The organism is [Clostridium] clostridioforme AGR2157, from assembly GCF_000424325.1.
In the GTDB taxonomy this organism is placed as follows: domain Bacteria; phylum Bacillota; class Clostridia; order Lachnospirales; family Lachnospiraceae; genus Enterocloster; species Enterocloster clostridioformis_A.
Genome location: NZ_AUJR01000009.1, coordinates 1 through 57,671, shown reverse-complemented (window position 1 = coordinate 57,671; position 57,671 = coordinate 1). Strand labels below are relative to the sequence as shown.

The following is a 57,671-nucleotide window of genomic DNA, read 5'->3' as shown; positions in this document are numbered from 1 at the left end:
ATAGTCTCCATATCCTCCAGGAATCCCATGTTCAGCATCTCATCCGCTTCATCCAGCACTACAGTGAGAACATGGTCAGCCTTTATTGTCTTCCTTCTCATATGGTCCATGACACGGCCCGGGGTTCCCACGATGATCTGTGTTCCGTCCTTTAAGGAACGGATCTGCTTTACGATATCCTGGCCGCCGTATATAGGCAGCACCTTCACACCGTGTATGAACTTTGCAAAACGGCGCATCTCCTCCGCCACCTGGATGGCCAGCTCCCTGGTAGGAAGCAGCACGATGGCCTGAAGCTTCTTCACCTTCGGGTCCACCTTCTGAAGAAGAGGCAGACCGAAGGCGGCTGTCTTGCCTGTTCCGGTCTGTGCCTGGCCAATCATGTCCCGGCCTTCCATGGCTACCGGAATGGCCTGAGCCTGAATGGGTGATGCCTCCTCAAATCCCATCTCTGTGATGGCTCGGATAATCCGTTCGTCTAATTGTAACTCGTCAAACTTAACTGTCTCCATATAAAGTTCATATCCTTTCTTCCTCTGCCGTCCCATATAATAGAGCCTCCGGCAGGCCGCCTTGTGCATATCCCCTGACTCCGCTGCCACGCATCCGTCTGCCTTTTCCAGGACATTCCCCCCGGACCCTTAAGCAGGCCTTCCAAAGCCCCCGGCCAGATACCGCCGGCTACGCATAAGTCATACCATGCACCGCAATTTATTAGTTTCTTCGTGAAACGAAGTCCTCCACGCGAACAAAAAAACGAGGGATAAACAGGCACGTCTCGGGCCTTTCATCCTCTCGCTTCGTACGATTATTAACTATAACAGATATAAAAGTTAGTGTCAATGGAGGCTCTATAGATTTTTATCCTAATTTTAGGGCCGGTTCCCGTGAAAATGCCGGAATGAAGTGATTTTCACGGTACGGTCCTGCTTTTTTCATGAATTTGCCAGACATGCAGCAGATTAAAACAGCTATTTTCACACAATTTTACATCCAATTAAGGGCTTTGCGTATCTGCGGAAGCATTTTCCTGGTGTACTCATAGCCCCGTTCCATACATCCTCCCATCTGTTCAAAGGTCAGAAGACCTGCCTTGGGACTTAAGGGCGGCTTCAGCAGCAGCACCTCCCCTGTGGAAGCGCACTCCTTCAGGCGGCTGCTCATGATGGAAAAGGAGTGGGAAGCCACCTCCATGACGGAACGGTCCGAAGGGGCTTCGTAGTCCCCTCCGATGTCCACCGCCAGCACATCCCTGATACCGGCCGCCTGCAAAAGATTTACCGGCAGTATATCCGTGACGCCTCCGTCCACCAGAAGATACCGCCCCATCTTCCTGGGAGCGAATATGGCGGGCACACCGGCTCCGGCCATCATGGCTTCACACAGATATCCGTTCCACTCCCATGTCACATGCTCCATCTCCCGTACCTGGTCGCTGTTTGTAAAGCAGATGGTATTTCCGCTGACCAGGTCCACTGCCGGTATGACCAGCGTAAGCACAGTCTCATCCATATGCTTCCGGCCGGTCAGCTGAAAAAAATAGTCCAGCAGCTTATCTCCCTTAATAAGGCCGGACAGGCTTACGCCCTTTCCCGCCAGCAGCTGGGGCATGAATGCCAGCAGGCCGCTGTAATCCGGATCCAGATAATCACCTCCATGTTTCTCAAGGTGAAGCACTGCCTGCTCCATTTGGGACACGGGCATTCCGGAGGCAATAAGTCCTGCCACAATTCCCCCAGCACTGGCTCCGGCCACTGCATCAGGGCGCAGTCCCGCCTCCACAAGGGCTTTAAACACCCCCACATGGGCCGCTCCCCTGGTTCCGCCGCCTGCCAGTGCCAATCCATATCCCATAAAAAATCCCTCCGCCCTATCCCGTGTCAACGCCGTACCGGTAATAGGTACATATGCACTGGCACAGCCGGATATGACAGAGGGAAGCAATGAGGCTCAAGATGACGAAAATCACATGGCCTCCGCCCACCGGCACCCAGGGCGTGGAAACCTTAAGGCCCATCCGGCGGCAATATCCCAGACATTTGTCCCCCTTAAAAGCAGCTCTGCCTCATTCCGCCCGCACTCTGCTGCCCTGGAGCCGTATGCCAGCTTGCAACAGCTTTCTTCCGTCCTCTCTCTTCACCCAGATACCTCCTCTGTGCCTGTCCTCTTCTATTCTACAACTGATTCTTCGCTCCGACAATCACAATATCTTCCGACGGGTCCACCATCTGCATTTCCACATCCATCAGCATGAGAATCTGCTCCAGCTCGCCTGTGCCGTTAAAGTCCATGACTCTGGCTCCCACGCACAGATAGTAGTCGGGCCGCAGGATGGCATCCGCCTTGAAGATGGCCATTTCCTCCCACATCCTGGAAACAATGCTCCGGTAGGAGGATGCCTTGGCAAGGACTACTTCCCCGTCCGTCCTCTGTACCTTGATAAATCCCTTCTTATCCAGAATACGCAAAGGCTTGCGGCAACTGCTGTCCATATTATAGACATAGAAGTTAGGCGTCTGGCCCACCAGGTTCAGTTCTCCCGGCTTCGCCCTTAAATCCTCTGCCGCCAGGTTCCTGGCCTCCTCCTCGGTACATTCCTTAAGAAGGTCCGTTGTCTTGACCTCCGTGGAACCCAGGGCAATGGCAGTGAGTTTGGAGGTCTGCGGGTCAATCTCAATGTGGACCTCCACGGAACCGGGCGCAGCGCCGCTCTCCACTGCCTTGTCCACAGCCTCCCGCTTAATGCTCCTTATATCCTCAGGCGTGGGATTGGGAACCACCCGCTCCACCACATCGCGGACCATGGCCAGGGCCACACCGATGGAGGAAATGACCTCTGCATTCTCAGGCACGCTGTACTTAATATTCATCTTATTGGCGCAGAACCCAATCAGGGATGTGGCGCCGCCGCCCACGCCCACAAGGGATATCTGGTCGTGCTCCAGGCGGTACTTGTCAGCCAGCTCCATGATAATGGGCTCGATCTTCTCATAGGCCCTGGTGAGAATCTGGGCAGCCACATCCTCCACCGTGGTGTGCAGGTAATCGGCAATGGGCTGCATGGCCTTCCTGGCCGCATTCACATTTCCGTAGGAAAAGTCCTTTGGGGTCACCAGGTCCAGCACATTGGCCGCGCAGCTGTTGGTGATGGTGATGCGCTTGCCGCTCTTTAAGCGGATGGCCACGTAATCCTCCGGGTCCCCCTCCTTTGGAGAGAAGAACTCCATCTGGGGCTCCACGATTTCATCCTCATCCGTAAATACGGCGTAATCCAACCCCGCAATATGGGCGGAACGGGGGCCTACATCGTGGACGCCGCTCTTGTTCACCCGAATCATGCTTCCGCCTGCAACGCCCAGCACCCGCACATCCAGGGAACTGATATATGTCCTGTGCCCGCCCACAACAGAGTAATCAATGGCAGGGCGTCCGTTCTTGATAACACCGATATTGGTGGTGGTGCCTCCCACCTCAAAGTACACGCCGTTGGACGCCCTTAAGTACATGAGAGAGCCCATGACGCTGGCAGCCGGGCCGGAAAGCATGGTCAGTACCGGCCGCTTCTTCATCTCATTGATTTCCATGACTCCGCCGTCTCCGCGCATAATCATGAGAGGCACCTCCACGCCGGCCTTCCTGACACTCTCCTCTGTGGAATTGGCCGTGTTCAGCATCTTTGGCAGGATACTGGCGTTGATGGCCGCTGTCCTGGTCCGTCTGGTCAGGCCGTAGAGCTTGGTAATGTCCGAGGCAACGGTTGTCTCCATGCCCATCTCATCGTGGGCAATCTCAAACACAAACTGTTCCCCGGCAATGTCGTCCACCCCGTAAGCGTCTGACGCCACCAGCACCTGAGCGCCCTCCGCCTTAAGCTCCTTTACCGCCTTCCTGACCGTATCCTCGTCCTCTTCACTGTCACTCAGATAGCGGTTCTTTATCTTGATGCTTCTGCCGGATCCCAGATCGATATCCTTAAGGCGGGTCTGATGCTTTGCCAGGAAGCCTTCCATTCCCCCGGGCCCCATGCCCAGCACGCCCACGCAGGCCACATCGCCTTCTATCAGGGCATTGGTGGCCTGGGTGGTGCTGTGGGCCACAAAAATAACATCCTCAGGGGCAATATCATTTTCCCTTAAGCAGTTCTGGAATGCCTTCACCACGCCGGCCGCCACGCCGTATCTGTCATCGTGTGTGGTCTTGACAGAAGATTTTCCTATGATTTCATGTGTGGCGTTGTCAATCGCAACCGCCTTTGTATGGGTTCCTCCAACGTCGATTCCCATTCTCACCAGTCTGTTTCCCATGTTTTTTCTCCTCCCGTTAACCAAACATGATAAATGTAATAACCTGCAGGATGCAGCAGATAATCCAGCCGCACACCACGCTCATCTTTAAGAATTCCTTGGTAGATACCTTTGCGTAGCTAATGCCCCATACAATCCATGACTGGGTGATGCAGCAGGACACGTTCATAACCGTGGTGGCGGCAATCATCAGGGGAGCCAGGAAGGCCACCTCAAAGCCGACACCCTTTAAAATGCCCAGGGTGGCCGCGCCGCAGCCGTAAAGGGTGAAGGGGCCCCTGAACATTCCAAGCGGCGCCAGCACACAGAAGATAACGGTGATAAACAAGGTGCTGTGTGGAATGATATTACCCAGCAGCGCATTGAAATAGGGGATGCACAGCTCCGCCGCCTTGTTGAACATGGGGACCACCAGCAGGTACCCTACCAGGGGAGCCGTGTCCACCACGCCGTCAAAGAAGTCCTTGTTAAAGGTCCTGCAGGCAGCCCGGAAGCTTTTCAGTTTTCCGCATACAAACAGCGCATAGAAGCCGCCGATCAGGAAGCCCATGATAATGGGAACCTTGAATACAATCAGAAGAAACACAGGGATGAAGGGTGTCAGCAGGGACGGCGTGGGAGCAAAATCCAGTTTACGCCGGACCGGTCTTCTGGCTGCCCAGGAATGAACCGATTTCTTCCTCATGCAGAACAGAATCAGGATGATGGTAAATACCAGCTGTACTGCCAGCGCAATGCCGCCCCATTTCACATACTGCTCATAGGGGTACAAAACCTTGCCGTCCCCATCCAGAAAGAATGCGGTGTACTGTCCGAAGAGTACCGGGTTCAAAAACATGCCCGCGCCGATGCTCAGCATGAAGGATACAACGGACAGCACCTTGGGAATTCCCAGGGACATGAATATGGGAAGGATGATAACGCCGATGGCCACCACTGCGCCCGCCCCAAACAGGGAGGAAAATATGGCAGCCGTAACAATGCATAAGAGAATGCAGGTGATGGCCGGCTTGTCGCCGCCCAGCTCCGTGGTCTTGCGGATAAGGGTGGCTGCGATGCCTGTTTCTAACAGCACCCGCCCGAACCACGCGCCAAACACCACATTCACAAGCACTGAGCCCCAGCCCTCCGGGCCGCTCTGGAACACCTTGGAAAATGCCTGTATCCATGTGTTCCGGATACTGTCGCCATTTGCCGCGATAAAATCAGGATTGGACGCCAGAAGGTTGCCGGTCATGGGAAGGATGGTCCAGAGAATGGCCATAATCAGCATTCCCATCATCAGGTTGCCGCCCCTGGCCGCATAGACGGCCAGGCCAAAGAACGATGCCAAAATCAGTATTCCTATGATATATTCCATGAGTTAAATCTCCCCTCTATATTGCTCTTTTAACTTTGCGCTTTAGCGCTCAAGGCTGTTAAGCGTTTCCCATACCTCGTCAATGACCGGAATTCCGTCCCTTGTATTGTTTTCCCTGGTGATGAGTTCCAGTTCTCCCGGATAATATACCTCCCCGCCCTCTCTGATTGGCTCTGAGGACTTGATGTCTGACAGGATTTCATCCACTATGGAGTCCGTTTCCTCCGGTGTGTTGAATCTTAAGGGGTCAATGGCTATCATAATCTGGCTCAGGCCCACCTCGTCTCCAAAGGTGCCAATCCTGCTCACGGAATTGCCGTTTGTCAGAACAGTTGCTATCAGGTCCAGCGCAATGGAGATGCCGCTGCCCTTCCAGTATCCCATGGGAAGCACCCTCCATGTCTTCTCAATCTCAGCCGGGTCAGTGGTCAGGTTGCCCTCCGTATCATAGCCGCCGGGAACCGGAAGCTGCTGTCCCTTCAGCTTTGCCTCCTCAATCTTTCCGTAAGAGAACTGGGATACAGCGCAGTCAATGACGGCGTGTTTCCCGCTGCTTCTGGGAATGGACATGATAAATGGATTGTTTCCGATTTTTCTGTCCTTGCCGCCCCAGGCAGGCATGTTGGGCATGGTGTTGGACCAGCAGATACCGATGCATCCCTTGTCCGCTGCCTGCCAGCCGTAGCTGCCGCCGCGCATCCAGTGGTTATTATTTCCAAGGGCCACCACTCCCACTCCGTACTCCTTTGCCAGTTCCACAGCCCGGTCCATGGCCAGCTTTGCATTGAGGGGGCCGAATCCTCTGTGGCCGTTCCATCGCTCAATGGCTCCCATGGAGGATTCACAGGATGCAATGGCTCCGGAATCAATTTCTCCCTTATCCAGATATTCCACCACCCTGGGGAAGCGGTTCACACCGTGGGAATATACGCCGTCCAGGCTGTTGTTTGCAAATACGGTGGCCGCGTCCTTTGCATGCTTTCCCGAAAAACCTCTGCTCTCCAAAATCCCCTGAAACTTCTTTAACAAATCCTCATACTGCACTCTCATGGCTCTCTCTCCTTTTATGTTAGCTTTCTCTATTCGAGAAAGCGCTTTCTAATGACACCATTATAGCATTAATGAGATTTATGTCAATATACAAGTGTGTTTTCTCTTTGTTTTCATGTAAAATTCACTATTTTTTTATCAGTTTTTTGTGCATTATAATTGTGTTTCTCTATGTTTCAAAAAAGCGTTTTCCTATTTTCGCAAAATAAAAAGGAGTTGGCACAAAATTTCTTTGTTTCTACCAACTCCAAATTAAAAAAGCACTTTTCTATATACTGTTATGCCGAGCCCTGTACAGTGTTATATGGGCAATTGCATAAGCAGATATACCCCCTTGCAAGCCTCAGCTCATAGCACAATCGGCTGTATGCTACGTGGATATATGCAGACAGGGAGCCTGATATCCACGGGAACCGTCACAATGCAGCACCGGCTTATCCAATCTTTCAAAATGACGCGGAACCTCGCACCACCAGCTCCGGCTGGATGGCCACGCTTGTGGCTGACTCCTTTCCTTCCATCCTGTCCCTGAGAAGGGAAGCGCACATTCCGCCCAAAAGCTCCGGCTTGTTGTCCAGGGTAGCCAGCTCAGGTTCGCATATCCTGGAATCCGGCGAATTATTACAGCCAATAACGGCTATATCCTCCGGCACCCGGTATCCTCTTTCCTTAAATTCCTTCATGAGGCCGATGGCTGTGATGTCCTCACCACATATCACCCCGTTGACAGGCCTGCCGGTGGAGAGAATCTTTCTGGCAGCATCCCTTCCGCCCTCTAAACTGCTTTCGTCCACAATCACCACCCGGTCGTTTCCGTCAGGCACATCCCTCAGCTTCATGGCCTCTAAAAATCCCTGCCGTTTTGCCCTGCCGCTGTCCGTGGCAATGTCAAAGACATAGAACAAATCCATGCGCCCATGGTCAAACATATAATCCGAAGCCATGCGGATTGCCTTTGTATCATCCACTAGAACCGAATAAAAATCAGGCAGCTTCACCTGTCCGTTGGCAATGACTACCGGCGTATCCTTTATCTTGGCTGTAATCTCAGGATATTTTATCAGTTCATTGAATACAGAGCCAATGAGTACGATTCCGTCCGTCTGCTTCTCTGACAGTATCTCAAAATACCGGTCGCACTCCTGTATGGAACCGCCTGTATTGCACACGGAAACATTGTATCCCAGATTGCTGAACTCCTGTTCAATCACATATATCATCCTGGCATAATGCGTCACCCGCACATCCACCGTCAGGATGGCAATATTCTTCATGGTCTTGGAGACCATGCCCCTGGCTATGGCGCTGGGCTTATAGTCATACTTTTTAAGAACCGCCTCCACCCTGTCCCTTATCTTGGGATTCACATTCCCCTTATTGTTGAGCACCCGTGAAACCGTGGAAATGGAAGTCCCTGCCTCGGCTGCAATGTCATAAATATTCATCCCTTCACCCCTTTTATTCCTTAACACGCCTGCGCTTTCATCCCTTATTCTGCTTCAGATTTTTTTGTGAAAGCCCTTTCTCTATATTGTAATGGACTTTCCCGGATTTTGCAAGATAAATGTCCTGCGGTTTCTAGCCGGTTTTAGCCGGTTTGGAATTCGATATAAAATCGGATATGGAATTAATTGCATGTGGAAGCCGATATGGAATGGGATGTAATACTAAAAACAGCAGCCGACCGCATCCCTCCCATACAGGATTCCGCGTTCCGCTGCTGTTTCTCAATGCCGCTAAGGCCAGTCCCAAAACTGTAAATTATTTTTCCTAAAACTGCACAACATCCTTTATCTCTTCTGCCCGTTCCACATGTTCGGCATAAAGGACAGGCCCTTCACCGTGATAATCCTTCTGGTATTCAATGCCTATCTTTGCCCGGACCTTTACCCACTGCTTTGTCTTGTAATCCTCCGCTCCGGGCCATTTGCACATGAAGCCCAGAAACGTCATGTCCGCCTCACAGCATGTCATGGCCATGCGGCCAGGCACAAACTGGCCCTTGGGGAATTTAGGAGACTTAAGAACCATGGCAGTGAATTCCACCACCTTGTCCTTATAGCGCTCCGGCTGGTCCATGCAGTCAATATACCAAATACCGTAATCCTCGGGCTTAATTTCAATTACATCCGCGCCAAGATCATAGGGGAGGTCCTCTTCCAGGGTAGCCTGTTCAATTTCCCCCTCCTTGTCCTCCAGGACAATCTCGCTTTCCCGGCTTATGGCCCGTATGGTCCTGCGGTACGCGGTCAGCTTGTCGTCCGGAATTCCGTCGCACCGGTTCATGATGACCAGCTCCGAGCCCCGCAGCATGGCCCCCAGAAGCGGCTTCATGTTCTGCACGTAGAGCTCAAAGGTAGAACCGTCAATAATGGTAATCTGCTGATAAATGGTCCAGTCATCCGGCAGCTTTAAATCATCCTGGTTCCACATGCCGTTCCACTCCATCAGCACACGTTCCGGCTGATAGATGACCTCCAGTTCATTGAGATACTGGGGGGTCAGCTTCTCCATGTCATCCACAAACACCACTGCCGTCTTATTCTTCTTTAACTTTTTCTCGTCATATTCCGTATCACCTTCCTCACACACAATGAGGAGGGTCTTTCCCTCTGTTTTAAAATAGTCCTGCTGCATGGTAAAATCCAGAAACTGGGTCTTACCGGCCTCCAGGAAACCATTGATTAAAAACAAGGGCATGATATCGTCTTCTATCTCATAAGCCATGTCTGTTTCCCCTTATCCAATCAGCCTCTGCCGAATACGCTGTTCAGCTCTTCCTCTTTCAGGCTGGCGCCAATCACGCATACCTTGCCTGTATAATCCGGCCTGCCCTGGCGGATTTCATACTGTTCCGGCACCAGATCAAAATACAGCCACTCGCCAGGATTCTCTGTGGGGAGCATCCCCTTGGCCCTTAACACATTTCCAAACTCCCTGGTGGAGGAAAGACGTTTCAGGACATCCTCCAGCTGTTCACGGGTCACCGGAACAATGGTTTCCATTCCCCAGCTGGTAAACACCTCGTCCGCATGATGATGGTGATGGTCGTGATGGTCATGACCGCAGCCATCGTGATGATGGTCATGGCATTCCTCACCGTGGTCGTGGTGGTGATGGTCGTGGCATTCCTCACCGTGGTCATGGTCATGGTGCCCGCAGCATTCCCCGTCGTGGTCATGGTGGTGATGGTCGTGGCTCTCCTCGCCATGGTCATGGTCGTGGTCAAGACGGCTCTCCCGCACCTCTGCCAGCAAATCATCCAGCATGGTATCCTTCTTCTCAATAATTTCCAGAAGCTGGCTTCCACCAAGCTGGTCCAAAGGAGTGGTGATGATGACAGCATTGGCGTTCTTCTCCCGAATCATGTCCACATCCTTCTGTATCTTAGAAGCATCGGTAATATCCGTACGGCTCAGTACGATGGTTCCCGCATTCTCTATCTGGTTATTGAAGAACTCTCCGAAATTCTTCATGTACATCTTGCATTTTGCCGCATCCACAATGGTCACAGCGCTGTTTAGCTCCACATCCATGTCAGCCGATACGTCAATGACTGCCTTCATCACATCTGACAGCTTGCCCACGCCGGATGGCTCGATGATGATACGCTCCGGTTTGTATTGTGTCAGCACTTCAGCCAGGGATGTGCCGAAATCACCTACCAGGGAGCAGCAGATGCAGCCTGAATTCATCTCCCGGATTTCAATGCCTGAATCCTTCAGGAAACCGCCGTCAATTCCAATCTCGCCAAACTCATTCTCAATCAGGACAACCTGTTCTCCGGCAATGGCCTCCTCCAGGAGCTTCTTAATGAACGTGGTCTTGCCCGCTCCCAGGAATCCGGAGATAATATCAATCTTTGTCATTTTATTCTTTCCCTCTTTCTCAATATCCGAAGCCCTGCCAGTCCCTAAAGCAAGCAAAACCATCCGCCGCCCCGTCCTGACAAAGCCCTGGTTGTAAAGCCTGTCAATTGAATATTGTGGCACATTCACTGGATAAAGTCAAGACATATGGTGTCATCCTTCTTATACATTCTTAGTGAGATGCTTTACGATTTTCTCCGCATCCTCCTGTTTTCCAATCACCATCAGGTGGGTATCCCCTGCTATGACGTGGTCGGCGCCGGGCATGAACCTCATGTGTCCGTCCGGATTCTTCACCGCAATGACCGATATGCCGTACAGACGGCGGATATCGGAATCCTTTATGCTCTTTCCCACCCACTGGGGAAGGGGTTTGATTTCATAGATGGATATGCCGTCTGCCAGCTCCGTATAGTCAAACACATTGTTGGCGCTGTAACGCACCGCCACCTTCTCGGCCACGTCCCGGTCCGGATAAACCACCTCGTCCGCCCCGTTCTTTAACAGCAGCCTGGCGTGAATATTGCGGTTCGCCTTGCTGACAACGTACTTTGCCCCTATCTCCTTAATCAGACTGGTAACCTCCAGACTGTTCTGGAAATTATTTCCAATGCAGATAAAACAGATATCGAAGTTGCCGATTCCCAGGCTCTTAAGCACTGCCTCGTTGGTACAGTCTCCAATCTTGGCGCTGACCACATAAGGAAGGACGGGCTCCAGCTTCTCCTCCGATATGTCCACTGCCATGATTTGGTTGTCATGCTTGGCCAGGTTCTCACACAGGTGCTGGCCAAACCTTCCGATTCCGATAACAAGTATTGATTTCATCTCTAATACCCCTCTCTATCCTATGGTAATCCGCTCTGCCGGCAGCTGCACATGGGGCTTGCGGTTGGACCTGGTAAATGCCAGGGCAAAGGACAAGCTTCCGATTCGTCCGCAGTACATAAGCAGTATAATAACAATCCGCGAAAATGAATTCAGGCTTCTGGTAACTCCCGTGCTCATTCCTGAGGTGCCAATAGCTGAACACGTCTCAAAGAATACATCGGACATGGGCAGGTTCTGGGACACCATAATGGCTATGGTGGCTGCCAGCATCAGCCCCAGGTTGATGGTCAGGATACAGGCCGACTGCCTGATGGACTCGTCCTCCAGCCTTCTCCCGAATATCTCCACCCCATATGTCTGGCGGATATTGGAATGGACGTAAAGCAGAAGCACTGCCAGGGTGCTGGTCTTGATACCGCCGGCCGTGGAGCCCGGGCTTCCTCCGATGAACATGAGGATGGCTGACAGGAACTTGCTCCCGTCTGTCAGGGCCGCTGTGTCTACATTGTTGAATCCCGCTGTCCTGGGAGTGACAGCGCTGAAGAAACAGGCCAGGAATGTCTCGGAACCATTCAGTCCCACCAGTATATTATTGCGCTCCATCAGGTAAAAGAGTATGGTGCTTGTGATCAGAAGAACCGCCGTTGTAACCAGCACGATTTTGGTGTGAAGCATGTAGTGGCGGAAATCCAGTTTCTTCCTGGACAAATCATCCCAGACAATGAATCCGATGCCGCCCGTGATAATCAGGAAGGATATGGTTCCTATGACCACCCAGTCCCCCTCGTAATTGCAAAGGGAAATATACTGGCTGGTATGTCCCATCAGGTCAAAGCCCGCGTTACAGAAGGCTGAGACAGAATGAAATATTCCATACCAGATACCGTGGACCAGACCGTACTCCGGAATAAACCGGCAGGACAGTATGACAGCACCTGCCCCCTCAAAAACAGCTGTGCCGATGATGATTTTCTTGGCCAGCTTCACCATGCCGCCAATCTGCAGGGTGTTGACGCTTTCCTGCATAAGCCCCCGCTCCTTAAGCCCGATTTTCCTTCTCAGCACAATGGACAGGAAAATGCCGATGCTGATAAATCCCAGACCGCCCAGCTGAATCAGCACCAGCAGCACCATCTGGCCGAACAGGCTCCACTGGGTCCAGGTATCCGCCACCACCAGCCCCGTCACACAGGAAGCGCTGGTGGCCGTGAACAGGCAGTTGAGGAAGGGCTCGCTCTGACCGTCCCTGCTGGCAATGGGAAGCATCAGAAGCAGGGTTCCTGTCATGATGATCAGGAAAAATCCATAGGCAATGAACTGGGTCTGTGATATATGTTTTTTTAATCGGTAATGTTTTGGTTTTTTTCCAAACAACTTCTCATTCATGTTCCCCTCATTTTAAATCCCACAAGTTATTTTTACGGCGAATCGCTCCGCATAAAGAGCATTTTAGCACTTTAGCCCCGGACTGTCTACTGCAAAACAGGAAATAACCGGCCGGTAAAACAGCCGGCCGGAGGCATCAGCCTCTCAGGCGGCCCAGGGACTGCCACGCCATAAACAGCAGGAAGGCGCACAGATTCACCACCACCACGCTGGCCCCGGCCGGTATGGAAAACTGGTAGGATGCCACCATGCCCGCGAAAAAGCAGGCCAGGGACAGGATGCCTGAGGACACCATGACGCCTCCGAAGCTTTTGAATACCCGCATGGAGGAAAGGCAGGGAAATATCACAAGGCTGGAGATGAGCATGGCCCCCATCATCCTCATTCCCAGTACAATGGTCACTGCCGTGAGAACGGCTATGATGATATTGTAGCGGCCCACATTGACCCCTGTTGCCTTGGCAAAATTCTCGTCAAAGGTCACCGCAAATATGCGGTTGTAGCATATCACAAACAATCCCAGCACCACCAGGGACAGCACCACGCTGAGCCGTACATCCTCCCTGCTCATGGCCAGGATGCTTCCGAACATATAGCTGCTCACATCCGTGGTCATGCCCGTGGTCAGTGAGGTGACAATGATGCCTAACGCCAGGGCGCTGGCTGATATGAGGGCAATGGCCGCATCGCTTTTAATCCGGCTGTTCTCCGTAATCCGAAGCAGGAAAAAAGCGGCCAGTACCACCACGGGAATGGATATCTTAAGAGGGGACCAGCCCATGGCCAGGGCAATGGACAGGGCTCCAAAGGACACATGGGACAATCCGTCCCCAATCATGCTGTACCGTCTGAGCACCAGGCTCACACCCAGCAGGGAGGCGCACAGGGATACCATCATGCCGCCCGCAAGAGCCCTCACCAGAAACGGATAGGAAAGCATTTCACGTATCAGATTCATGATTTCTCCTCCTTGTGCATGTGCAGCTTCACCGCGTGGCATCCGGCTGTCGGCTTGCATCTGCCCTGCTCCTTCTCATGAAAGAAATGGCCGGCTGCCTGGCTGTTCATATAGTCATGGGCAGGCCCGTAGAACAGGACCCGCTTTTGCAGGTGGAGTATCTTATTGGCCTCCTCCACCGCGTTTCTCAGGTCATGGGACACCATGAGGATGGCCACCTTATCCTCCCGGTTCAGCCTCCGGATCATGGCGTAAAACTCCTGGATGGCCGTGGGATCTAACCCCGTGATGGGCTCGTCCAGTATCAGCAGGGAGCTTGTTGCGCACAGAGCCCTGGCTATGAGCACCCGCTGCTGCTGTCCGCCGGACAGCTCCCGGTAGCACTGCTTTCTGAGGGGTGTAATCCCCAGCTTCTCCATGTTCCTGTCCGCAATCTCTTTTTCTTTCTTAGAATAAAATGGAAGCATTCCCCTGCGGTTTAAGCAGCCGCTTAAGACCACCTCTGAGACAGTGGCGGGAAAATCCTTCTGGGCGGCTGTCTGCTGGGGCAGGTAGCCGATACCGGTCCTCTTTAGCTCCTCCGCCGTTACAAGCTTCCCGCCCGTAGGCTTGATTAAGCCCAAAAGCCCCTTCATCAGAGTACTCTTGCCGGAGCCGTTCTCACCCACGATACACAGATAATCCCCCGGGTCCACTTCCATATTTACATCGATTACAGCATCCTGTTTATCATATCCGAAATCCACATGCTGGCATTGAATTAATGGTGACATATTTTACCTCTTTTACATTGGTTATTCCGGCTCAGGTCATTCCAGCCCATACCGCAGGTTCTCCGCATTCTGTCTCATGAGCCGGAGATAGGTGACGCCCTCGTCGAACTGCTTCCTGGTCACGTTGTGGCAGGAATGGAGAAGAAGAGGCGCTGCCCCTGTTTCCTCCTGAATGATTTCCGCTGTCCTGTGGCTGGAAAGTTCCAGGTAATAGACGGCCGGAATCCGGTCCTTCTTTACCTTGTCTATCAGATAGGCAATGGTCCTGGCGCTGGGCTCCGTGTCCCCGCTGCACCCGGAAAAGGCAGCGCGGTAGGAAAGGCCGTACTCATCCGCGAAATAGCGGAAGGGAAACTTGTCCGCCACCACAATCATGTGGAGGCGCCCCTGGTTTACCACCTGTCTGAACTGGCTGTCCAGGTCCTTAAGCTCCTTCAGGTATTCCCGGGTATTAGCCTCAAAGCGGCTTTCCTCCCGGGGGGCCGCCTCCGCCAGGGCCTGGCTTATGATTTTTACGATGGCCTGGGCATTGACCGGTGAGGTCCATATATGCTCATCGTATTCAATGTGCATCTCATGGCCGTCCTCTTCCTCCTCTTGGCCGTCCTTCTCATGACCATCCTTCTCATAGCCGTCCTCATGGTGGCGTTCTTCCTCCATGCCTTCCACATGCTCCTCCTCCACCACATCCACATAGTCCATCATGGTCAAAACCTTCATGTGGCTGGTGTCCAGGGAGCCCAGCACCTCCTCCACCCACTGCTCCATCTCGCCGCCGTTGCAGATCAGCACATCGGCCTCCTGCATGGCGATCATATCAGCGGGCGTAGGTTCAAAGGAATGGCTGTCCATGCCCGCGGGCACCACCAGTTTAAGCTTCACCCGGTCCCCCGCAATCTGACGCACAAAATCATAGTAGGGAAAGATGGTGGTCACCACGAGGAGGCGGTCATCCTTGCCCTCCTGGCTAACGGCAGGTGTCTTTCCTGATTCAGGCGGTCTCTGTCCGGCAGCGCATCCCCATATACTTATGACCATGACCACGGCGCCAAGCACGGCCATGAGCCACATAATCCCCCTGTATCTTAAGGGCATCCTATCACTCAATTCCATTCACATCCTTTATATACTGAACAACCTGGGACGGATGGTCCGCAATAAGCGCCGGATGGAAGGACATAAGCTCTTCCCTGGTCCGAAACCCCCAGGTCACGCCCACTGTATCCACCTTTGCATTGTTCCCGGTCTCCATGTCCGTGTTGGTATCCCCCAGATAGAGGATCTCACTCTTTGAAAGTCTCAGTTCCTCCGCTATGGCCCATACGCCGTCAGGGCAGGGCTTTTTCTTGATTCCCTTATCCTCCCTCTCGCCGTAGACCAGGTCAAAATAGCCCTTTCCAAACACGCCCTCCACATTGTCCAGGGTCCTGGGATGGGGCTTGTTGGACAGCACGGCAATGAAAATGCCCTGTGACTTTAAAAACTCCAGAAGCTCCCTGATTCCCTCGTATGCCTCCACACGGTACATGCAGCATTCCCGGAAAATATCCTGATACCGCTCCACTGCCTCCTCATAATGGGTCAGCTCCTTGTCCCCGCAGGCAATAAGGGACCGCTCCAGTAACTTCTTATAACCGTCCCCCACATAGAGCCGGCTCTCCTCCACGCTGATTTCACGCATGTTCCAATAACACAGGGTATCATTCACAGACTTCTGGATGGCATAGATAGAATTCACAAGGGTCCCGTCCAGGTCGAATATACAGCATTTATACATTATAGTTACCATTCCTTTCCATGGATATACGCAAATCCGTCTTAACACAACCTACATCATAGCACAGTTCCATCTGTTTTTCCACTGCATTTGACACCGCCCCCCTGGCATGCTATACTTTTTTCAACACAAGACAGCTAAATTTTTCCATTTTAAAAGGAGAAAACCATGACGAATTCCTATATGATTACCTGCTGTTCCACAGCCGATCTGCCGGCGTCTTATCTGACGGAGAGAGGCATCCCCTACTCCTGCTTTCATTTCCGGATGAACGGCATGGAATACGACGACGACCTTGGAAAGTCCATTCCCATTGAGGATTTTTACGAGAACATCAGGCAGGGCGCCATGCCCACCACGTCCCAGGTGAACCCGGAACAATACGAAGCCATGTTTGAGCCCATATTAAAAGAAGGAAAGGATATCATCCACATGACCCTCTCCTCCGGCATATCCGGCACCTATAATTCGGCGGTCATTGCCAGGGATGAGATGCTGGAGCGTTATCCGGACCGGCGGATTGCCGTCATTGACTCCTGCTGCGCCTCCGCGGGCTACGGACTTCTGGTGGACACGGCCTGGGAGAAGATGCAGGCAGGTGCGGAATACGAAGAACTTGTTTCCTGGATTGAGGAGAACAAAAAAAGGGTCCATCATTGGTTCTTCACCTCTGATTTGACCCATTTAAGACGGGGAGGACGTATCTCTGCCTCAGCTGCCTTCTTTGGCAGCATGCTCAACATATGTCCCCTGATGAATGTGAATGTGGAGGGCAAACTGATTCCCCGCGACAAGTACCGGGGCAAGAAACGTGTTATCCGGGAAATGGTGGAGCGGATGAAGGCTCACGCAGAACAGGGCACTGCCTATGACGGCAAATGCTTTCTGTCCCAATCCTCCTGTCCCGAGGATGCCGGGGCAGTGGCCAGCCTGGTGGAGGAAACCTTCCCCCAATTAAATGGGACGGTTTTCATCGTGGATATCGGCACTGTCATCGGGTCCCATACCGGTCCCGGCACCGTATGCCTGGTTTTCTGGGGAGATGACAGGACCGTGTAGATCGTGTCTGAAAATCGCTTTCTGACACGATCTGGCCCATTAAGCCTTCTGTTCTTTCATGGTCATCATATACAGGGCCCCGAAACCGGCAGCCCCGGCTGCAAGACTTGCCGCCAGGTCCACGCCTGTGGGAATGCCGGGAAAAAGTTCAGGCAGGGAACCGAACATGAATCCCAGGATTATCAGATAGGTGGGCTGGGGATTGCGGGACATCAGCCGCTCCAGCACCTTGGTGGTCAGGAAGATGCCGCCCAGCACGCCGGCTCCCAGCGGTATCAGAGGAAGGATGTTCAGGGAGCTGATGTTTCCTATGATGGTCTCATAGATTCCCAGCATATAGAGCATCTGTGACACGCTGATTCCGGGCAGGACCAGCCCCACCGCTATGATGAATCCACCTGCCAGCTGAAGGAGCAGGGCACCGGGCCCGAAACTTCCGTCCGGTGTAAAAAGCCCTGAGGGAATCAGGGCCAGGAGCACCACCCCCAGGATGCCTATGACAGGGTAGGCAACCGCCCCCAGGTCCAGCTTTTTCACGCCTGCTTCCCTGTATATCATGGGAACACCTCCAGCCACTGCTCCCAGGAAGAAAAACCGGAGAGGCACATCGGCCCTGGTGGTGAACAGATAGCTGATGAAGCGTGAAAACAGCACCATTCCAATTCCTGCCCCCAGGACGAATTTGAGCAGGAAGGCCATGCTTCCTGCAGGTTCCTTAAAAAAGGAGCTGATGGATGAAATAAGCCTGTCATAGACCCCCATAATCATGGCCATGGAACCTCCGCTTACTCCGGGAACCGTCATGGTCCCCCCAATCCACATTCCTTTTAATATGATATTCATATTGTCTCGATTCATTGGATATACTCCTTTTCACCTTCTGTGACCTTACTGCACACGCGTCCCTTCCGGGACAGCAGTAACGATATTCTACCCCATGCAGCCGGAAAAGTGAATTAATTTTCTGTATATATTTATGACCGGATACGGCTTATTATTGCCCCGGACATGAAAATAATCCCGGAGGGCAGGCTGGCATGCCTTTCACCGGGATTTATTTTTTGAGGAATATGATTATGTGATAATGAATCGATATATGGAGCAGATGTATTTAATCAAAGTATTTGCTTAATTAGCACCGCACTGGGAATTTCCCGGCATCATGCTGACACCCATCTGTGACAGCATGGAATTCAGGTCCTGTCCGCCCTTCTGGTACTGTACTGCCCGGGGACAATTTCCCGTATTGTAAAGCGCTGCGTTGCAGTCATTTATATTTGCCATATTGGTGCCGCATGCAGAGCCCAGCATTGCAGCAAGTGCCATAGATGAAACTGATAACATAGTATGTCCTCGCTTTCTTTATTACAGATGTTACAAATCTGTTTCTTTTTTGTTACAAAACTATATTATCACATTTTAGGGGCCCTGTGTCTGGGAGTTATTGGAAAAACTACGATCTTTGTCTTTTTTGCGGATTTTTCATGACTTTGGTAATATTTTCCTATCCCTCATCCGGGGACCATTTCCACAAGGCGGATGAGCTTGCCATCATACAAATTCTCTGTCTGCCACATTACCCGTCAGCTGAAACAGCTGGGGCAGATGGTTGCTCAGGTGGATGGGGATTCCCGTATAAGTCTATGAAAACAGAGGAGCTTCATGGCGCTCTAAGCGCTGAAGACCTGCTCCGCATAATTTACAGATGCCATGGCATCCCTGCAATAGGCGTCAGCGCCTATGGTCCTGGCATAATCCTCTGTCAGCACAGCGCCTCCCACCATCACCTTTACGGTCGTTGACGCGGCCCTTAACTGACGGATGGTTTCCTCCATGCCGGGCACGGTGGTGGTCATGAGGGCGCTCAGGCCCACCAGGGCCACCTGGCGCTCCACGGCCTCCTTTACGATAACCTCCGGCGGGACATCCCTGCCCAGGTCGATGACCTCATAACTGTAATTTTCCAGCAGAACCTTCACGATGTTCTTGCCGATATCATGGATGTCACCTTTCACCGTTGCCAGGATGATGGTTCCTTTCTTTTCCCGGGCCTGTCCGCTTCCATCCATAGCTGCCTTGATGACCTCAAATGCGGCCTTGGCAGCCTCCGCGCTCATAAGAAGCTGGGGCAGGAACACGGTGCCCTTCTCAAACCCCTTTCCCACACGGTCCAGGGCCGGTATCATCTCGCTGTTGATGATATCAAGCGGTTCCCGCTCCTTTAACAGTGCGGTCACCGCGTTGTGGGCAGCTTCCTTCAGGCCTCTCTCAATGGCCGCCGACAGGGCAGGCCCCTTTCCCTGAGCGTCTCCTGACCCGGAATGATAGTCTGCCTTTGTCCCGTCCTGACCGCCGCCCCTTCCGATGGTCTGGCCCAGGCCCGCGCTCTGACCGCTGTACACACTGATATACTGGCCGCACTGGGGATCCCGGTCCATAAGCGCGTTAAAGCTGTAGTAAGCCCGCATCATGGCCTCGGAGTTGGGGTTTATGATGGCTGCACCCAGCCCGCATTCCATGGCCATGGTAAAGAATGCGGCATTGATGATTTCCCTCTGGGGCAGTCCGAAGGATATGTTGGATACCCCCAGCACGGTTCCCACTCCCAGCTCGTCCCGGATGCGCCGCAGCGTTTCCAGGGTGGTAAGGGCCCCCTTGCTGTCGGAACTGACCGTCATGCAGAGTCCGTCCAGAATGATATCCTCCGGTCCGATTCCGTACTCCGCTGCCCGATCTATGATTTTCCTTCCCACGGCCAGACGTCCCTTTGCCGTATCGGGAATGCCGGACTCGTCCAGGCAGAGACCTACTGCCACTCCGCCGTATTTTGCCATCAGCGGAAATACGCGGGTCATGGACTCTTCCTTGCCGTTGACAGAGTTTATCAGCGGTTTTCCGTTATATATACGCATGGCGCGCTCCATGGCTTCCATGTCCGAGGTGTCAATTTGAAGGGGAAGGTCGATGATGGCCTGAAGCTCCCTTACAGCCTCCTCCATCATGGATGGCTCGTGGATTTCAGGAAGTCCCACGTTCACATCCAGCACATCCGCTCCGTTGTCCTGCTGGCTGACGCCCTCCTTCAGGATATATTCCAGGTTGTGGTCCCGCAGTGCCTGCTTGAATTTGGACTTGCCGGTGGGGTTAATGCGCTCACCGATGATGATTGTCTTATTGCCAACGGTCACTGCCTTTGCATAGGAGGACACCACGGTGCGGTGTTTTTTCTCCGGCCACACCACAGGCATGTCCTTACACCGCTGTGTCATCAGGCGTATATGCTCCGGGGTGGTGCCGCAGCACCCTCCCACTACCACGGCGCCCATGGCCACAATCTCCTCCATGACAAGGGCAAAGCCCTCAGCGTCTATATCGTACACCGTCTTTCCGTTTTCGCTTCTTGGAAGGCCCGCATTGGGGTTTACCAGCACGGGAAGGGAGGATACCCTCAGGATTTCCTCCAGGATTCCCTTCATCTGCACAGGCCCCAGGCCGCAGTTGATTCCCAGGGCATCCACCCTCAGTCCCTCCAGCAGGGCCACGGTGGACTCCACGTTTCCGCCGGTCAGAAGCTTTCCCTTTTCATCAAATATGACGGTTGCGAACACAGGCAGGCGTTCCCCTGTATCCGGCCTGAATCCTGCCTCCCTGGCAGCCAGCACCGCGGCCTTCAGCTCATAGCTGTCGCTCATGGTTTCAATCAGGACCAGGTCCGCTCCCGCCCTGGCGCCAATGGATACCACCTCTTTATAAAGCTTCACCGCGTCCTCGAACTCCAGGTCCCCCAGAGGCTTTAGCAGCCGTCCCGTGGGGCCCAGGTCCAGAGCCACGTATCCGTGTCCTGCCTCCTTAACCGCGGTCCTGGCGTTCTCCACCGCGGCTGTCACGATGGGTTCCAGATCATCCTTGAATTTAAGCCCGTTGGCGCCAAATGTATTGGTTGTCATGATGTCCGCGCCGGCCTCCAGATAGGACCGGTGTATGGATATAAGCACATCCCGGTGGGTCAGGTTCCACCGTTCCGGAAGCTCTCCCGGTTTCAGGCCCCGGGCCTGGAGCAGGCTTCCCATTCCGCCGTCGCAGAACAGGCGGCGCACCTTCATCTCTTCTAATATTCTCATCGTCATTCTCCGCAAGTCCTCTTAACTGTTCAAAATGTCGTTTACCAGGATGTCCACCTGTTCCCCGCTGGTAATCCAGCTGGTGCAGAGGCGGATAGCCGTATGGCTTTCATCCACCCTTCCCTGGTTGGTGTAACTGTACTTATCCTTCCACGACTCCAGCAGGGAATCCGGCATGATGGGAAATACCTGGTTTGTGGTGTTTTCCACCAGGAAGGGATATCCCTTTTTGACACAGGCGCAGCGGATCTTGTCTGCCAGCCTGTCCGCGTGGGCTCCCAGCTCAAAATACAGGCCGTCCCGTAAAAGCTCTCCAAACTGGATGCCCAGAAGGCGTCCCTTGGCCAGCATACCGCCCCGCTGCTTGATATGGTAGCGGAAATCCGCCTTCAGCTCGTCGTTCAATATGACCACGGCCTCCCCGAAAAGCGCCCCCGCCTTGGTTCCGCCGATGTAGAATACGTCACAGGCAGCTGCCAGGGACTTAAGGTCCAGGTCATTCCCCTCTGCCGCCAGGCCGTATGCCAGACGGGCGCCGTCCACAAACAGGTACAGTCCGTACTTTCTGCACACCCCATACAGGTTCTCCAGCTCAGACCTGGTATAAATAGTGCCCAGCTCCGTGGGGTTGGAGATGTATACCATCTTTGGCTGCACCGTGTGCTCAAAGCTTTCGTCCCGGATATGGGCCTGGTACAGATCCTCCACCTGCTCTGCCGTAATCTTGCCGTCCTCAGAGGGCAGGGCCAGCACCTTGTGGCCGGTGGACTCTATGGAGCCTGTCTCATGTACATTGATGTGGGCCGTGAAAGCACCCACCACCCCCTGATGGGAACGTAGGGCAGACGCAATGACCGTCATATTGGCCTGGGTGCCTCCCACCAGGAAATGAACCGCTGCATCCTCCCGTCCGCAGAGGCTGCGGATGATGCCCGCGGCCTCTGTGCAGTAATGGTCCTCCCCGTATCCGGGTGTCTGCTCCAGGTTGGTCTCAGCCAGTTTCTTAAGTATGCGCTCATGGGCGCCTTCGCTGTAATCACAGTCAAAACGTATCATAATATAATTCCCCTTTTTATTTTTTTTATATCGCTGCCTTAAGAGGCTTTCCCCTGTTACCTCCGGTATGGGCAGTCCGTCTTGGCACAGGCCTCACAGCCTTTTACGTCACAACGGTAAGGTTTCATGCTGGCTCCCATGACCGCGGAAACAGATTTGGAGGGCATCATGAGAAGACTGTCCGTCAGCTTGATGCCGATGCGCTTTCCGGCCTCCAGGGCATCCAGAAGCATTCCCTGGCATTCCAGAGGAAAGTCTCCGTAACCGGGGCTGAACCTTGGGCGCAGATAACGGCCTTTTGCTTCATATTCCGACTTTATCACGGTACACACCTGGTCGCAGTACTCCTCAATCATGGCCGCTGCCGCTGCCTGCATGACTACGGCCCTGCTCATCTGGAGACGGCTGTACTTCTGAATCAGATGGTCAGCCCCGCAGCCAAGGGTGGCCGCAAACACGATAATCTGGTCGCAGTCCTTCAGATTCCCCCACAAATTCCTGCTCCTGGCCTTGAAACATCCTCCGTCAATCCTGTAATCCTCTCCCAATGCCAGGGGATATTCCCGGTACAGATGCCTGGGCGTGGCAGCCTCCCATAATTCCGCCATGCACTGCTCCACCATGGCCGCCACTGCCTCGTCAGCCTCCTGTCCCCTGTACCCCAGATAGCGGAGGACCTCCCTCCTGTCTACGTCATGTATGTCCATATGTTCATTCTCCCGTTCTGTATCCGTCCCTATAAAATCTCCGACAGGTTTTCCTTTATCTTCATGGCAACATCCGGCTTATTCATGGAATATACATGGATGCCGTTGACCCCGTTGGCAATCAGGTCAATGATCTGGTCCGTGGCATAGGCAATTCCGGCCTGCTTCATGGCCGCCGGATTGTCCCCGAACCGGTCCACAATGGACATGAACCTGGTAGGCAGGTAGGTTCCCGACATCTGGGTAATCCGCCGTATCTGCTTTGCGTTGGTCACAGGCATGATACCGGCAATCACAGGCACCTGGATTCCCTTTTCACGGATGCGGTACAGGTAACTGTAAAGGATGCTGTTGTCAAAAAACATCTGGGTGGTGACAAAATCGCATCCGGCCTCCACCTTCTGCTTCAGGTAATCCATGTCCACGGACTTGTTGGCAGATTCCACATGGCCTTCCGGGTAACATGCCGCCCCGATGCAGAAATCACCTGCCTTCTTGATTTCCCGTATCAGCTCAGAGGCATAGTGGTATTCCTTTGGCGTACTGCCATCCTGGGGGATATCCCCGCGCAGGGCCAGTATATTTTCAATGCCGCGCTCCTTTAACTCGCCCAGTACATGGTGCACTTTTTCCCTGGTGGATGACACACAGGTGAGATGGGCAAGAGGCGTCACTCCGTACTCCTCCTTGATGGCGGAGGCGATTCCAACCGTATAATCGCTGGTTCCCCCTCCTGCCCCGTATGTAACACTCATAAACGAGGGCTTTAACTTTGCAATCTTTGCGGCCGCCTTTTCCACGGAATCATATGCATCCTCTGTCTTTGGGGGAAACACCTCAAAGGAGAGGGTGGGCTTTCCTTCTGCCAGTATATCGTGTATTTTCATTTTTCTTTCCCTTTCCTCCTGCGTTATCCAAAAAAGCTCCGGCACCCCAATAATCAGGATTGCCGGAGCAAGCATTTATAATTCTACGGTCACTTTCTTCAGATGCCAGATATCCTTCACATACTCCTCAATGGTACGGTCAGATGTGAACTTTCCGCAGTTGGCCGTGTTAAGGATAGCTGCCTTAGCCCACCACGCCTGGTCCCTGTAAGCCTTATCCGCGCTCTGGTGCGCCTCGGCATAGGAACGGAAGTCCTTGAGGATAAAGTAGGTATCAGCCCGGTCGCTGCTCTTGGTGTTTAAGAGGGAGTTATAGATATCCCTGAACAGCTCTGGGTTATCCGGTGCATAGTAGCCGTTAATCAGCTGCATGAGCACACGGCGGATTTCCTGGTCATTGTTAAAGATATCCATTGGGTAATAGCCGCCGTTGTTCTCGTAGTTAATGACCTCATCGGAGGACATGCCGAAGATAAAGGCATTGTCCGCGCCCACTTCCTCCACGATTTCCACATTGGCTCCGTCCATGGTTCCCAGGGTAAGGGCTCCGTTGAGCATAAACTTCATGTTGCTGGTACCGGACGCCTCCTTGCTGGCCGTGGATATCTGTTCGCTGACATCGGCTGCCGCAAATATGAGCTCCGCGTTGGATACGCGGTAATCCTCAATGAACACCACCTTAATCTTACCGTTAATGGTCTTGTCATTGTTGATAACATCTGCCACGGAATTGATGAGCTTGATGGTCAGCTTAGCCCGCTTGTAGCCTGCGGCTGCCTTTGCGCCGAAGATAAAGGTCCTGGGAATCATATCCATATCAGGATTATCCTTCAGCTGGTTGTACAGATACATCACATGGAGAATGTTCATTAGCTGGCGCTTATATTCGTGAAGCCTTTTGACCTGCACGTCGAAAATGGAGCGCGGGTCCACGTCAATGCCGTTATTCTCCTTGATGTACCTGGCGAGGCGCAGCTTATTCTGGTACTTGATGTTCATAAACTCAAACTGGCACTTCTCATCCTCTGCAAAGAGTTCCAGCTTCTTAATGTGGGGAAGGTTGGTAATCCACTCATCGCCAATCTTGGAGGTGACCCAGTCTGCCAGAAGCGGGTTGCCGTGAAGCAGAAACCGTCTCTGGGTTATGCCGTTTGTCTTGTTGTTGAACTTCTCCGGCATCATCTCATAGAAGTCCTTTAACTCCTGGTGCTTAAGTATCTCCGTGTGAAGCCTTGCAACGCCGTTGACGGAAAAGCTGGCTGCGATTGCCATGTAAGCCATCTTCACCTGGCCGTCGTAGATAATGGACATTTTGCGCAGCTTCTCCTGGTTGCCCGGATACATGGTCTGAATCTGGTTCTGGAACCTGCGGTTGATTTCCTCCACAATCTGGTAGATTCTGGGCAGAAGCCGTGAGAACAGCTCGATGGGCCACTTCTCCAGCGCCTCTGACATGATGGTGTGGTTTGTATAAGCGCAGGTCTTGGTGGTTACCTCCCACGCTTCATCCCATGTGAGTCCCTCCTCGTCCAGAAGAATACGCATCAATTCAGGGATGGCAACCGTTGGGTGGGTGTCGTTCAGCTGGAACACTACCTTTTCATAGAATTTTCTGATGTCATCGTGCTTCTCTTTATACTTTCTCACCGCCCTCTGTACGCTGGCGGAGATAAAGAAATACTGCTGCTTCAGACGCAGTTCCTTGCCCGCATAGTGGTTGTCGTTGGGGTAAAGGACCTCCACAATGGTCTTGGCCAGGTTCTCCTGCTCCACAGCCTTCTGGTAGTCTCCCCTGTCAAAGGAATCCAGATTAAAGGTGTTGATGGGTTCCGCGTCCCAGATACGGAGGGTATTCACCACATTATTGCCGTATCCGATGACCGGCAGGTCGTAGGGCACCGCGCGGACAGACTGGTATCCGTCCTGTACGAAATGGTTCACTCCGCCCTGGTTCTCAATGCGCACATAGCCCCCGAACTTAACCTCGGCTGCATACTCCGGCCTGCGGATTTCAAAGGGGTTGCCGTCCTTCAACCAGTTATCCGGCACCTCTACCTGGTAACCGTTCTCAATCTTCTGCTTGAACATGCCGTAGCGGTAACGGATGCCGCAGCCATATGCCGGATAACCCAGGGTTGCCAGCGAATCCAGGAAGCAGGCCGCCAGACGTCCCAGGCCTCCGTTTCCCAGGGCTGCGTCCGGCTCCTGATCCTCAATCACATCTAAATCAAAGCCCATCTCATCCAGGGTTTCCTTAATCTCATCCCTGGCGCAGATATTGATGATGTTATTGCCCAGGGCACGGCCCATGAGGAACTCCATGGACAGGTAGTATACTGTCTTAACATCCTTTTTCTCATATTCCTTGTGAGTGGCAATCCACTCGTCAATGATGACATCCTTTACAGCATAGGCCACTGCCTGGAATACCTGATGGGGAGTCGCTTCATCAATGGTCCTTCGGAACATGTTCTTTACGTTGTCCACCACGCTGCGCTTGAACGTTTCCTTATCAAATCCTTTATTCATCGGCCATTATCCTCCTGCTTTCAGTTCCGCTTCTATACAGAACTATTATATGTAAATCATTCCTAAATTATCAGGCGTGGCGGGGGTGGGGGTGATGCGCCCCGCCTCACAATCTTACCATTATTTCATGGTCTTTTCAACACCGAGCATTACATTTTCGCCGTTAATGTTCCACTCTTTGACAAAGCCGGACATGGCTCCAATGCTGATATGGTCTGCCATGACCTCTGTTTTGATCTCGTCCGCATGAGACTTAATCAGTCCGGCAATCCGGTCATTTTCATCCTGGAATACGCTGATGTGGTCCATGACCTCAAATCCGGCTTCCTTGCGCATGGTCTGAATCTTGCTTATGAGTTCTCTCACGAAGCCCTCCTCAATCAGTTCAGGAGTCAGGTTGGTATCCAGCACAACGGTCACATAGTTGTCTTCCTCTGTCACATAGCCGTCCTTCTGGGAAACATCGATCAGCAGGTCGTCCTTTGTCAGCACCACTTCCTGGCCGTCAACGTCAAAGGTAAGCTGTCCCTTCTCATTCAGGGTGTCCATGGCGGCGCTGCCGTCGATATCGGTCAGGGTCCGGCGAATCTGGTTTAACAGCTTGCCGTACTTTGGTCCCACTGTCTTTAACTGGGGCTTGAAGGTATAGGAGGTAAATTCCCTTACATCGTCGGAGAAGATCACCTGCTTCACATTCAGCTCTTCCTCGATAATCTGCACGTAGAACCTAGACAGCTCGTGGTCAGCCTTCACATACATCCGGGCAATGGGCTGGCGGTTCTTGATGTTGGCCGCATTCCTGGCCGCACGTCCCATGACAACCACCTTCAGCACTTCATCCATGTCGGATTCCAGCTCAGTATCAATCCAGGACTCATTCACCTCCGGGAAGTCGCACAGGTGTACGCTTTCAGGTGCGTCCCCATCCACCTTTCTCACGATATTCTGGTAAATCTGCTCTGTCATGAACGGAATCATGGGAGCTGCCGCCTTTGCCACAGTCACAAGGGCCGTGTACAGGGTCATGAAGGCATTAATCTTATCCTGCTCCATTCCCTTTGCCCAGAAGCGCTCACGGCTTCTGCGCACATACCAGTTGCTTAAGTCATCCACAAACTCCTGGAGGGCTCTGGCAGCCTCGGGAATCTGGTAATTCATCAGGCTGTTATCCACTGTTTTCACCATGGAATTCATCTTGGACAGCATCCAGCGGTCCATGACCGGAAGCTTGTCGTACTCCAGTGTATATCTGGTGGGGTCAAAATTGTCAATATTGGCATACAGCACCCAGAATGCATAGGTATTCCAAAGAGTACCCATGAACTTGCGCTGTCCCTCGGTCACTGCCTTATCCTGATAGCGCTTTGGAAGCCAGGGCGCGCTGCAGGTGTAGAAGAACCAGCGGATGGCGTCTGCGCCGTGGGCTGCCAGGGTATCAAAGGGATCCACCGCATTGCCCTTGGACTTACTCATCTTCTGTCCGTTCTCATCCAGCACAAGGCCCATGACAACTACATTTTCATAAGGCGCCTTGTTAAACAGCAGGGTAGACTCCGCAAGGAGGGAATAGAACCATCCTCTGGTCTGGTCCACTGCCTCGGAGATGAACTGGGCCGGGAACTGTGACTCGAACAGTTCCTTGTTCTCAAAGGGGTAATGGTGCTGTGCAAAGGGCATGGCGCCGGAATCAAACCAGCAGTCAATCACCTCAGGCACACGTTTCATAGGCTTTTTGCACTTGGGACACTTGATTCTTACCGCGTCAATATATGGACGGTGAAGCTCGATTTCATCGGGACAGTTGTCGGATAAGCTCTTTAATTCCTCAATGCTTCCGATGGAATGCTGGTGTCCGCACTCACACTCCCAGATATTGAGCGGGGTGCCCCAGTAACGGTTTCTGGAAATACCCCAGTCCTGGATATTCTCCAGCCAGTCACCGAAGCGGCCCTTGCCGATGGAATCCGGAACCCAGTTAATGGTATTGTTGTTGCGGATTAAGTCATCTTTCACAGCAGTCATCTTGATGAACCAGGACTCTCTTGCATAGTAAATGAGAGGGGTCCCGCAGCGCCAGCAGTGAGGATAGCTGTGCTCGAAGCTGGGAGCTGAGAAAAGCAGTCCCCTGGACTTAAGGTCCTTTAACACCATGGGGTCCGCATCCTTCACAAAGGTGCCTGCAAAAGGAGTTTCCGCCGTCATATCGCCCTTGGCGTCCACCAGCTGCACAAAGGGAAGGTCGTACTTGCGGCCAACATTGGCATCATCCTCACCAAACGCAGGGGCAATGTGTACGATGCCGGTACCGTCTGTCAGTGTTACATAGTCTGCGCAGACCACATAGTAGGCTTTCTTGTGCTGCTTCTCGCACAGGGGCACGGAGCAGTCATAGAGGGGCTCATATTCCTTGAACTCCAGGTCCTTGCCCTTGTAAGTCTCCAATACCTCATAGTCCCCGCCCAGCACGGTATCTGCCAGGGCCTGGGCGATATAGTAGGTATAGCCGTCGCCTGTCTTTACCTTTACATAGTTTTCCTTGGGGTTCACACACAGGGCCAGGTTGCTGGGAAGGGTCCACGGCGTGGTGGTCCATGCCAGGATATAGGCATCTTCTCCCTTTGCCTTAAAGCGGGCAATGGCGGAACGCTCCTTTACATCCTTATAACCCTGAGCCACCTCATGGGAGGACAGCGGGGTGCCGCAGCGCGGACAGTAGGGAACCACCTTAAAGCCCTTGTACAAAAGGCCCTTGTCCCAAATCTGCTTAAGAGCCCACCACTCGGACTCGATAAAGCTGTTGTCATAGGTTACATAGGGATTGTCCATATCGGCCCAGAATCCAACGGTGTTGGAGAAATCCTCCCACATGCCCTTGTACTTCCAGACGCTTTCCTTACATTCCTTGATGAACGGCTCCAGACCGTACTGCTCAATCTGCTCCTTGCCGTCCAGTCCCAGCTTCTTCTCAACTTCCAGCTCCACAGGCAGGCCATGAGTGTCCCATCCGGCCTTTCTCGGCACCATATATCCCTTCATGGCCCGGTATCTGGGAATCATGTCCTTGATTACACGCGTCTCCACATGGCCGATATGAGGCTTGCCGTTGGCAGTTGGCGGTCCGTCATAAAATACATAGGGCTTACAGCCCTCCCTCATCTTGATGCTCTTTTCAAAGATGTGCTCTGCTTCCCAGAACTTCTCCACTTCTTTTTCCCGTTCCACAAACTTAAGGTCTGTGGGGACTTTGTCATACATAGCGTCTTCCTCCGTTCCATTCATGATAGATTTCTATTCTGGTATGTGAAAAAGATTGTATATCCTTCTATGAAGCAAAAAAGGCTTCCGTCCCGAACAGGACGAAAGCCATAAGCCGCTTCGTTTAACCACCTATTACTGCATACCATCATATGAGTTCCCTTAACGCGGGAAACGCGTCCCAGCCTATCATGCGCTGCTGACGCATCCCTTCAGCCGGACAGCTCCGGAGTGATTTTCAGTTCTGCATTACTTGCACCGGTTTCCACCATCTCCGGCTCTCTGTAGCGTTCCTGCAGGCCTACTGTCTCCATCTAAGCCTTTTTCATTTAACTTCTTTATTATAATAACGCATGCGTAAAATGTCAACCGTGTATCTGATTTTAGTTCTTTTTGGCAGTTATACCGCCTATGATTGATATTTTTTTATCATTCCGTTTGCCTTTTCCAGAATATGTGTTATACTACTAACCAATATTACTGCACAGCCGTCAAAATCCTGCCGCACCGCATACCCTGCGTACAGAACACCGGCTGCGCCCAGGGAGGAACCTATATGGAGCAGAGAAATCTTACCTTACTCACAGACCTGTATGAATTAACCATGATGCAGGGATATTTCAAAGAAAAGGACGCCAACGAAACCGTTGTATTCGACATGTTTTACAGGACCAATCCCCATGGCAACGGCTTTGCCATCTGTGCAGGATTACAGCAGGTCATTGAGTACATTGAGGACCTGCATTTTGATGACAGTGACATTGAATACCTGAGAAGTCTGGATATGTTTGAGGAGGACTTTCTGAGCTATCTCCACGAATTCCGCTTTACAGGCGATATCTACGCCATTCCAGAAGGAACCGTGGTTTTTCCCAGGGAACCTCTTGTCAAGGTCATTGCTCCCATTATGCAGGCCCAGCTCATCGAGACAGCACTGCTTAACATCATCAATCACCAGAGCCTCATTGCCACCAAGACGGAGCGCATCGTCTATGCGGCCAAGGGCGACGGCGTAATGGAATTCGGACTGCGCAGGGCCCAGGGACCGGACGCCGGCACCTACGGCGCAAGGGCAGCCATGATAGCCGGATGCATCGGCACCTCCAATGTGCTCTGCGGAAAAATGTTCGATGTCCCCGTAAAGGGAACCCATGCCCACAGCTGGATTATGAGCTTTCCGGACGAGCTGACCGCCTTTCGCACCTATGCAAAGCTCTATCCTTCCGCCTGCATCCTGCTGGTGGATACCTATGATACCCTGGGCTCCGGCATCCCCAACGCCATCCAGGTATTTAAGGAGATGAGGGAAGCCGGTATTCCTCTTACCTTCTATGGCATCCGTCTGGACAGCGGTGATTTGGCCTACCTGTCCAAAAAGGCCAAAAAGATGTTAAACGAGGCCGGATTTCCGGACGCAGTGATCTCCGCCTCCAACGACCTGGACGAGAACCTGATCAACTCCCTGAAGACGCAGGGAGCCACCATCAATTCCTGGGGCGTGGGCACCAACCTGATTACAGCCAAGGACTGCCCGTCCTTCGGAGGCGTATACAAACTGGCTGCTGTGATGGACAGGGCCACAGGCCAGTTTGTACCTAAAATCAAGCTGTCCGAAAACGCCGAGAAAATCACCAATCCAGGCAACAAGACCATACAGAGGATTTACGATAAAGCCACCGGCAAAATCATAGCAGATCTGATTTGTCTGGTGGGCGAGGAATTCGACACCCGCAATTCCCTCCTTCTCTTCGACCCCTTAGAGACATGGAAAAAGACCATGCTGTCACCTGACAGCTATACCATGCGTGAACTGATGCTTCCCATTTTCCTGGAAGGCAGGTGTGTGTACCAGTCGCCAAAGGTAATGGATATCCAGGCCTACTGCAGGAAAGAGCTGGATACCCTGTGGGATGAATCCAAGCGTCTCATCAACCCGCACACAGTCCATGTGGACCTGTCCAATGAGCTGTGGCACACAAAGAACCAGCTTCTGGATTCCTTCCACAGAAAATAAGGCAGGAACGTGTAAAAGGCCGGAACCGCCTCCGGCCTTTTCTGATTTCCAATCTCTTCCCACTCCGCCGCTAACGTTCCCGCGGTTTCATTTCCGGCTCTCTAACCCCCCTCCATCCACCAGAAGGGGAAGGACATTCTGCGGAAGGTCGTATATGACCATATCGGCTTTCTCATCCAGCGGCCTGGGTATACGGTGGATAATTACCATCTTCCTGCCCTGGAAATACCGTATGTAGTTGCTGTAAACCTCTGACCGCAGGCTGGTTCCCAGTACCAGGAGCACGTCGGCCCTGGCTATCTCTTCCGTGGTACGGCTCATGATGCTGCTGTCCACCATCTCCCCATAGAGAGAGGTCCCGGGACGTATCATGGTCCCGCAGTTCTTACAGTGGGGAACATGGCTGGAATCCCTGATTTCTTCCATGGAATACAGGCGGCTGCAGTGGGGACACCTGTTCTTGTAGATGCTTCCGTGAAGGTAAATCACATTCCGGCAGCCCACCTGTTGCGGCAAATCGAAAATATTGGTGGTGACAATACACTGAAGCTTGTCCTCTTCCTCCATCCTGGCTAACGCCCTGACAGACGGAGTCATGTTGGGAATCTTTTTCAGTATCTCCTCACGGTAAAATTCATAGAAACGTTCCGGCCTTATGGACAGACAGGAAATATGAAACAGTTCCTCCGGTGATTCCGAATATTTCTGTTCAATCTCATACGCCCGTCCTTCCTGTTTAAGTCCCAGAATACCTCCCTCTTCCATCATCCCGGAACCGCAGATGGCAACCGTATAACTGCTGTCTGCCAATACCTTCTTCAGGAGTTCCAATGTTTTTTCGCCAATCATACCCGCTCAGTCCTCCTCTTGTTCTGATTGATCCAGAGCGTGTCTGAAACCTGCACACTCTGGCATCATTATACCGCAAATCCCCCCGCCTTACCACAGGAATCCGCGGGAACTGAAAGCGTCAGCCCGGCAAATCACGGCGTTTTATGTCGAAAAGAAAGCAGAACACGGCTAAATCAGGTCATTGAAGCAGATGGCTCCGTATGGACGGATGCTCATTCTGTAGGCGCTTCCCTCTCCTGTACATTTTTCAATGTAGCGTATGAATTCGTCCACCAGTTCATTGGGCAGCACTGCCATGATAACACCGGCAAAGCCTCCTCCGTGGACCCTGCATGCCCCCTTCTGCTTTTCCGCTATGAACAGCTCCGTAAGCGCCAGGGTAACCGTGATTCCCTGCTCCTGGTAATTGCTGTTGGTAAAGCAGTTCTGGAGCCATTTCCAGGAGGAATTGCCGGATGCCGTTATATTGTTTAAGAAATCCTGGAAACGGTTCTCCTTAAGGGCAAGTACCTCTGCCTCCACCCTCTTATTCTCCTCAAAGAAATGCAGTGCCCTCAGCACGGAGCGGTCCCCGGCAAACTGCCGTACCTCTGCCAGGTTGTCTATCACCTGTTCCTCGGATACCTGGGACAATACCTCTTTCCCAAAATACCTGGCCACCTTTTTCATCTCAGCGGGAACAGAGGAATAATCCGCGCTTAAGTCAGCGTGTCCCTTGCCGGTCTGTACGATTATCAGGCTGTGGTCCTGGGAACCAAAGTCAAAGTCAATCTTCTCCACCTTAGGTACCAGCGGCTCCATGAAATCAATGGTGATAAGACCGCCCACAGCACATGCCATCTGGTCCAGCAGGCCGGACGCCTTGTCCCAGTAGTTGTTTTCGGCGAACTTGCCGATATGGGCATAGGCCACGGTGCTGATACGGCCTTCATTGAAAAATGTGTTGAGCATGGAGCACAGCAGCATCTCAAAGGAGGCAGATGAGCTGACCCCGGCCGCGCTTATGACATTGCTGGTGATATATGCGTTGAATCCGCCCAAGCTGTAGCCGGAATCCTTAAATCCCTGGAGAAGGCCCTTTACCAGGTCCACGGTTCCCGCTTTTTTCTCGCTGGGTTCCAGATGGTTCAGATCAATGGTAAAATCCTGATTATATGTCTCGCTGACAATATGTACCTGATTGGATTCATTCTTTCCGGCCACGCCCACACAGTCCAGGTTAATGCTGCCTGCCAGTACCTTGCCGTGGTTGTGGTCCGTATGGTTGCCGCTGATTTCCGTTCTGCCAGGTGAGGAGAACAGCATCACATCCCCTTCCCCGCCAAACATCTTCTCATACCCGGCCAGCAAATCCTCATAGCGCTTTACATTGGCCTCTACCCCGTCTTCCCCGTAGAGCTGCGCCATAAGAGTCCTGGCGCCGTCGCTCTCCAGCAGTTTTACTGTCTCGTTTACCTTCATGACTTACCTCTCCTATCTTTTATGAAACTTCTGAATTCAGTTTATCACACAAGGGGCAGAAACAACAATACAATATTCTACTGTCTTTATACGTTTTTTAAATAGGGATGACACAGGACAGGCTTTGCTGTTATAATCTCTTAAACAGTATCCTATAAGAAAGCAGGTATTCACAATGGAATGGAACGGAAAACCCTATCACTCCCTGGACTATGAGCTGAGGCGGCAGTTCGGCCGGAAAATCTATAAGCTGTCACTGGACGGAGGCATGACCTGTCCCAACCGGGACGGCACCCTGGGAACAGGGGGCTGTATCTTCTGCAGCCAAGGCGGCTCCGGTGATTTTGCCGCTCCCAGGCAGACGGCTGTCTCACAGCAGATAGAACAGGCCATGGCACAGGTAAAGAGGAAGATGCCGGACGGCACACAGGGTTCTTATATTGCCTATTTCCAGTCCTACACCAATACGTACGCTCCCCTGCCCTATCTGAAGCAATTGTTTGGGGAAGCAGTCTCCCATCCCGCCATAGCCGCCCTGTCCATCGGCACCAGGCCGGACTGTCTGGAGCCTGAGGTTGTGGGCCTGTTAAAGGATTTAAACCGCGTGAAACCGGTATGGGTGGAGCTGGGTCTCCAGACCATCCATGATTCCACCGCCGCCTTTATCCGCCGGGGTTATGGACTGCCGGTGTTTGAGGACGCCCTCAGACGCCTTAAGGCAGCCGGCCTGACCGTCATCGTCCATGTCATATTAGGCCTGCCCGGCGAGACCCGGGACATGATGTCAGAAACCGTGAATTATCTGGCCCAAAGCCCCATAGACGGAATCAAGCTCCAGCTTCTCCACATTTTAAAAGGGACCGGCCTGGCAGATTACTGCCAGGCCAATCCCTTTCCCATGTTCGCAATGGAGGAATACATTGATTTTGTCATAGACTGTGTGGAATGCCTTCCCCCTGAACTGACCATTCACCGCCTGACAGGGGACGGTCCAAAATCCCTTCTTCTGGCCCCTATATGGAGCGGCAACAAACGGCTGGTGTTAAACACCCTCCACCGCCGTTTTAAGGAGAGAAATACCTGGCAGGGAAAATGTTATGTCCCGGATTCCTCCAACCCGGCCGCGTTCTCCTCTCCCGGCACCACAATTCCATCCTCCCCAACTGTCACGCCATAGGAAATGGATGTGATATACTGATAAAAACCGGCCTTTTCTCCTTCGTCCGTAAGCATCCTGGTATATCCCCCTGAGGATGTGCCCGGCACCAGCCTCAGCAGCGCGTCCTCCCCGTCCCATTCCACCTTCAGAAGGGCTGTATTCGGTATACTGCTGCCAAACACAAAATTACCCAGGCTGTACACAATGGGCTTCCCCTTGTAATACTCCAGCCCCTGCATCACATGGGGATGGCTCCCTACCACAAGGTCAGCTCCCGCGTCTATATACTGCTGCCCCAGGGTCCTCTGGTACCCCTGGGGCCGTTCGTCACGTTCAATCCCCCAGTGCACATATACCACAAGGTAATCGCAGGCCTCCCTGGCCTTTCTTATTTCCTCCAAAAGCAGGGACGGGTCATAGGTGGTAAGCATGCCCGGTCCTTTGGAAGTGGCGTTCCAGGAGCCCTCCGGTATGACCCTGGAAGCGCCCAGGAATCCAATCCTGCGGCCCTTTGCCTCCATGAATACCGGTTTTTTGGCTTCCTCCAGATTGGCTCCGGCTCCCACCCGCAGGATTCCGGCATCATCCAGGGTGCTGCATGTATCCACCAAGGCATCCGTACCGAAATCCAGGGCATGATTGTTGGCCAGGGTCACGATATCTATTCCCAGCTCCTGAAACATGGATACCTTTTCCGGGGGAAGCCGGAAGGTAAACTGCTTATCCGCAGCAGCTGTTCCGCGGCGGCTGAAGGGGAATTCTTCATTTGCCATGAAGATGTCGCCGCCGTCAATCACCTGGCGGAATCCGCTGTCCACCACTCCGCCTATATTGCCTGCCTTCTGATATGCGTTCAGCACATGGTCAGACAGGAGGATATCACCTGCAAATACAAATTGCAGGGGAGAGTCCTCATCCGCTGTTCCCGTTCCGTGGCCCTGTTCTTTAGCGTCACTTGGATTGGCAGATAAGCCGCCATCCATTGCATCCGGACCGTCCGCGCCTTGGGCGCTGTCCGGATTTGTAATACCGCCTGTTCCGGTACCACCCTGTCCGTTTTCACCAATTCCGGCACCTTGTGGTCCCTTTCCGTTTGTTCCTGCTCCGCCCGCTTCCTCCGGGTCCGGCGCCTCCCCGCCGGCCATGCCGACACCTCCCGAGGCGCCTACCATCTCAGCCCTGACATATTTGTCCTGTCCTGAATGCCATATAAAATATCCTGTAATACCGGCCAGCAGCAGCCCTAATAACAAGGCTGCTGCCACAATACATCCTGTTCTCTTCATAAAACCTCTCCTGCCGGACATCAGACTGCCAGTACAATCCCTCCGTCATTGGCATATACAGTGGCCACGCCTGCCGCGTTGGTAACCACAATCTTCTTAAATCCCACTCTCTTAGCCAGCTCATCCCTTACGTATTCAGCCCGTTCAGGGTTATTCACATGGCAGACAACCGCAATCTTGCCGGCCGCGTCCACCACTTCCTTTACCGCAATGTCACACATTCTCTGAAGTGCCTTGTTCATTCCCCTGGCCTGGTCCAGCTTGATGATGGTTCCTGTATCCGCTCCCATGACAGGCTTGATGTTAAGGGCTGTGGCGAAAAATGCCTGCAGGCCTGACAGACGCCCGTTCTTGCGGAGTGTATCCAGACTCTCCAGAACAAAGTAAGTATTCATGCCATCCCTGTATGTCAGGGTCTTCTCCACCACCTCATCAAATTCCAGTCCGGAATCGCACAGGTTCTGGATAAAGAGGGCAATGTTTAACTCCCCTGAGGATGCGGAAAGTGAGTCAATGACAGCCACTTTCTTGGCCTGCTCCGCCATGCCCTTTTCCGCCATCTCCTCCTCATACAGCTTCTTTGCCACTGCCGCTGAATTATAGCTTCCGCTGAGGTGGCTGGACAGAGTGATGACAAACACTGCTTCCGCCTCCGCCTCCTCAAATGCAGCCTTAAAAGTCTCCGGCGACGGACACGCTGTCTTTGGGCACTCCGGGCACGCCTTTACCATCTCTATAAACCGTTTCTGGTCAAATGTCTCATCATCCGCCACCTGGGCACTGCCTACCTGCAGTGTCAGCGGTATCATCTGAAATCTGGGATCCTTCTTCATATCCTCTGTTAAATCAAGACAACTATCCCCGATAATCTTATAGGTCATAATTATGTCCTCCGGTTTTTCTTATCCATGTGTTTTCACATGTAGTATTCATTACTACTTATTATAACAGTATGGATGGTAAAATGCAATGCTTATGTGTTTCCAGTTTTATGGAGTTTTTTTAGTGCGCCTGCTCTATGGCTGATAGAATCTGGTCTATGGTGGCTTGGCGGTCGCCGGTGTATTCGATGGAGATTTCCATGAGTTTGCCGTCTATCTGGCGGAAGTAGGTGTCCTCGTGTTCTGTGGTGCCGTCGCTGTTTTGGCCGGAGGTCTTTACGTACTTGTATTCGTAGCCGCCCATGTTTACTGTGCCTGTGCTGTCAACGGCGTAATCGTAGTAGCCCGCATATTCGATGAGCCATTCCAGGTAGCGGTCCAGCTGCTGGGTGGAATCGGTATAGTCTATGGTAAGCAGATAGCCGGTTCCGCCGTCGTACCAGTAGTACATGTTCTCGCCAGCCTCTAAGGGATAGCTGTAGTAGCTTCCGTCGCCCAGCATCAGTTCTGCTGCCTCGGGGAACTTTATGAACAGGTTGGCCCAGCGGTTGCTGTAGGTCTTTCCTGATATGGTGCCGGTCTCGTAGGCTGCGGCCGGACGCTCGCTTCCCTCTACCATGTAGCCCTGGGCGTCAAAGGTGTATTGGCTGCCGTCTATGGTCTTGGTCAGGTTGGTCACCATGTGGCCGAATTCATCCACGTATTTCCATCTTCCGTTTTCTTCAATCCAGGCTTTGTACATGATTTGGCCGTTTCCGTCCAGACGGTATGTAAGGCCGTTCTCGTCCAGTGCCCATTCGTTGGTCCCGTAGGTGCCGTCTCCGTGGAGATATTGCCAGCCGCCTGCTTCCGTGTAGTTCCAGCCGCCTCCTGCGTATGGATGCATCCGGCTTAAGAGCAGGGCTGCCGTTAATGCCTGGTCACCGGAATAGATCTGGACCAGCATGTAGCAGTTTCCGCCAATCTCCCTCATGTAGACATCCAGGAACATACTGTTGGCCAGCTCCTCCATGTAGGCGTCATACTCCTGTCTCTCCTCCGGGGTCATGTCATAACTGCCTATCCAGGCAGACATATACTGTGCCATCAGGGCTCCGTAATTAATCTTAACAGAGTAATAACAAACTCCTGCTATGCCGGCTGTCCCCATGGATACATAGGAACCATAGGATGCGTCCTGGCCCAGCAGCTGCAGCATCTCCTGCATTACTCCCTCCAGGCTCTCACCTTCCAGGTCTGCCACAATGCCGGCCATGGCAAGGAAGCTCTCATTCTCCTCGTCAATGGCAGCGGCAGTGAAATCAATCTTCACCCCATCCTCTTCCATATAGGACAGATAGTCTAACCCCAGGTTTCCTCCATATCTTCCCACCTCATATCCGGCTGGAAATGTGGCCTCAAATCCGGCCATGCTGCTTCTCACCGTGCTGCCCTCAATGGAACTGAGCCCCGTGGGAAGCGCCCAGGCTGTCATCGCGCCTGCGGCTGTCAGTACTGTACTCAGCAGCACTGCCATGAAACGTTTACCTCTCATACAACCCCTCTCCTTCCTTCATACTATAAGATATTTCCAGTATAACCGATTTAGAATGCCCGTGCAACGCAAAAAGGGACTGGTTTCAAAAGCTCTCTCTTGAAACCAGTCTCTTGTGTTACGTTTTTATATGTTCCGCAGGATTATTATGCTTTTTCGGATTCTGTTTTTTCGCCGGCCATAATCATCATGATTTCATTGCTGCGGCTTACAAATGCCGTCATGCGCTCCGGAGCCAGAGGGCCGTGGCTTAAGCTTGCCAGGTCATACAGCTGTTCGCAGATTTTGGATGTATTGGCATCTTCCTTATGTCCCAACACATACTGCACAAGAGGATGGTTTGCGTTGAGCACCAGTGTCTCCCCTGTTCCTCCGAACATGCCCATGTCCATGCCGCCCATGCTGTACATCTTCATCATATCCTGCATACGGCGGGTGTCCTCGGATACGGTAATCATGGAAGCCACGCCCGCATTCTTCATCTTCTCGACCTTGATGTCCAGCTTGTCATTGTTCAGGGCTTTCTTAAATGCTTCTGTCAGCTCCTCGGATGTTTTCTTGAATTCCTCGTCGTCTTCCTTTACATCTTCCTTGAACGCGGCGTTAAGGTCCGTATCAATGCGCAGGAACTTGAGGCCTTCCTTCTTCTGCTCCACATGTGAGATAAACGGGCTGTCTATGGCGGCAGGCATGATGACTGCGTCAATTCCCTCTTCCTTAAACATGTTGATGTACTGGCTCTGTTCCTTTTCATTGGTCACATAGAAAATAGTATTCTCATGCTTTTCCTTGTTCTCATCCAGGCAGTCCTGAAGAGTCAGGTATTTGCCCTCCAGGTTCTTGTACAGGATGAAGTCTCCCATCTTCTCAGCAAACTTCTCATCCTTGATATAGCCGAACTTGATGAAGGGTGCAATGTCATCCCAGTATTTCTCATAATTTTCCCTGTCTGTCTTGCACATGCCGGACAGCTTGTCTGCTACCTTCTTCGTGATGTAATCAGATATCTTCTTCACGAAGCCGTCATTCTGAAGGGCACTTCTGGACACGTTAAGAGGCAGATCCGGGCAGTCAATGACGCCCTTTAAAAGCATCAGGAACTCAGGAATCACTTCCTTGATGTTATCCGCAATGAACACCTGGCTGTTGTACAGCTTGATGGTTCCCTCCAGGCTGTCGTACTCCATGTTGATTTTCGGGAAGTACAGGATGCCCTTTAAATTAAATGGATAATCCATGTTCAGGTGTATCCAGAACAGCGGCTCCTTGTAATCCCTGAACACCTTGCGGTAGAAGCTCTTATAATCCTCCTCGCTGCACTCGTTGGGATGCCTGTTCCACAGAGGGTTGGTGTCATTTAAGGCCACCGGACGCCTGTTGATTTTATATTTTTCCCTGGAAGGCTCGATTTCCACGATTTCCTTGGTACCGTCTTCCTTTTCCTTCTCCTCGGTTTTGGCTGGCTCGATGACGGTCTCCACCACTGTATCCTTGTCGGTGAGCTCGTCCTTCTCAATGGTCTCATACTGGGGCTCGGCTGTCTCATTGTCCAGGAAAATGTTCACAGGCATGAATGCACAGTACTTCTCAATTACTTCCCTTGCCCTGTACTCGTTACAGAACTCGGTGCTGTCCTCGTTCAGATATAAGGTGATGGTGGTTCCCACCTCAGCCTTATCTCCTTCCTCCATCTCAAAGTCAATGCCGCCCTCTGATTCCCAGTGGACCGGCTTGGCATCCTTCTGGTAGGACAGAGAATCAATGGATACCTTGTCGGCAACCATGAACGCAGAGTAGAAGCCCAGTCCGAAATGACCGATAATCTGGTCCTCATTGGCCTTGTCCTTGTACTTCTCCATAAAATCCTGTACGCCGGAGAATGCAATCTGGTTAATGTACTTGTCAATCTCGTCCTCGGTCATGCCAAGTCCATTGTCTGTGATCTTGATGGTCTTGTCATTTGGATTCACGGACACCTGGATTTTGTACTCCAAATCCTCCGGTCTTTCATACTCTCCCATGAGTTCCAGCTTCTTAAGTTTGGTAATGGCATCGCTGCCGTTGCTGATCAGCTCCCTGTAGAAAATGTCATGGTCAGAGTACAGCCATTTCTTGATTACCGGGAAAATATTCTCGCTTGTAATTGATAAACTGCCTTTCTTTGCCATCTTTTATCCGCCTCTTTCTTATATAATAATTAGTTCTTCATGTTTTGCAATGTTTACTCACAAACTACATTTTAGTACGAGACGAATAAAATGTCAACAAAAAACTAGCACTCATTTTTGTTGAGTGCTAATAATCTCGTTTTTAAATCAAAATTTCCTTGTATTTACTACATTTTCCAGGTTCGTAAAATCTACTAAAATATTTTACACCACTTTTACACCATTTCCATAATTGTGCCATTTAATTTGTCCATTTTTCTTGCGCTCCTCCATAGACCTCTCCATTTACATTTAAAATAATTTCATTATAGGCATAGAACTGATTTGATGCTACAGACAGTAAAAGAAGGAACCGTATTTCCATGTTGGAAACCTGTTCCTTCTATATTAATGGCAATTATTTATCACTATAATGGTATCTACAGGCCAATATATAAACATTCTCTTCGTCTATCTTATAGATAATCCTATCTTTATCATTTATTCTTCTGCTCCAAAACCCTGCTAAATTTCCGCTTAAAGGCTCTGGTTTTCCAACTCCTTCATTTCCGTTCCTGCAAATATCTTCAATCAATTGGTTTATCTTTCTTAAAGTCTTACGATCTTCGGTCTGCCAATATACATAATCCTTCCATCCATTTTCTGTAAAGACTTTATTCATCAGCACTTACCTCTTCAAGATTATGGATGGCTATTTTCCCGCTGTCCAACTGTGCTTTAGATTCCATCAACCAATCGTAATTTGCCTTATTTCCCATAACATGAATGTTTTCCATTAGATTATTATATGATTCCTCTGATAACATCACCACATTCTTGTTATCTTTCCTCGTAACAATCATGGTTTCGTAATCATCTGTGACTTTATCCATATAGGTTTTCATATTATCTCTTAGATTTGTATAATTCACTGCCAACATAGCGTTCACCTCCGTACAGTTTTCTGTACTTATATTATAACGTACATTATTCTGTACGTCAATAGTATTACCTCCATTTTTAGATGTAGTTGTCAAATGAAACTACTTAGACTTATTTAGATGTATTTGGATTCCAAAAAACAACGTATTTACAAGGTTTTGACGACTTATGACCACTTATAAACAGAGCGCAAAACTCACGGGTTAGTAATATTTACCAGATAAGAAGCCGAGTTTTGACACAATATGCAATTACTATGGCAACCGGATATCTCCCGAACTTATCCCTATACTTTTTCCGCAGTTTCGAAAAAGCACTGTATTCGTCTTAAAATAAAAAAGATGGGGGTGGGGACTCCAAATCCAGGTTACAGTTCCTCTTTGAGAAGTTTGGTGTATTGTTCAACGATTCGATAAAAGGCCTCTAAATCAGCCTCGCTGCATTGTTCGATAAGATAGGCTGTAGTTTGTGTAATATCTGCGATATCATATGCTTTGTGAACACTGGAAAGCCGTTTTCCTTTTTCGGTCACATATAAACGGGCCGTTTTTTCATTGTTTTCCATATAACGCTTTTCTACATATCCGGATTCGATTAGCTTTTTGATGGTCTGTGATATGGCACTCTTGCTTTTGTGCCAAATTTTAGATAACTGGGTAGCTGTAATACCGGGACAATCATCAATAAAGGTAAGAGTGTGTATTTGCATCATATTGCAATTTTCAGCCTCATAGGTGTGTTTTCCATAGATATAATTGTGATATAAAATTACAAACTCATACAGCATATTGGCCCTAGCGGTTATCTTGCGGTATGCATTGTCAATGTCTGTAAAGTGGGTCATATAAACTCCTTTTATTCTTACATATTCATACTATTTAAGACATTATCAATAATATCATATTTAAAATTATGTTGCAAGATTTTAAAACAACACCACTTTACAACTTTCATAAATAATTGAACCGTTGCTGAATAAGCCGTTTCAAAGCATTTGAAACAGCTCTGCGTGTCCCAAGTAATAATTACCAATCTTCTCGTTGGAAAGTGTAAAATCGACCTCTGGTGAAAGACGTTTTCCATGTTTTGCCGGTCTTCCTCTTTTCCCTGTTGGCTCAGGGGCAAGATCATACATGACAGAGTCATACCTTGCATTGCAGCTCACATCCAGATTGGGATATTCATCCACAATGGAGACCAGATCTTTCGATGCCGCAAGCTTTAGCTTGGATACTCTTTTTGCCACATACGGTATCCGAGAGGGACAGAAAGATAGACCATCCTACTGCCGTTCCAAACAGGAACGAAAAAGCATCAGAAAGTCCTGTACGATATTTTACGGTGTTCAATGCAAGCCATTCTCTTATAATAGTTAATTAACAAAACAATATTAAGTCAAAACTAGATTTTCTATGTGTAAAACAGCTAATTATTAACTTTTATAACTTGATATATTGACAATAAGCACAATATATAATATAATATTGTTCAGTTTCGAAACTATATTATATGTGTCAGAAAGGTGGTATCTGGATGGATTTTGAAAAGTTCTGTAGAGAAAATTGTGTTGAGCGAAGGGGCACCGGCACTTTAAAGTGGGACTCACTGCAGGAAATCTTCGGAGATGCTGATTTGCTTCCGTTATGGGTCGCTGATATGGAGATTCAATCGCCGGCAGCAGTCCGTGAAGCACTGACAAAGCGTGTGGAACACGGTGTGTTTGGCTATGGTAAAGTAGAAGATTCCTATTATGATGCATTTTTTGCATGGCAAAAGAAACATCATGGTATAGATTTGGTCAAAGAAAATGTACGGTTTGCCACAGGCGTGGTAGGCTCACTGTATGCTGCAATAAGAGCATATACTAAGGAAAATGCATCCATAATAATCTGCCCTCCTGTATATTATCCATTCTATGATGCAATACTGAACACCGGAAGAAAGCTGGTAACATGTGACCTGGATAATAACAAGGGCCATTACAGCCTCAATCTTGACAAGTTCGAAAAAGAAATATCAGATAACAATGTAGAGATGTTCATACTGTGTTCACCGCATAACCCTGTGTGCCGCGTATGGTCAGAAGAAGAACTGAATGCTATGTTAGATATCTGCCACAGACATGGAGTGCTGGTAGTGTCAGATGAGATTCACCAGGATTTTACATATGGAGAAATTCCTTTCATATCTTCAGCTATTGTTAAGGGCGGAAAATATAGGGATATGCTGATTATCCTAAATTCCGGATCTAAAACTTTCAACTTAGCCGGTTTAATTCACTCTCATGTGATTATTTACGACAGGAAGCTGATGGAAACCTATGATGCCTATATAAAGAGTATAGGCTCTCCGGAAGTTAACTTGTTGGGAGTTACAGGTATGGAAGCCGCATTTCGTAATGGCGAAGAGTGGTTTGAAAACGTAAAATCACTGATTTGTCATAATTATAACTATATGAAGCTGGAATTTGCCAAGGAGCTTCCTGATGTTGTGGTGACACCTCTTGAGGGAACTTACCTTTCATGGCTTGATTTACGCAGCTATGTGCCTGAAAAAGAAACAGCAAGCTTTATCCAGAATAAATGCCGTCTGGCTTGTGATGTGGGGGAATGGTTCAGCTTTACAGGACATGGTTTTATACGTATTAACCTTGCAACAGATACAAAAAATATCAGGACTGCTGTGGAGAGTATCGTTACAAACATCAAAGCACTATGATTACCATTTTCGTATCTGATAGAAATAACAACAGTATAATTGAATTGTAAAGGAAGTGAAAACATGGGAAAACGTGTGCTGGTTGTAGGGGGAGTTGCTGGTGGCGCCTCTGTAGCAGCCAGAGTTAGGCGTCTGGATGCAGATGCGTGCATTACCATATTTGAGAAAGGAGAGCATGTATCCTTCTCCAACTGTGCCCTTCCCTACTATTTGAGTAGAACTGTGGAGGATAAAGATAATCTCACACTGATGACACCGGAAGACTTTAAGACTTCTTACAATATCGATGTGCGAATCAACAATGAGGTGTGCGGTATAGACCGTGTCCGCAGAAAGATTCAGGTGAACAATCGAATCACGGGTCAGAAATATGAAGAGGCTTATGATGAATTGGTTCTGTCACCTGGTTCCGCCCCTATTTGCCCTAAGCTAATTAAAGGAGTATCTCTTCCACACGTATTCACTGTACGTAATGTAAGCGATATTGTTAAACTAGATCGATATTTAAACCGGGAGAACATCTGCGATGTGGTTGTAGTTGGCGGAGGCTTTATTGGTCTTGAAGTGGCAGAGAACCTTAAAAAGGCTGGAAAGAATGTTTCTGTAGTAGAAGCAGCCGGTCAGGTTATGAATCCTTTTGATTATGATATGAGCCAAATCCTGCATAAGGAACTCTGTGATAATGACGTGAAATTAATTTTAAGAGATGGTATAAAGGCTATCACAGAAGACAAGGTAATCCTAAACTCTGAGAGGGAACTGCCGGCTGATGTAGTAGTACTTGCAATTGGAGTACTGCCTGAGACTACGCTTGCGAAAGAGGCCGGACTGGAAATTGGTGAAACGGGCGCAATCAAGGTTACACCAGATTTCCGTACCAGCGATCCACATATTTATGCAGTGGGAGATGCCATTGAGGTGTACCAGGGCCTAACACACAAGCCAGTCAGGCTTCCTCTGGCAGGACCAGCTTTGCGCCAGGCGAGGACTGCTGCTGATGCCATGTATGGTATGCATGGGATTAATAAAGGTGTGATTGGTTCCTGTGCAGTCAGAATTTTTGAACTTAATGCAGCAGCCACGGGACTAAATGAAAAAAATGCAAAGGCGAATAATATACCTTGCGATTCTGTTTATACCATTGCAATGGATAAAGTAGGACTAATGCCAAATAGTTCTCCTATCCATTTTAAGCTCGTATTTGAAGTGCCTACTGGAAGAATCCTGGGCGCTCAGGCCATTGGAAAAGGTAATGTGGACAAACGGATTGATGTCATCGCCACTTTGATTACTATGAACGGTACACTGGAGGATTTAAAAGAATTGGAGCTTTGCTATTCCCCTTTGTTTGGCACGGCAAGAGATGTAGTAAATCTGGCTGCACTGGTAGGTCTTAACATTCTGCATGGTGTTTTCAAACAGATACATGTAAGTGAGGTCAGAAACCTAGTAGAGAGTGGTGCCTGTATCATTGATGTAAGAACCCATGAGGAATTTGAAGCAGGCCATCTTATTGGTGCAGTCAACATCCCATTGGGAGAGATAAGGCAGAGGACTTCTGAAATCCCACACAATCGTCCCGTATATTTACATTGCAGGACCAGCCAGAGAAGCTATAATGCTATTATGGCGTTAAAGGGCTGTGGTTTTATCAACATTTTCAATATTTCCGGATCGTTTTTGGGAATAAGCTATTATGAATACTTTACAGATATAACGACTGGACGGAAAAAAATACTTACAGAATATAACTTTATGTAATGGCTGTATTTATGTTGATGAAGCTGTAACTGCTAATAACTGTGTGGGTACAGAACATTACATTAAAAACGAAGGAAAAGGAGTCAGGGGTATGGAAAACGTATTTTTTAAGCAGTTTTTAATGATAAGCGATATAAAGACCATTGTTTTTCTGGCAGTTCTTGTAGGTCTATTCTATTTGATTCATGTTTTATACCACAAAAAACATATGGACTTTGCAGTGGTAGTTATGGTTGGCACGGGTCTTGGCTTGGTATTAGGCCTGGCAATCCAGTTTGTTGCCAATTTTCCAGATGCTCCAATGGATGTTGCGTTCGTTGCAGAGACAACAACTTGGTTTGCAATGGTCGGCAACGGTTACATCAACCTTATCAAGATGATTGTAGTTCCGCTTGTTATGATTTCAATCATGCAGGTTATTATCAACATGCAGCAGGGTAAAGCCATGAGCCAACTGGTCAAGAATACTATCATCATTACTATGGGCATGGTTTTGGTTGCTTCTGTAACTGGCATTGTGATTGGCATGCTGTTTGGCGTTGGTAAGGGAGCCACCTTAGTTGAAGGAGGTGCTGCAACAGCAAAAGAAATCACTCCTGTAGCTACCACAATTAAGAACCTAATTCCAGGAAATATTGTTGGAGCTATGGTAGACAGCAACATCATTGGTCTTGTTATTTTCTCTGCTTTTCTTGGTCTAGCAATCTGGTGGATAAATTATGAGAGCAAGGAGGCTGCAAAACCATTGTATCATCTGATTAATGCAGCTCACAAAGCGATGATTAATATGGCTTTGCTGATTCTTGATTATATGCCATGGGCAGTCATTGCTTTATTGGCAAATACCATCGCTCAAAGAGGTCTGTCCTCTATCCTTGAGGTTGGTAAATTCATCATCGCACTTTACGTTGCAGCAGCCGTGCAGTTTACAATCCAACTAATCCTGCTGGCAGTGAATGGTTTGAATCCTATGACTTACGTAAAGAAATCTTACGCAACAATGTTAATGGCATTTACCTCTCGTTCTAGCGTTGGCTGCCTTCCAATGACGATTGAAACTCTGACTAAGAAACTGGGGGTAAACCAAGGGACGGCAAGCTTTGTGGCTGGTTTCGGCACGACTGCCGGTATGCAAGGGTGTGCAGGTATCTTTCCATCTCTGTTGATTATCTATGTATGTAACGTAACTGGAACTCCAGTCGATATTACCATGATTGTAATGACAATCTTCGTTGTAACCATCGGTTCATTAGGTATCGCAGGTATTCCAGGTACTGCAACTATGGCGGCTTCCGTAGGCCTGTCTGGCGTGGGTATGGGTGCACAGTTTGCAATGGTAAGTCCGATTCTGGCTATCGACCCAATTATCGACATGCCAAGAACAATGCTCAATGTAACGGGTTCTCTGACCAATGCGCTTGTTGTAGATAAACATATGGAAAGTTTGAATATGACAGCTTACAATGATATGAGTCTGAATCAGCAGGAGAAAAGGTCATAAGATGAAGAGTTATGGAAGGTGATTAAAAAGACATAGGAATAGTGTACTTTTACCCTGGAGAAGCTTGATTTGATTTACGCCGCAAAACCGGAGCTCCCCTACAATGCCCCTGTGACGCTTTTGGCGCACTAAAATAAGCCCGTGAATATGCGATGCAGCTACATACTCATGGACTTATTCAGTTGTACAAATATTCAATTTTCAATCATCATGTCAAGGCTCAATTTTACACCATTTTTTACACCATTTTCCCGTCTGGATACAACGGGCTATAATGAATTCCTTTTTATGGGAGAAAATCCCTGATTTTCTTGCTTTTGGAGGGATTGCGAAGCTTTCTGAGAGCAGCTGTCTCAATCTGGCGGATACGCTCCCTGGTTACGTTGAACCGTTTTCCCACTTCCTCCAGGGTCAGGGGATGTCCGGTCTCCAGGCCAAAACGCAGAATGATGACCTCACGCTCCCTGGGATTCAGCCCCTGAAGCATGCTGTCAATCTCCTCCCGCAAAAGAAAGCTCTCCGCTTTATCCTCTGTGGAAGCATTGGCGTCGTCCGCCACAAAATCTCCCAGATTGGATCCCTCCTCGTCACCTACCGGGGTTTCCAGTGATACGGTATCACCCGATGCCTGAATCAGCTCCGCCACCCGTTTCTCAGACATGTTCACTTCCTCAGCCACTTCCTCCATGGACGGCTCCCGTCCCAGCTTCACGGACAGGCTGCGCTGGGCACGGCGGATTTTGTTCACCGCCTCCACCATGTGGACCGGAAGCCGGATGGTTCTGGACTGGTCCGCCAGGGACCTGGTAATGGACTGCTTCACCCACCATGTGGCATAGGTGCTGAGCCGGTAACCTTTTGCATAGTCAAACTTCTCCACTGCTTTCATAAGCCCCAGGTTTCCCTCCTGAACCAGGTCCAGAAAACTCATGCCCCTTCCGGTATATCGTTTGGCGATGCTGACTACCAGGCGCAGGTTGGCCTCCACCAGCCTGCGGCCCGCTTCCACATCGCCTTCTGACTTGCGTCTTGCCAGGTCTGATTCCTCTTCCGGTGTAAGCAGTGCAATGGAACCGATTTCTTTTAAGTATTCACGGATTGGGTCTGCTGTGGACACGCCTTCCAGAAGCCGCTCCTGACCATATCCGTCGTAATCCTCCTCTTCCTCATCCCCGCCGGAACCCATACTGCCGCTGTCCAGCATCTCATCCAGGTCCAGGCGGTCCCTTCCCCAGCGGAAATCTTCCTTCACCAGGGACGGCTGTTCCAGCTCGGCATCATCGTCTAAAAGAAAGTCCCCCTCAGGCAAATCTTCTTCCAGTTCCTCGGGCGCCTGTATGTGGACACCTTTGCGCTCCAGCTTCAGATAGACATCCTCCATCTCCTCCGGCGTCATCTGAACATCACGGAAACGGTCCAGCACCTGGGTCATCTCCAGACGTCCTTCCTTGGCGGCCGACTCACTGACCAGCTGCTCCAGTCTCTTAGACAATTCCATTTTATCCATATGTTATCCTCCCCCTTCTCCTGGGACATACTAAATATAGGTACTGCATTGCGTAAATCCCTCTTTAAACAGCGGGGCTTACGCAGCACAGTACCGTTATTCGGTCTGCGGGTACGTTAGGTACATACTATCTCATGGGTACGCATGAACTTTGCCACTGCCTTGTCCCACTCATTTTCCAAGGCCTTGTCCATGGTAAAAAAGTTCAGTGAAGTTCCCGTCACACAATATAATGCTCCGTCTTCGTAACGGATATTCAGATAAAGTCCCTGTATCTGGTCACCGCTTATACCGCTTCCGGAAGAGGAAGCGAATTTTTCTGTGTCCGAAGGAGGAAGCAGCAGGACAATATGGAAGCTACCCGGCAGCTTTTTTCCTTTAATCAGCGAAAAGCATACGGGGCGGAGCACCTTCCAGGAGGAAAAGGACTCAATCCGGTTCTCCTCCAGCTCCTCATCTGTATAATATCCCTGCCTGATGTGTCCGTCGATGGTAAAATTATTATAGGTGACAATGTTCACTTCCTTAACCAGGAAGCTGTCAAAATCTTCCTTCAGGAAAAGTTTGGATGTAAATGTCTTCACATCCTCTGCTTTTAATGCAATCATATTGTTCTCCTGACCTGGGTTACACCACAGGTTTCCAAATTCTTACTCAATTATACAGTTTTTCACTATTGACGTCAAATAGAAACTGTGTGGATTTTTCTGATAATATCAGGAAGTGTCTTTAGCGGTTCTTTGGTGGCGCACGGACGGTTTTCCGGCGTTTTTCCGGCTGCTGTTTTCTGCGGAATGCGTTTGGCAGGATTGGTATGCGGAGGGGGAGGTTAGGGTCAAGATACTCTGATATTGTCCGATATGCACTGATATTGTCTGAGATGCTCTAATATAGTCTGAGATAATCTGAGGTGTTCTGATTGCTTTACTCTAACATATTCTTCCTCTTTTTCATAGTGTCTGAATATCGACTATATCTCATCCAGCGGACTTCGTTTCAGCACGAAATCCATCATTTCCTTGGCCGCCTTCCCGTGATATCTCAGCCTGTGGTATGTGAGATAAATAAATCTTCCCTTATCAAGCCACTCCGGGCGTACCAGCCCGATTCGGTAAAGGGGCAGGGACTGCGTTTCCGCCACAATGGATATTCCCAGCCCCTGCTCCACCAGGCGTGCTATGGCGTCCTCACTGTAAGCAAACTGCCACTGTGGCCAGCCAGCTGATTAGCGGTCTGCTGAACATCTGGTGGTTACTGTCCGGAATCTCGGTGATTCGGGTGGTTCCGGATAAGTCCGCATGGACCGGGTCCGCCTGGGAATACGGTGGGGGCTTTGATGATTTTCAGGAATGCCCTGCAGGGGATGGGATACAGCATTCATGCCGTGCTGTCCGGTTTGGGCGAACTGCTGGGACGGGGACTTGGCGACTGGCTGGCTGTCAGCGGCTGGGGGTATCTGGCCGTCTGTTTTGCTAATCCCATTGCGTGGGGATTGGCTTTGGCGTAATGTGTTGGAATAATCAGGGGGAAGGTGGGGAGGCGGGGGAATATGTGAGTTTGCAGTGCTGCCATCATTGAGTCCGCTGCGTTGCTGTCTTAAGTTCGCGGTGATAATCCGCTGCGTTGCCATCTTGAGTCCGCAGTGCTGCCATCTTGAATCCGCAGTGCTGCCATCTTGAATCCGCTGCGCTCCTTCAAGATGGACGGCTGGCGCCGTATGCATAGGGACACGAAAGGCCGGGAAGGTAAGCGAGCTTGCCTTCCCGGCCTTTCGTGTCCCTATGCGCACTGCTTGTAGCTAGGCCAGGTTTGTATACCCCATCATATCCCTGTCTACGGCTTTGGCGGCTTCGCGGCCTTCGCGAATGGCCCATACTACCAGTGACTGGCCCCGGTGCATGTCGCCGGCTGTAAATATCTGGTCTGCGCTGGTGCGGTAGGCGCCGTGTTCTGTGGCTACATTTGTCCTGGCGTCCAGGTCTACGCCGAAGGCGTCTGCTACGTAGGCTTGAGTTCCTGTGAAGCCGGCGGCTATGAGTACCAGGTCGGCGGGGATTTCGCGCTCGCTTCCTTCTACGGCTGCCATGACGGTGCAGCCTGTTTCCTCGTCTTTCCTGGGAACCAGGTTTGTGATTATGGCCTTGCATACCTTGCCTTCCCCGTCCTTTATGAATTCCTTCACAGTGGTCTGGTACTGCCTTGGGTCTGAACCGAATATGCTTATGGCCTCCTCCTGGCCGTAATCTGTCTTGAGGATTCTGGGCCATTCCGGCCAGGTGTTGTTCTCCGCCCGCTCCACGGGAGGTTTGGGCATCATCTCTAACTGGGTGACTGAGGCGCAGCCGTGCCGGATGGATGTGCCTACACAGTCATTTCCAGTGTCCCCGCCTCCGATTACCAGCACATGCTTATCCTTTGCCGATATGAAACTTCCGTCCTCCAGCCCGGAATCCAGCAGGCTCTTGGTGGTGGCTTTCAGAAAATCCAACGCAAAGTATATGCCTGCACTGTCCCTGCCCGGCACATCGATATCCCTTGGGTTGGAGGCCCCGCAGGCCAGGATGATGCGGTCAAATTCCTTCCTGATTTTGTTGACCCGGTAATTCCTGCCCACGTCCGCTCCCGTCACAAAGGTGACGCCTTCCTTCTTCATCACATCCACCTTGCGGTCAATAACCCATTTTTCCAGCTTCATGTTGGGTATGCCGTACATCAGCAGTCCGCCCACACGGTCATTCCGTTCAAATACAGTGACGCTGTGCCCCCGTTTGTTCAACTGGTCCGCAGCAGCCAGGCCCGCGGGACCGGATCCGATAACTGCCACCTTTTTGCCGGTGCGGATGGAGGGCGGATTGGGGAGGGCATATCCGCTGTCGTATGCCTTTTCGATGATGGCCCTCTCATTTTCCTTCACGGTCACTGCATACCCGTACAGGCTGCAGGTACAGGCCGCCTCGCAGGGGGCCGGGCATACCCTGGAGGTGAACTCCGGGAAGCTGTTGGTTTTCTTAAGCCGGTTGTATGCCTGTTTCCAGTTTCCGGTATACACCAGGTCGTTCCATTCCGGCACCAGGTTGTGCAGGGGGCATCCGCTGACCATACCGCCAATCATCATGCCTGACTGGCAGAATGGCACGCCGCAGTCCATGCACCTGGCCCCCTGGCGTCTCTGTTCCTCCTCGCTTAAGGGCGTGTGAAACTCATTCCAGTTTTTAATTCGTTCCTCAGGAGCTTCACCCCTTCCCACTTCTCTCCCATATTCTAAGAATCCTGTTGCTTTTCCCATGATTGTTCTGCCTCCTTAACCTCTTAAATTGGCGTAAAATGCCTCAATCTGCGCCTGTTCGCTGTTCAGTCCCTTTTCCTCCATCTGCACAATGGCATTCATCATACGCCGGTAATCATGGGGAACAACCTTCTTGAACTTGGGCAGGTATTCACTGAAATGCTCCAGGATCCGCCCGCCTTTCAGAGAGTTGGTGCAGGCCACATGTTCTTCAATCAGGCCTTTCAGTTCCAGTACATCGTATTTGTTGGTCACTTCCTCAAAGGATACCAGTTCCTTATTGAGGCGCTTGTAAAAGCTGCGGTCCTCGTCCAGCACATAGGCGATGCCGCCGCTCATGCCGGCCCCGAAGTTCTTGCCCGTGGCTCCCAGCACCACCACGCAGCCGCCTGTCATGTATTCACAGCCGTGGTCCCCCACGCCCTCCACCACAGCGGTTGCTCCTGAATTTCGGACGCAGAAGCGCTCCCCCGCGATTCCGTTTATAAACGCCTTTCCGCTGGTAGCTCCGTATAGGGCCACATTGCCGATTATGATATTCTCCTCAGCCTTAAAGAGCACGCCTTTCGGGGGATACACCACCAGCTTGCCGCCGGAAAGTCCCTTGCCGAAATAGTCGTTGGAATCTCCTGCCAGCTCCAGGGTCAGTCCCCTTGGGATAAATGCCCCAAAGCTCTGTCCTCCGCTTCCATTGCAGCTGACGGTAAACGTATCATCAGAAAGCCCTTCCGGGTATTTCCTGGTTATCTCGGATCCGAATATGGTCCCCAGGGTGCGGTTCACATTGGACACCTCCACCTGAAGGCTTTTTTTCTGGCCGCTTCCAAGGGCGCTTTTGAATTTTCTTAAAAGCACCTGCTCATCCATGGTGTCCTCCAGGTGGAAATCAAAGACCTGTTTCCCACTGTATCCTGCCACATCCCGGCCTTCATAGGGGTTATCCAGTATCCTGCTTAAATCCACCTGGCCGGCCCGGCCAAGGGGAAGGTTCTCACGCCTCTTTAAAAGGTCCGTGCGGCCCACCAGCTCATCCACGGTGCGCACCCCCAGCCTTGCCATGTACCCGCGCAGCTCTTCTGCTATAAACTGCATAAAGTTCACCACATACTCCGGTTTACCTCTGAAACGCTTTCTCAGCTCCGGGTTCTGGGTGGCAATGCCCATGGGACAGGTGTCCAGGTTGCATACACGCATCATAACACAGCCCAGGGTCACCAACGGCGCAGTGGCAAAGCCGAATTCCTCCGCTCCCAGCATACAGGCCATTGCCACGTCCCTTCCGGTCATAAGCTTTCCGTCTGTCTCCAGAATCACCTTGTCGCGAAGCCCGTTCATAATCAGGGTCTGATGGGCCTCCGCCACCCCCAGCTCCCATGGAAGCCCTGCATTGTAAATGGAATTCCTGGGGGCTGCCCCTGTTCCTCCGTCATAGGCGGAGATCAGGATTACCTGGGCCCCGGCCTTGGCCACGCCAGCGGCCACGGTGCCCACCCCGGCCTCTGATACCAGCTTGACGGATATCCGGGCCCTGGTATTGGAATTCTTTAAATCGTATATGAGCTGGGCCAGGTCCTCAATGGAATAGATGTCATGATGGGGCGGAGGCGAGATAAGGCTGACGCCTGTGGTGGAATGTCTGGTCTTTGCCACCCACGGATAAACCTTGCCTCCGGGCAGCTGGCCGCCTTCCCCCGGCTTTGCGCCCTGGGCCATCTTTATCTGAATCTCCTGGGCGCTTACCAGATAGCGGCTGGTGACTCCGAAACGGCCGGAAGCCACCTGCTTGATGGCGGAACAGCGGTTGTTCCCCGCAGGTCCCGGAATCAGGCGGTCCAGGCTCTCGCCGCCCTCCCCTGTGTTGGATTTACCGTGAATCCGGTTCATGGCAATGGCCAGGCATTCATGGGCCTCCTGGGAGATGGAGCCGTAGGACATAGCCCCTGTCTTAAACCGCCTGACAATGGATTCCACGGACTCTACCTGGTCCAGGGGAATGCCTCCGTCCTCAGGAAAGTCAAAATCCATCAGGGAGCGCAGATGGTACATCTTATCTTCTCTGTCCACCTGGGCCGTATATTGTTTAAAGATGTCATAATTACCTGTCCTGGCCGCCTCCTGAAGAAGGTGGATGGTCAGGGGATTATAAAGGTGATCCTCCTCACCGGAGCGGGACTTGTGGCTGCCAACGCTTTCCAGGGTCAAATCCACGTCCAGCCCCAGAGGATCAAAGGCAGCGGAGTGAAGGGCATCCACATCACCTGCAATATCCTTTAATGTAATGCCGCCCACACGGCTCACCGTATCAGTAAAATATTTATCCACCACATCCTTTGAAATGCCGATGGCCTCAAAAATCTGGGCGCCCTGGTAGGATTGGATGGTGGATATGCCCATCTTGGAGGCAATCTTCACAATGCCGTGGAGCACAGCCAAATCATAGTCGCAGACAGCCGCGTAATAGTCCTTATCCAGCATGCCGGAGGCAATCAGGGAACGGATGGACTCGTGGGCCAGATAGGGGTTGACGGCACAGGCCCCGTACCCCAGCAGGGTGGCAAAATGATGGACCTCCCTGGGCTCACCGCTTTCCAGTATCAGGGCCACGCCGGTGCGTTTCTTGGTCCTTACCAGGTACTGCTGCAGGGCCGACACAGCCAGCAGGGACGGGATTGGCACATGGTTCTCATCAATATCCCGGTCTGAGAGTATGATAATATTGGCGCCGTCCTTGTGGGCCCGGTCCACCTCCAGGAACAGGCGGTCAATAGCCTTTTCAAGGGATGTATTCTTGTAGTAGGTAATGGGAATCACCTCCACCTTGAAACCGGGCTTCTTCATGTTCTTAATTTTAAGCAAATCCGTCTCTGTCAGGATGGGATTCTCCACTTTTAAGATTTTGCAGTTTTCCGCTGTCTCCTCCAGTATGTTGCCCTCCTCACCCACATAGACCGTTGTGGAAGTCACGATTTCCTCGCGGATGGCGTCAATGGGCGGATTGGTCACCTGGGCAAAGAGCTGCTTAAAGTAGTTGAACAGGGGCTGGTGCTTCTTTGACAGCACAGCCAGGGGACTGTCCACGCCCATGGCAGACACAGCCTCCGCACCGTTCAGGGCCATGGGAAGAATCATGGTCTTATACTGTTCATAGGTGTAACCGTATGTTTTCTGTAGCCTCAGCCGCTCCTCGTCCTTCATGGCGGGGATGCCTTTGTTGGGCACCGGAAGGTCCTTTATATTGAACAGGTTGGAATCCAGCCACTCCCCGTATGGGTTGCGGGACGCATAGCAGTGCTTAAGCTCATCATCATCAATGAGCCTTCCCTGCTTTGTATCCACCAGCAGCATTTTGCCGGGACGCAGACGGTCCTTTTTCACCACCTTTGTCTGGTCAATGTCAATGGCGCCCACCTCAGAGGCCAGTATCATGCAGCCGTCCTCTGTTATGTAGTACCGGGAGGGACGCAGCCCGTTTCTGTCCAGCACAGCCCCCACCACGTCGCCGTCCGTGAACAGGATGGAGGCAGGTCCGTCCCATGGCTCCATCATGGTGGCGTAATAGCGGTAGAAATCCTTTATTTCGCTGTCCATGTACTTGTCATTTTCCCAGGGCGCGGGAATGGTGACCATGACGGCCAGGGGCAGGTCCATGCCGCTCATGACCATAAATTCCAGGGCATTGTCCAGCATGGCGGAATCAGAGCCTTCCTGGTTTATGATGGGCAGCACCTTGTGCATGTCGTATCTGAAATACTCGGATTCCATGTTCTCCTCCCTGGCCACCATCTTATCCACATTGCCGCGGATGGTATTGATTTCACCGTTGTGGACAATGAAGCGGTAGGGATGGGCCCGCATCCAGCTGGGATTGGTGTTGGTGCTGAATCTGGAATGGACAATGGCAATGGCCGACTTATAATCCTCATCCTGGAGATCTGAAAAAAACAGCCTCAGCTCACCCACCAGAAACATGCCTTTATACACAATAGTCCTGCTGCTTAAGGATACCACATAGGTGTCCTCGTTGCTCTGCTCAAATACGCGGCGGGCTATGTATAGCTTTCTGTCAAAATCCAGTCCTGCCTTCATTCCGGTGGGTTTGCCCACAAAGCCCTGGGCAATATAGGGCATCACGTCCACGGCCTTCTTGCCGAGAATCTCAGGGGCAGTGGGGACCACCCTCCATCCCAGGAAGGTCATGCCCTCCTTGCGCACAATGATCTCAAACATCTTCATGGCCTGGCTGCGAATCAGTTCATCCCGGGGGAAGAAGAACATGCCCACGCCATACTCCCTCTCGCCTCCTAGCTGAAAGCCCAGGGGTTCTGTCACCTTCTTAAAAAATCCGTGGGAAATCTGGAGCATGATTCCCACTCCGTCCCCTGTCTTGCCCTCGGCGTCCTTTCCTGCCCTGTGTTCCAGATTTTCAACTATATGAAGGGCCTGGTCCACTGTGTGGTGGCTCCTGATGCCCTTTATATTGGCCACGGCGCCGATGCCGCAGTTATCGTGCTCAAAACGTGGTTCATACAGTCCGGGCTGTTTCTGTTTGGATTCCATAAATATTTCTTCCTTTCTTTGTATAAATGGGGGATGTTATAAACCGATTTTAAAATCGGATAGGGGAGATTTTAACCTCCCCTTCCACACCACGTAGCGTACCGTTCGGTACTACGCGGTTCAATAGTTTACTCGGACTTTCA

The 57,671-nt window shown here is 51.1% G+C and carries 45 protein-coding genes (1 of these 45 running past the window's edge); 7 read left to right on the top strand and 38 right to left on the bottom strand.

The annotated features are described in order from the left end of the window. From G614_RS0105480 to G614_RS0105405, 15 genes are all read right to left on the bottom strand, one after another. Nucleotides 1–512: the start of a DEAD/DEAH box helicase gene (locus G614_RS0105480; protein WP_027641150.1), read on the bottom strand. 1,198 nt of this gene lie to the left of the window's left edge; 512 of the gene's 1,710 nt are visible here — the first part of the coding sequence; the start codon lies at nt 510–512; its stop codon lies beyond the left edge, outside the window. 475 nt (nt 513–987) lie between these two features. Continuing rightward, a complete protein-coding gene (locus tag G614_RS0105475) occupies nt 988–1,854 on the bottom strand; it encodes a patatin-like phospholipase family protein (RefSeq protein WP_027641149.1) in 867 nt (288 codons plus the stop codon). A 16-nt stretch (nt 1,855–1,870) separates the two neighbouring features. Beyond that, nucleotides 1,871–2,017: a hypothetical protein gene (locus G614_RS31700; RefSeq protein WP_162142732.1), complete on the bottom strand. Its 147-nt coding sequence runs from the start codon at nt 2,015–2,017 to the stop codon at nt 1,871–1,873. 157 nt (nt 2,018–2,174) lie between these two features. After that, a complete protein-coding gene (locus G614_RS0105465; protein ID WP_027641148.1) occupies nt 2,175–4,304 on the bottom strand; it encodes a hydantoinase/oxoprolinase family protein in 2,130 nt (709 codons plus the stop codon). 16 nt (nt 4,305–4,320) lie between these two features. After that, nucleotides 4,321–5,664 carry a citrate transporter gene (locus G614_RS0105460; RefSeq protein ID WP_027641147.1) on the bottom strand — a complete coding sequence of 448 codons (1,344 nt, stop codon included), beginning with the start codon at nt 5,662–5,664 and terminating at the stop codon, nt 4,321–4,323. A gap of 42 nt (nt 5,665–5,706) precedes the next feature. Beyond that, nucleotides 5,707–6,714, bottom strand: coding sequence for a 3-dehydro-L-gulonate 2-dehydrogenase (yiaK, locus tag G614_RS0105455; protein WP_027641146.1), 1,008 nt, complete (start codon nt 6,712–6,714; stop codon nt 5,707–5,709). 446 nt (nt 6,715–7,160) lie between these two features. Next, nucleotides 7,161–8,159: a LacI family DNA-binding transcriptional regulator gene (locus G614_RS0105450; protein ID WP_027641145.1), complete on the bottom strand. Its 999-nt coding sequence runs from the start codon at nt 8,157–8,159 to the stop codon at nt 7,161–7,163. 325 nt (nt 8,160–8,484) lie between these two features. Beyond that, on the bottom strand, nt 8,485–9,441 hold the full coding sequence (locus tag G614_RS0105440) for a GTP-binding protein (protein ID WP_027641144.1): 957 nt from the start codon (nt 9,439–9,441) through the stop codon (nt 8,485–8,487). A gap of 20 nt (nt 9,442–9,461) precedes the next feature. Further along, nucleotides 9,462–10,583 (bottom strand): CobW family GTP-binding protein, encoded by a 1,122-nt coding sequence (locus G614_RS0105435; protein WP_027641143.1) that lies wholly within the window; start codon nt 10,581–10,583, stop codon nt 9,462–9,464. A gap of 162 nt (nt 10,584–10,745) precedes the next feature. Then, nucleotides 10,746–11,411, bottom strand: a complete 666-nt coding sequence (locus tag G614_RS0105430; protein WP_027641142.1) for a potassium channel family protein — start codon at nt 11,409–11,411, stop codon at nt 10,746–10,748. A gap of 15 nt (nt 11,412–11,426) precedes the next feature. Further along, nucleotides 11,427–12,800: a TrkH family potassium uptake protein gene (locus G614_RS0105425; RefSeq protein WP_027641141.1), complete on the bottom strand. Its 1,374-nt coding sequence runs from the start codon at nt 12,798–12,800 to the stop codon at nt 11,427–11,429. Between the two features lie 136 nt (nt 12,801–12,936). Continuing rightward, the gene (locus G614_RS0105420) at nt 12,937–13,758 is read right to left on the bottom strand and encodes a metal ABC transporter permease (protein WP_027641140.1); all 822 of its coding nucleotides are present in this window, start codon (nt 13,756–13,758) and stop codon (nt 12,937–12,939) included. Beyond that, nucleotides 13,755–14,531: a metal ABC transporter ATP-binding protein gene (locus tag G614_RS0105415; RefSeq protein WP_027641139.1), complete on the bottom strand. Its 777-nt coding sequence runs from the start codon at nt 14,529–14,531 to the stop codon at nt 13,755–13,757. The genes G614_RS0105420 and G614_RS0105415 overlap by 4 nt, the downstream gene beginning before the upstream one ends. A gap of 36 nt (nt 14,532–14,567) precedes the next feature. After that, a complete protein-coding gene (locus tag G614_RS0105410; protein WP_027641138.1) occupies nt 14,568–15,644 on the bottom strand; it encodes a metal ABC transporter substrate-binding protein in 1,077 nt (358 codons plus the stop codon). Further along, nucleotides 15,631–16,308 (bottom strand): HAD family hydrolase, encoded by a 678-nt coding sequence (locus G614_RS0105405; protein ID WP_027641137.1) that lies wholly within the window; start codon nt 16,306–16,308, stop codon nt 15,631–15,633. The genes G614_RS0105410 and G614_RS0105405 overlap by 14 nt, the downstream gene beginning before the upstream one ends. A 168-nt stretch (nt 16,309–16,476) precedes the next feature. On the opposite strand from G614_RS0105405, the gene G614_RS0105395 reads away from it, so the two are divergent. After that, entirely contained in the window at nt 16,477–17,367 is an 891-nt protein-coding gene (locus tag G614_RS0105395) for a DegV family protein (protein ID WP_027641136.1), read from the top strand. Between the two features lie 39 nt (nt 17,368–17,406). Here G614_RS0105395 and G614_RS0105390 read toward each other — a convergent pair whose 3' ends face one another. From G614_RS0105390 to ileS, 8 genes are all read right to left on the bottom strand, one after another. Beyond that, nucleotides 17,407–18,225: a DUF368 domain-containing protein gene (locus tag G614_RS0105390; RefSeq protein WP_027641135.1), complete on the bottom strand. Its 819-nt coding sequence runs from the start codon at nt 18,223–18,225 to the stop codon at nt 17,407–17,409. A 270-nt stretch (nt 18,226–18,495) separates the two neighbouring features. After that, nucleotides 18,496–18,711 (bottom strand): hypothetical protein, encoded by a 216-nt coding sequence (locus G614_RS0105385; protein ID WP_027641134.1) that lies wholly within the window; start codon nt 18,709–18,711, stop codon nt 18,496–18,498. A gap of 326 nt (nt 18,712–19,037) precedes the next feature. Further along, complete coding sequence (locus G614_RS0105380; RefSeq protein WP_027641133.1) at nt 19,038–21,488, bottom strand: homocysteine S-methyltransferase family protein; 2,451 nt, start codon at nt 21,486–21,488, stop codon at nt 19,038–19,040. Nucleotides 21,489–21,509: 21 nt separating this feature from the next. Continuing rightward, nucleotides 21,510–22,544 (bottom strand): threonine aldolase family protein, encoded by a 1,035-nt coding sequence (locus tag G614_RS0105375; RefSeq protein ID WP_027641132.1) that lies wholly within the window; start codon nt 22,542–22,544, stop codon nt 21,510–21,512. 56 nt (nt 22,545–22,600) lie between these two features. Beyond that, complete coding sequence (locus G614_RS0105370; RefSeq protein ID WP_027641131.1) at nt 22,601–23,251, bottom strand: vitamin B12 dependent-methionine synthase activation domain-containing protein; 651 nt, start codon at nt 23,249–23,251, stop codon at nt 22,601–22,603. 29 nt (nt 23,252–23,280) lie between these two features. Further along, nucleotides 23,281–24,138, bottom strand: coding sequence for a methylenetetrahydrofolate reductase [NAD(P)H] (metF, locus tag G614_RS0105365; protein ID WP_027641130.1), 858 nt, complete (start codon nt 24,136–24,138; stop codon nt 23,281–23,283). Between the two features lie 75 nt (nt 24,139–24,213). Further along, complete coding sequence (locus G614_RS0105360) at nt 24,214–26,667, bottom strand: glycogen/starch/alpha-glucan phosphorylase (RefSeq protein WP_027641129.1); 2,454 nt, start codon at nt 26,665–26,667, stop codon at nt 24,214–24,216. A 120-nt stretch (nt 26,668–26,787) separates the two neighbouring features. Continuing rightward, nucleotides 26,788–29,922 carry an isoleucine--tRNA ligase gene (gene ileS / locus G614_RS0105355; RefSeq protein WP_027641128.1) on the bottom strand — a complete coding sequence of 1,045 codons (3,135 nt, stop codon included), beginning with the start codon at nt 29,920–29,922 and terminating at the stop codon, nt 26,788–26,790. Between the two features lie 556 nt (nt 29,923–30,478). Here ileS and G614_RS0105345 point away from each other — a divergent pair. Beyond that, nucleotides 30,479–31,936 (top strand): nicotinate phosphoribosyltransferase, encoded by a 1,458-nt coding sequence (locus G614_RS0105345; RefSeq protein ID WP_027641127.1) that lies wholly within the window; start codon nt 30,479–30,481, stop codon nt 31,934–31,936. A gap of 87 nt (nt 31,937–32,023) precedes the next feature. Here G614_RS0105345 and G614_RS0105340 read toward each other — a convergent pair whose 3' ends face one another. Together G614_RS0105340 and G614_RS0105335 are read right to left on the bottom strand one after the other, a co-directional pair. Then, nucleotides 32,024–32,785 carry an SIR2 family NAD-dependent protein deacylase gene (locus G614_RS0105340; protein ID WP_027641126.1) on the bottom strand — a complete coding sequence of 254 codons (762 nt, stop codon included), beginning with the start codon at nt 32,783–32,785 and terminating at the stop codon, nt 32,024–32,026. A gap of 171 nt (nt 32,786–32,956) precedes the next feature. After that, nucleotides 32,957–34,249, bottom strand: a complete 1,293-nt coding sequence (locus G614_RS0105335) for a galactokinase (RefSeq protein ID WP_027641125.1) — start codon at nt 34,247–34,249, stop codon at nt 32,957–32,959. A gap of 175 nt (nt 34,250–34,424) precedes the next feature. Between G614_RS0105335 and G614_RS0105330 the strand changes: the two genes are divergently transcribed. Then, nucleotides 34,425–35,426, top strand: a complete 1,002-nt coding sequence (locus tag G614_RS0105330; RefSeq protein ID WP_027641124.1) for a TIGR01212 family radical SAM protein — start codon at nt 34,425–34,427, stop codon at nt 35,424–35,426. On the opposite strand, the gene G614_RS0105325 is transcribed toward G614_RS0105330, so the two are convergent. The 8 genes from G614_RS0105325 to G614_RS0105290 form a co-directional block, all read right to left on the bottom strand. Beyond that, nucleotides 35,345–36,694 (bottom strand): CapA family protein, encoded by a 1,350-nt coding sequence (locus G614_RS0105325; RefSeq protein WP_027641123.1) that lies wholly within the window; start codon nt 36,692–36,694, stop codon nt 35,345–35,347. The two genes, G614_RS0105330 and G614_RS0105325, sit on opposite strands and share 82 nt — an antisense overlap. A 20-nt stretch (nt 36,695–36,714) precedes the next feature. Next, a complete protein-coding gene (locus tag G614_RS0105320; RefSeq protein ID WP_027641122.1) occupies nt 36,715–37,575 on the bottom strand; it encodes a DegV family protein in 861 nt (286 codons plus the stop codon). Between the two features lie 121 nt (nt 37,576–37,696). After that, nucleotides 37,697–39,109, bottom strand: a complete 1,413-nt coding sequence (locus tag G614_RS0105315; RefSeq protein ID WP_027641121.1) for a hypothetical protein — start codon at nt 39,107–39,109, stop codon at nt 37,697–37,699. 146 nt (nt 39,110–39,255) lie between these two features. Beyond that, the gene (gene htpG / locus G614_RS0105310) at nt 39,256–41,277 is read right to left on the bottom strand and encodes a molecular chaperone HtpG (protein ID WP_027641120.1); all 2,022 of its coding nucleotides are present in this window, start codon (nt 41,275–41,277) and stop codon (nt 39,256–39,258) included. A gap of 397 nt (nt 41,278–41,674) precedes the next feature. Further along, on the bottom strand, nt 41,675–41,938 hold the full coding sequence (locus G614_RS0105305; RefSeq protein ID WP_027641119.1) for a Txe/YoeB family addiction module toxin: 264 nt from the start codon (nt 41,936–41,938) through the stop codon (nt 41,675–41,677). Continuing rightward, a complete protein-coding gene (locus G614_RS0105300; RefSeq protein WP_027641118.1) occupies nt 41,931–42,197 on the bottom strand; it encodes a type II toxin-antitoxin system Phd/YefM family antitoxin in 267 nt (88 codons plus the stop codon). The genes G614_RS0105305 and G614_RS0105300 overlap by 8 nt, the downstream gene beginning before the upstream one ends. A gap of 368 nt (nt 42,198–42,565) precedes the next feature. Further along, nucleotides 42,566–43,042, bottom strand: a complete 477-nt coding sequence (locus G614_RS0105295) for a MarR family winged helix-turn-helix transcriptional regulator (RefSeq protein WP_002587620.1) — start codon at nt 43,040–43,042, stop codon at nt 42,566–42,568. A gap of 141 nt (nt 43,043–43,183) precedes the next feature. After that, entirely contained in the window at nt 43,184–43,444 is a 261-nt protein-coding gene (locus G614_RS0105290) for a hypothetical protein (RefSeq protein ID WP_027641117.1), read from the bottom strand. A 287-nt stretch (nt 43,445–43,731) separates the two neighbouring features. Here G614_RS0105290 and G614_RS0105285 point away from each other — a divergent pair, with 287 nt between their 5' ends. The 3 genes from G614_RS0105285 to G614_RS0105275 all read left to right on the top strand — a co-directional run bounded on the left by G614_RS0105285 (nt 43,732) and on the right by G614_RS0105275 (nt 48,178). Beyond that, complete coding sequence (locus tag G614_RS0105285; RefSeq protein ID WP_027641116.1) at nt 43,732–44,916, top strand: MalY/PatB family protein; 1,185 nt, start codon at nt 43,732–43,734, stop codon at nt 44,914–44,916. Nucleotides 44,917–44,979: 63 nt separating this feature from the next. Next, nucleotides 44,980–46,677: an FAD-dependent oxidoreductase gene (locus tag G614_RS0105280; RefSeq protein ID WP_027641115.1), complete on the top strand. Its 1,698-nt coding sequence runs from the start codon at nt 44,980–44,982 to the stop codon at nt 46,675–46,677. A gap of 91 nt (nt 46,678–46,768) precedes the next feature. Next, nucleotides 46,769–48,178: a cation:dicarboxylate symporter family transporter gene (locus G614_RS0105275; protein ID WP_002587617.1), complete on the top strand. Its 1,410-nt coding sequence runs from the start codon at nt 46,769–46,771 to the stop codon at nt 48,176–48,178. 286 nt (nt 48,179–48,464) lie between these two features. Here G614_RS0105275 and G614_RS0105270 read toward each other — a convergent pair whose 3' ends face one another. The 3 genes from G614_RS0105270 to G614_RS0105260 form a co-directional block, all read right to left on the bottom strand. Then, nucleotides 48,465–49,685 (bottom strand): sigma-70 family RNA polymerase sigma factor, encoded by a 1,221-nt coding sequence (locus G614_RS0105270; RefSeq protein WP_027641114.1) that lies wholly within the window; start codon nt 49,683–49,685, stop codon nt 48,465–48,467. A gap of 116 nt (nt 49,686–49,801) precedes the next feature. Then, nucleotides 49,802–50,293: a DUF5721 family protein gene (locus G614_RS0105265; protein WP_027641113.1), complete on the bottom strand. Its 492-nt coding sequence runs from the start codon at nt 50,291–50,293 to the stop codon at nt 49,802–49,804. Between the two features lie 362 nt (nt 50,294–50,655). Further along, entirely contained in the window at nt 50,656–50,853 is a 198-nt protein-coding gene (locus tag G614_RS0105260; RefSeq protein ID WP_027641112.1) for a hypothetical protein, read from the bottom strand. Nucleotides 50,854–51,021: 168 nt separating this feature from the next. Between G614_RS0105260 and G614_RS31090 the strand changes: the two genes are divergently transcribed. Beyond that, nucleotides 51,022–51,192 (top strand): hypothetical protein, encoded by a 171-nt coding sequence (locus G614_RS31090; protein ID WP_155245020.1) that lies wholly within the window; start codon nt 51,022–51,024, stop codon nt 51,190–51,192. 291 nt (nt 51,193–51,483) lie between these two features. Here the strand turns inward: G614_RS31090 and G614_RS0105250 are convergent, their stop codons facing one another. Together G614_RS0105250 and gltB are read right to left on the bottom strand one after the other, a co-directional pair. Then, on the bottom strand, nt 51,484–52,971 hold the full coding sequence (locus tag G614_RS0105250; RefSeq protein ID WP_027641111.1) for a glutamate synthase subunit beta: 1,488 nt from the start codon (nt 52,969–52,971) through the stop codon (nt 51,484–51,486). Nucleotides 52,972–52,986: 15 nt separating this feature from the next. Continuing rightward, nucleotides 52,987–57,528, bottom strand: coding sequence for a glutamate synthase large subunit (gene gltB, locus G614_RS0105245; protein ID WP_027641110.1), 4,542 nt, complete (start codon nt 57,526–57,528; stop codon nt 52,987–52,989). Nucleotides 57,529–57,671 lie beyond the last annotated feature (143 nt).

Excerpts from the sequence above, each read along its gene's own strand:
- G614_RS0105475 (WP_027641149.1), bottom strand. The coding sequence starts at position 1,854 with ATGGGATATGGATTGGCACTGGCAGGCGGCGGAACCAGGGGAGCGGCC.
- G614_RS31700 (WP_162142732.1), bottom strand. The coding sequence starts at position 2,017 with ATGGGCCTTAAGGTTTCCACGCCCTGGGTGCCGGTGGGCGGAGGCCAT.
- G614_RS0105465 (WP_027641148.1), bottom strand. The coding sequence starts at position 4,304 with ATGGGAAACAGACTGGTGAGAATGGGAATCGACGTTGGAGGAACCCAT.
- G614_RS0105460 (WP_027641147.1), bottom strand. The coding sequence starts at position 5,664 with ATGGAATATATCATAGGAATACTGATTTTGGCATCGTTCTTTGGCCTG.
- yiaK (WP_027641146.1), bottom strand. The coding sequence starts at position 6,714 with ATGAGAGTGCAGTATGAGGATTTGTTAAAGAAGTTTCAGGGGATTTTG.
- G614_RS0105450 (WP_027641145.1), bottom strand. The coding sequence starts at position 8,159 with ATGAATATTTATGACATTGCAGCCGAGGCAGGGACTTCCATTTCCACG.
- G614_RS0105440 (WP_027641144.1), bottom strand. The coding sequence starts at position 9,441 with ATGGCTTATGAGATAGAAGACGATATCATGCCCTTGTTTTTAATCAAT.
- G614_RS0105435 (WP_027641143.1), bottom strand. The coding sequence starts at position 10,583 with ATGACAAAGATTGATATTATCTCCGGATTCCTGGGAGCGGGCAAGACC.
- G614_RS0105430 (WP_027641142.1), bottom strand. The coding sequence starts at position 11,411 with ATGAAATCAATACTTGTTATCGGAATCGGAAGGTTTGGCCAGCACCTG.
- G614_RS0105425 (WP_027641141.1), bottom strand. The coding sequence starts at position 12,800 with ATGAATGAGAAGTTGTTTGGAAAAAAACCAAAACATTACCGATTAAAA.
- G614_RS0105420 (WP_027641140.1), bottom strand. The coding sequence starts at position 13,758 with ATGAATCTGATACGTGAAATGCTTTCCTATCCGTTTCTGGTGAGGGCT.
- G614_RS0105415 (WP_027641139.1), bottom strand. The coding sequence starts at position 14,531 with ATGTCACCATTAATTCAATGCCAGCATGTGGATTTCGGATATGATAAA.
- G614_RS0105410 (WP_027641138.1), bottom strand. The coding sequence starts at position 15,644 with ATGGAATTGAGTGATAGGATGCCCTTAAGATACAGGGGGATTATGTGG.
- G614_RS0105405 (WP_027641137.1), bottom strand. The coding sequence starts at position 16,308 with ATGTATAAATGCTGTATATTCGACCTGGACGGGACCCTTGTGAATTCT.
- G614_RS0105395 (WP_027641136.1), top strand. The coding sequence starts at position 16,477 with ATGACGAATTCCTATATGATTACCTGCTGTTCCACAGCCGATCTGCCG.
- G614_RS0105390 (WP_027641135.1), bottom strand. The coding sequence starts at position 18,225 with ATGAATCGAGACAATATGAATATCATATTAAAAGGAATGTGGATTGGG.
- G614_RS0105385 (WP_027641134.1), bottom strand. The coding sequence starts at position 18,711 with ATGTTATCAGTTTCATCTATGGCACTTGCTGCAATGCTGGGCTCTGCA.
- G614_RS0105380 (WP_027641133.1), bottom strand. The coding sequence starts at position 21,488 with ATGAGAATATTAGAAGAGATGAAGGTGCGCCGCCTGTTCTGCGACGGC.
- G614_RS0105375 (WP_027641132.1), bottom strand. The coding sequence starts at position 22,544 with ATGATACGTTTTGACTGTGATTACAGCGAAGGCGCCCATGAGCGCATA.
- G614_RS0105370 (WP_027641131.1), bottom strand. The coding sequence starts at position 23,251 with ATGGACATACATGACGTAGACAGGAGGGAGGTCCTCCGCTATCTGGGG.
- metF (WP_027641130.1), bottom strand. The coding sequence starts at position 24,138 with ATGAAAATACACGATATACTGGCAGAAGGAAAGCCCACCCTCTCCTTT.
- G614_RS0105360 (WP_027641129.1), bottom strand. The coding sequence starts at position 26,667 with ATGAATAAAGGATTTGATAAGGAAACGTTCAAGCGCAGCGTGGTGGAC.
- ileS (WP_027641128.1), bottom strand. The coding sequence starts at position 29,922 with ATGTATGACAAAGTCCCCACAGACCTTAAGTTTGTGGAACGGGAAAAA.
- G614_RS0105345 (WP_027641127.1), top strand. The coding sequence starts at position 30,479 with ATGGAGCAGAGAAATCTTACCTTACTCACAGACCTGTATGAATTAACC.
- G614_RS0105340 (WP_027641126.1), bottom strand. The coding sequence starts at position 32,785 with ATGATTGGCGAAAAAACATTGGAACTCCTGAAGAAGGTATTGGCAGAC.
- G614_RS0105335 (WP_027641125.1), bottom strand. The coding sequence starts at position 34,249 with ATGAAGGTAAACGAGACAGTAAAACTGCTGGAGAGCGACGGCGCCAGG.
- G614_RS0105330 (WP_027641124.1), top strand. The coding sequence starts at position 34,425 with ATGGAATGGAACGGAAAACCCTATCACTCCCTGGACTATGAGCTGAGG.
- G614_RS0105325 (WP_027641123.1), bottom strand. The coding sequence starts at position 36,694 with ATGAAGAGAACAGGATGTATTGTGGCAGCAGCCTTGTTATTAGGGCTG.
- G614_RS0105320 (WP_027641122.1), bottom strand. The coding sequence starts at position 37,575 with ATGACCTATAAGATTATCGGGGATAGTTGTCTTGATTTAACAGAGGAT.
- G614_RS0105315 (WP_027641121.1), bottom strand. The coding sequence starts at position 39,109 with ATGAGAGGTAAACGTTTCATGGCAGTGCTGCTGAGTACAGTACTGACA.
- htpG (WP_027641120.1), bottom strand. The coding sequence starts at position 41,277 with ATGGCAAAGAAAGGCAGTTTATCAATTACAAGCGAGAATATTTTCCCG.
- G614_RS0105305 (WP_027641119.1), bottom strand. The coding sequence starts at position 41,938 with ATGAATAAAGTCTTTACAGAAAATGGATGGAAGGATTATGTATATTGG.
- G614_RS0105300 (WP_027641118.1), bottom strand. The coding sequence starts at position 42,197 with ATGTTGGCAGTGAATTATACAAATCTAAGAGATAATATGAAAACCTAT.
- G614_RS0105295 (WP_002587620.1), bottom strand. The coding sequence starts at position 43,042 with ATGACCCACTTTACAGACATTGACAATGCATACCGCAAGATAACCGCT.
- G614_RS0105285 (WP_027641116.1), top strand. The coding sequence starts at position 43,732 with ATGGATTTTGAAAAGTTCTGTAGAGAAAATTGTGTTGAGCGAAGGGGC.
- G614_RS0105280 (WP_027641115.1), top strand. The coding sequence starts at position 44,980 with ATGGGAAAACGTGTGCTGGTTGTAGGGGGAGTTGCTGGTGGCGCCTCT.
- G614_RS0105275 (WP_002587617.1), top strand. The coding sequence starts at position 46,769 with ATGGAAAACGTATTTTTTAAGCAGTTTTTAATGATAAGCGATATAAAG.
- G614_RS0105270 (WP_027641114.1), bottom strand. The coding sequence starts at position 49,685 with ATGGATAAAATGGAATTGTCTAAGAGACTGGAGCAGCTGGTCAGTGAG.
- G614_RS0105265 (WP_027641113.1), bottom strand. The coding sequence starts at position 50,293 with ATGATTGCATTAAAAGCAGAGGATGTGAAGACATTTACATCCAAACTT.
- G614_RS31090 (WP_155245020.1), top strand. The coding sequence starts at position 51,022 with ATGATTTTCAGGAATGCCCTGCAGGGGATGGGATACAGCATTCATGCC.
- G614_RS0105250 (WP_027641111.1), bottom strand. The coding sequence starts at position 52,971 with ATGGGAAAAGCAACAGGATTCTTAGAATATGGGAGAGAAGTGGGAAGG.
- gltB (WP_027641110.1), bottom strand. The coding sequence starts at position 57,528 with ATGGAATCCAAACAGAAACAGCCCGGACTGTATGAACCACGTTTTGAG.